The sequence below is a fragment of the Chloroflexota bacterium genome, assembly GCA_015478725.1.
Lineage (GTDB): Bacteria > Chloroflexota > Limnocylindria > Limnocylindrales > CSP1-4 > C-114.
Window position 1 is genome coordinate 57,672 of record JADMIG010000007.1, and the last position, 57,325, is coordinate 114,996.

49 protein-coding genes and 1 pseudogene (2 of these 50 only partly in view) are annotated in these 57,325 nt (G+C 70.8%); 28 read left to right on the plus strand and 22 right to left on the minus strand.

Features of this window, described 5'->3' with window-relative positions; translation table 11 throughout:
* The 4 genes from IVW53_07045 to IVW53_07060 form a co-directional block, all read left to right on the plus strand.
* On the plus strand, nt 1–704 hold the end of the coding sequence (locus tag IVW53_07045; GenBank protein ID MBF6605324.1) for an aldehyde dehydrogenase family protein. Its footprint begins 877 nt before the window's first position; the window shows 704 of its 1,581 coding nt (coding positions 878–1,581); the start codon falls outside the window, past its left edge; its stop codon occupies nt 702–704.
* 96 nt (nt 705–800) lie between these two features.
* Nucleotides 801–2,105: an aminotransferase class III-fold pyridoxal phosphate-dependent enzyme gene (locus IVW53_07050; GenBank protein MBF6605325.1), complete on the plus strand. Its 1,305-nt coding sequence runs from the start codon at nt 801–803 to the stop codon at nt 2,103–2,105.
* Between the two features lie 51 nt (nt 2,106–2,156).
* Nucleotides 2,157–3,080: a CoA transferase subunit A gene (locus IVW53_07055; GenBank protein ID MBF6605326.1), complete on the plus strand. Its 924-nt coding sequence runs from the start codon at nt 2,157–2,159 to the stop codon at nt 3,078–3,080.
* Nucleotides 3,080–3,868, plus strand: a complete 789-nt coding sequence (locus IVW53_07060; protein ID MBF6605327.1) for a CoA-transferase subunit beta — start codon at nt 3,080–3,082, stop codon at nt 3,866–3,868. The genes IVW53_07055 and IVW53_07060 overlap by 1 nt, the downstream gene beginning before the upstream one ends.
* A 33-nt stretch (nt 3,869–3,901) precedes the next feature.
* Here IVW53_07060 and IVW53_07065 read toward each other — a convergent pair whose 3' ends face one another.
* Nucleotides 3,902–4,423 carry a universal stress protein gene (locus IVW53_07065; GenBank protein ID MBF6605328.1) on the minus strand — a complete coding sequence of 174 codons (522 nt, stop codon included), beginning with the start codon at nt 4,421–4,423 and terminating at the stop codon, nt 3,902–3,904.
* Nucleotides 4,420–5,631, minus strand: a complete 1,212-nt coding sequence (locus tag IVW53_07070) for a multicopper oxidase family protein (GenBank protein ID MBF6605329.1) — start codon at nt 5,629–5,631, stop codon at nt 4,420–4,422. The genes IVW53_07065 and IVW53_07070 overlap by 4 nt, the downstream gene beginning before the upstream one ends.
* 132 nt (nt 5,632–5,763) lie before the next feature.
* Between IVW53_07070 and IVW53_07075 the strand changes: the two genes are divergently transcribed.
* From IVW53_07075 to IVW53_07130, 12 genes are all read left to right on the plus strand, one after another.
* Nucleotides 5,764–6,957 (plus strand): GAF domain-containing sensor histidine kinase, encoded by a 1,194-nt coding sequence (locus IVW53_07075; GenBank protein MBF6605330.1) that lies wholly within the window; start codon nt 5,764–5,766, stop codon nt 6,955–6,957.
* Between the two features lie 39 nt (nt 6,958–6,996).
* The gene (locus tag IVW53_07080; protein ID MBF6605331.1) at nt 6,997–7,665 is read left to right on the plus strand and encodes a response regulator transcription factor; all 669 of its coding nucleotides are present in this window, start codon (nt 6,997–6,999) and stop codon (nt 7,663–7,665) included.
* A 125-nt stretch (nt 7,666–7,790) separates the two neighbouring features.
* Entirely contained in the window at nt 7,791–8,462 is a 672-nt protein-coding gene (locus IVW53_07085) for a phosphoribosyltransferase (GenBank protein MBF6605332.1), read from the plus strand.
* Between the two features lie 149 nt (nt 8,463–8,611).
* The gene (locus tag IVW53_07090) at nt 8,612–10,699 is read left to right on the plus strand and encodes a 2-oxoacid:acceptor oxidoreductase family protein (GenBank protein MBF6605333.1); all 2,088 of its coding nucleotides are present in this window, start codon (nt 8,612–8,614) and stop codon (nt 10,697–10,699) included.
* Entirely contained in the window at nt 10,692–12,359 is a 1,668-nt protein-coding gene (locus tag IVW53_07095) for a 4Fe-4S dicluster domain-containing protein (protein ID MBF6605334.1), read from the plus strand. The genes IVW53_07090 and IVW53_07095 overlap by 8 nt, the downstream gene beginning before the upstream one ends.
* 213 nt (nt 12,360–12,572) lie before the next feature.
* Complete coding sequence (locus tag IVW53_07100; protein ID MBF6605335.1) at nt 12,573–13,895, plus strand: hypothetical protein; 1,323 nt, start codon at nt 12,573–12,575, stop codon at nt 13,893–13,895.
* Complete coding sequence (locus tag IVW53_07105; GenBank protein ID MBF6605336.1) at nt 13,892–15,160, plus strand: glycosyltransferase family 4 protein; 1,269 nt, start codon at nt 13,892–13,894, stop codon at nt 15,158–15,160. The genes IVW53_07100 and IVW53_07105 overlap by 4 nt, the downstream gene beginning before the upstream one ends.
* Before the next feature lies 1 nt (nt 15,161).
* The gene (locus IVW53_07110) at nt 15,162–16,391 is read left to right on the plus strand and encodes a glycosyltransferase family 4 protein (GenBank protein MBF6605337.1); all 1,230 of its coding nucleotides are present in this window, start codon (nt 15,162–15,164) and stop codon (nt 16,389–16,391) included.
* A gap of 13 nt (nt 16,392–16,404) precedes the next feature.
* Nucleotides 16,405–18,321, plus strand: a complete 1,917-nt coding sequence (locus tag IVW53_07115; protein ID MBF6605338.1) for an ABC transporter ATP-binding protein — start codon at nt 16,405–16,407, stop codon at nt 18,319–18,321.
* Nucleotides 18,318–19,691: a UDP-glucose/GDP-mannose dehydrogenase family protein gene (locus IVW53_07120; GenBank protein MBF6605339.1), complete on the plus strand. Its 1,374-nt coding sequence runs from the start codon at nt 18,318–18,320 to the stop codon at nt 19,689–19,691. The genes IVW53_07115 and IVW53_07120 overlap by 4 nt, the downstream gene beginning before the upstream one ends.
* Nucleotides 19,692–19,743: 52 nt before the next feature.
* On the plus strand, nt 19,744–21,210 hold the full coding sequence (locus IVW53_07125) for a HAMP domain-containing protein (protein ID MBF6605340.1): 1,467 nt from the start codon (nt 19,744–19,746) through the stop codon (nt 21,208–21,210).
* Nucleotides 21,207–21,896, plus strand: a complete 690-nt coding sequence (locus IVW53_07130; GenBank protein ID MBF6605341.1) for a response regulator transcription factor — start codon at nt 21,207–21,209, stop codon at nt 21,894–21,896. The genes IVW53_07125 and IVW53_07130 overlap by 4 nt, the downstream gene beginning before the upstream one ends.
* An 18-nt stretch (nt 21,897–21,914) precedes the next feature.
* On the opposite strand, the gene IVW53_07135 is transcribed toward IVW53_07130, so the two are convergent.
* Complete coding sequence (locus tag IVW53_07135) at nt 21,915–22,916, minus strand: NAD-dependent epimerase/dehydratase family protein (protein ID MBF6605342.1); 1,002 nt, start codon at nt 22,914–22,916, stop codon at nt 21,915–21,917.
* A gap of 100 nt (nt 22,917–23,016) precedes the next feature.
* Here IVW53_07135 and IVW53_07140 point away from each other — a divergent pair, with 100 nt between their 5' ends.
* The gene (locus IVW53_07140; GenBank protein MBF6605343.1) at nt 23,017–23,661 is read left to right on the plus strand and encodes a histidine phosphatase family protein; all 645 of its coding nucleotides are present in this window, start codon (nt 23,017–23,019) and stop codon (nt 23,659–23,661) included.
* 61 nt (nt 23,662–23,722) lie between these two features.
* Nucleotides 23,723–25,099: an aspartate aminotransferase family protein gene (locus IVW53_07145; protein ID MBF6605344.1), complete on the plus strand. Its 1,377-nt coding sequence runs from the start codon at nt 23,723–23,725 to the stop codon at nt 25,097–25,099.
* Nucleotides 25,100–25,111: 12 nt separating this feature from the next.
* On the opposite strand, the gene IVW53_07150 is transcribed toward IVW53_07145, so the two are convergent.
* Together IVW53_07150 and IVW53_07155 are read right to left on the minus strand one after the other, a co-directional pair.
* Nucleotides 25,112–25,663, minus strand: a complete 552-nt coding sequence (locus IVW53_07150) for a hypothetical protein (GenBank protein MBF6605345.1) — start codon at nt 25,661–25,663, stop codon at nt 25,112–25,114.
* A gap of 4 nt (nt 25,664–25,667) precedes the next feature.
* Nucleotides 25,668–27,995, minus strand: a complete 2,328-nt coding sequence (locus IVW53_07155; GenBank protein MBF6605346.1) for an MMPL family transporter — start codon at nt 27,993–27,995, stop codon at nt 25,668–25,670.
* Between the two features lie 259 nt (nt 27,996–28,254).
* Here IVW53_07155 and IVW53_07160 point away from each other — a divergent pair, with 259 nt between their 5' ends.
* A complete protein-coding gene (locus IVW53_07160; GenBank protein MBF6605347.1) occupies nt 28,255–28,905 on the plus strand; it encodes a TetR/AcrR family transcriptional regulator in 651 nt (216 codons plus the stop codon).
* A 10-nt stretch (nt 28,906–28,915) separates the two neighbouring features.
* Entirely contained in the window at nt 28,916–29,854 is a 939-nt protein-coding gene (locus IVW53_07165) for a phosphotriesterase-related protein (GenBank protein MBF6605348.1), read from the plus strand.
* A 6-nt stretch (nt 29,855–29,860) separates the two neighbouring features.
* On the opposite strand, the gene IVW53_07170 is transcribed toward IVW53_07165, so the two are convergent.
* The 9 genes from IVW53_07170 to IVW53_07210 all read right to left on the minus strand — a co-directional run bounded on the left by IVW53_07170 (nt 29,861) and on the right by IVW53_07210 (nt 38,854).
* Nucleotides 29,861–30,304, minus strand: a complete 444-nt coding sequence (locus IVW53_07170) for an OsmC family peroxiredoxin (protein ID MBF6605349.1) — start codon at nt 30,302–30,304, stop codon at nt 29,861–29,863.
* A gap of 102 nt (nt 30,305–30,406) precedes the next feature.
* Nucleotides 30,407–31,657: a YcaQ family DNA glycosylase gene (locus IVW53_07175; GenBank protein ID MBF6605350.1), complete on the minus strand. Its 1,251-nt coding sequence runs from the start codon at nt 31,655–31,657 to the stop codon at nt 30,407–30,409.
* 102 nt (nt 31,658–31,759) lie between these two features.
* Complete coding sequence (locus IVW53_07180) at nt 31,760–32,596, minus strand: methylenetetrahydrofolate reductase (GenBank protein MBF6605351.1); 837 nt, start codon at nt 32,594–32,596, stop codon at nt 31,760–31,762.
* A 45-nt stretch (nt 32,597–32,641) separates the two neighbouring features.
* Nucleotides 32,642–34,180 carry a trimethylamine methyltransferase family protein gene (locus IVW53_07185; GenBank protein ID MBF6605352.1) on the minus strand — a complete coding sequence of 513 codons (1,539 nt, stop codon included), beginning with the start codon at nt 34,178–34,180 and terminating at the stop codon, nt 32,642–32,644.
* Nucleotides 34,180–36,360 (minus strand): DUF4445 domain-containing protein, encoded by a 2,181-nt coding sequence (locus IVW53_07190; protein MBF6605353.1) that lies wholly within the window; start codon nt 36,358–36,360, stop codon nt 34,180–34,182. The genes IVW53_07185 and IVW53_07190 overlap by 1 nt, the downstream gene beginning before the upstream one ends.
* Nucleotides 36,252–37,181, minus strand: a complete 930-nt coding sequence (locus tag IVW53_07195; protein ID MBF6605354.1) for a methyltetrahydrofolate cobalamin methyltransferase — start codon at nt 37,179–37,181, stop codon at nt 36,252–36,254. The genes IVW53_07190 and IVW53_07195 overlap by 109 nt, the downstream gene beginning before the upstream one ends.
* Nucleotides 37,178–37,492 carry a virulence factor gene (locus tag IVW53_07200; GenBank protein ID MBF6605355.1) on the minus strand — a complete coding sequence of 105 codons (315 nt, stop codon included), beginning with the start codon at nt 37,490–37,492 and terminating at the stop codon, nt 37,178–37,180. The genes IVW53_07195 and IVW53_07200 overlap by 4 nt, the downstream gene beginning before the upstream one ends.
* Nucleotides 37,492–38,103: a DUF1638 domain-containing protein gene (locus IVW53_07205; protein ID MBF6605356.1), complete on the minus strand. Its 612-nt coding sequence runs from the start codon at nt 38,101–38,103 to the stop codon at nt 37,492–37,494. Before IVW53_07205 ends, IVW53_07200 begins: the two co-directional genes overlap by 1 nt.
* 52 nt (nt 38,104–38,155) lie before the next feature.
* Nucleotides 38,156–38,854, minus strand: coding sequence for a corrinoid protein (locus IVW53_07210; GenBank protein ID MBF6605357.1), 699 nt, complete (start codon nt 38,852–38,854; stop codon nt 38,156–38,158).
* Nucleotides 38,855–38,996: 142 nt separating this feature from the next.
* Here IVW53_07210 and IVW53_07215 point away from each other — a divergent pair, with 142 nt between their 5' ends.
* Nucleotides 38,997–39,767 (plus strand): IclR family transcriptional regulator, encoded by a 771-nt coding sequence (locus IVW53_07215; protein ID MBF6605358.1) that lies wholly within the window; start codon nt 38,997–38,999, stop codon nt 39,765–39,767.
* 28 nt (nt 39,768–39,795) lie between these two features.
* Here IVW53_07215 and IVW53_07220 read toward each other — a convergent pair whose 3' ends face one another.
* The 3 genes and pseudogenes from IVW53_07220 to IVW53_07230 all read right to left on the minus strand — a co-directional run bounded on the left by IVW53_07220 (nt 39,796) and on the right by IVW53_07230 (nt 41,558).
* Complete coding sequence (locus IVW53_07220; GenBank protein MBF6605359.1) at nt 39,796–40,578, minus strand: dioxygenase; 783 nt, start codon at nt 40,576–40,578, stop codon at nt 39,796–39,798.
* 149 nt (nt 40,579–40,727) lie between these two features.
* Complete coding sequence (locus IVW53_07225) at nt 40,728–41,318, minus strand: sarcosine oxidase subunit gamma (GenBank protein MBF6605360.1); 591 nt, start codon at nt 41,316–41,318, stop codon at nt 40,728–40,730.
* A gap of 33 nt (nt 41,319–41,351) precedes the next feature.
* Nucleotides 41,352–41,558: pseudogene (locus tag IVW53_07230) on the minus strand (FAD-dependent oxidoreductase).
* 566 nt (nt 41,559–42,124) lie between these two features.
* Here IVW53_07230 and IVW53_07235 point away from each other — a divergent pair.
* Entirely contained in the window at nt 42,125–43,606 is a 1,482-nt protein-coding gene (locus IVW53_07235; protein MBF6605361.1) for an aldehyde dehydrogenase family protein, read from the plus strand.
* 79 nt (nt 43,607–43,685) lie between these two features.
* Here the strand turns inward: IVW53_07235 and IVW53_07240 are convergent, their stop codons facing one another.
* On the minus strand, nt 43,686–45,476 hold the full coding sequence (locus IVW53_07240; protein MBF6605362.1) for an amino acid permease: 1,791 nt from the start codon (nt 45,474–45,476) through the stop codon (nt 43,686–43,688).
* A 51-nt stretch (nt 45,477–45,527) separates the two neighbouring features.
* Nucleotides 45,528–46,559, minus strand: a complete 1,032-nt coding sequence (locus IVW53_07245) for a metallophosphoesterase (protein MBF6605363.1) — start codon at nt 46,557–46,559, stop codon at nt 45,528–45,530.
* A gap of 138 nt (nt 46,560–46,697) precedes the next feature.
* On the opposite strand from IVW53_07245, the gene IVW53_07250 reads away from it, so the two are divergent.
* Genes IVW53_07250 through IVW53_07260 form a run of 3 tightly spaced genes read left to right on the plus strand, consistent with a single transcriptional unit; the run spans nt 46,698 to nt 50,967 of the window.
* On the plus strand, nt 46,698–49,217 hold the full coding sequence (locus tag IVW53_07250; GenBank protein ID MBF6605364.1) for an FAD-dependent oxidoreductase: 2,520 nt from the start codon (nt 46,698–46,700) through the stop codon (nt 49,215–49,217).
* Between the two features lie 2 nt (nt 49,218–49,219).
* Nucleotides 49,220–49,987, plus strand: coding sequence for an electron transfer flavoprotein subunit beta/FixA family protein (locus IVW53_07255; GenBank protein ID MBF6605365.1), 768 nt, complete (start codon nt 49,220–49,222; stop codon nt 49,985–49,987).
* Nucleotides 49,984–50,967 carry an electron transfer flavoprotein subunit alpha/FixB family protein gene (locus IVW53_07260; GenBank protein ID MBF6605366.1) on the plus strand — a complete coding sequence of 328 codons (984 nt, stop codon included), beginning with the start codon at nt 49,984–49,986 and terminating at the stop codon, nt 50,965–50,967. The genes IVW53_07255 and IVW53_07260 overlap by 4 nt, the downstream gene beginning before the upstream one ends.
* Before the next feature lie 95 nt (nt 50,968–51,062).
* Here the strand turns inward: IVW53_07260 and IVW53_07265 are convergent, their stop codons facing one another.
* Nucleotides 51,063–51,620: a hypothetical protein gene (locus IVW53_07265; protein ID MBF6605367.1), complete on the minus strand. Its 558-nt coding sequence runs from the start codon at nt 51,618–51,620 to the stop codon at nt 51,063–51,065.
* A 64-nt stretch (nt 51,621–51,684) separates the two neighbouring features.
* Nucleotides 51,685–52,200 carry a hypothetical protein gene (locus IVW53_07270; protein ID MBF6605368.1) on the minus strand — a complete coding sequence of 172 codons (516 nt, stop codon included), beginning with the start codon at nt 52,198–52,200 and terminating at the stop codon, nt 51,685–51,687.
* Between the two features lie 259 nt (nt 52,201–52,459).
* Here IVW53_07270 and sufB point away from each other — a divergent pair, with 259 nt between their 5' ends.
* The 3 genes from sufB to IVW53_07285 are packed head-to-tail and all read left to right on the plus strand — an operon-like array spanning nt 52,460 to nt 55,722.
* Entirely contained in the window at nt 52,460–53,869 is a 1,410-nt protein-coding gene (gene sufB / locus IVW53_07275; protein MBF6605369.1) for a Fe-S cluster assembly protein SufB, read from the plus strand.
* Entirely contained in the window at nt 53,869–55,344 is a 1,476-nt protein-coding gene (locus IVW53_07280; GenBank protein ID MBF6605370.1) for a SufD family Fe-S cluster assembly protein, read from the plus strand. The genes sufB and IVW53_07280 overlap by 1 nt, the downstream gene beginning before the upstream one ends.
* 42 nt (nt 55,345–55,386) lie before the next feature.
* Nucleotides 55,387–55,722, plus strand: coding sequence for a Rieske 2Fe-2S domain-containing protein (locus IVW53_07285; GenBank protein MBF6605371.1), 336 nt, complete (start codon nt 55,387–55,389; stop codon nt 55,720–55,722).
* A gap of 241 nt (nt 55,723–55,963) precedes the next feature.
* On the opposite strand, the gene IVW53_07290 is transcribed toward IVW53_07285, so the two are convergent.
* On the minus strand, nt 55,964–57,325 hold the 3' portion of the coding sequence (locus IVW53_07290; GenBank protein MBF6605372.1) for a ThiF family adenylyltransferase. Its footprint extends 93 nt past the window's final position; the window shows 1,362 of its 1,455 coding nt (coding positions 94–1,455); its start codon lies beyond the right edge, outside the window; its stop codon occupies nt 55,964–55,966.

Sequence of the window (57,325 nt, forward strand, 5' to 3'; positions counted from 1 at the left end):
AGAACCCGGCGATCGTGTCGCGCCACGCCGATCTCGACGAGGCGGCCGAGGGAGTCATGCGGGCCGCCTTCGGCTTCAGCGGCCAGAAGTGCTCGGCGAACAGCCGGGTCTACGTCGAGCGCCCGGTCCTCGCCGACTTCACCCGTCGCCTCATCGAGAAGACGGAGGCGATCACGATCGGCGACCCGGTCGATCGGCGCAACTGGCTCGGGCCGGTCATCAACGCGAAGGCGGTCGATCGGTATGCCGAGGCGGTCGTCGAGGCCCGCCGCGATGGACGCCTCCTCATCGGGGGTGAGCGAGTGACGGAGAACGGCCTCGATGCGGGCTTCTTCGTCGCCCCGACGGTCGTCGGCGACCTGCCGGCGAACCATCGGCTGTTCCACGACGAGCTGTTCCTCCCGTTCACGGTCGTCGCCGCGGTCGACTCGATCGACGAGGCCCTCGACCTGTCGAATGCCCACGAGCTCGGGCTCACGGCCGGCTTCTACTCCGAGGATCGGGCCGAATGCGACCGCTTCCTCGATCGGATCGAGGCCGGCGTCGTCTACGTCAACCGGCGGGCCGGCGCGACCACCGGCGCCTGGCCGGGGATCCAGCCGTTCGGCGGCTGGAAGGGCTCGACCGCGACCGGCAAGGCCGGCGGCGGCTTCCACTACGTCCAGCAGTTCATGCGCGAGCAGAGCCAGACCGTCGTCGACTGACGCGGGACGGCCGAAGCGCTCGGCTATACTCGCCGCGCTATCCAGACTGGATGATTCGTATCCATCCGGCGCTCCACCAACGCTCCGAGGTGCCCCGTGACGTCGACGGCGACGCGGCTCGCGCAAGCTCCCACCGTGCCCCACATCGTGACCGAGCTGCCCGGGCCGAAGGCGCGCGCCCACATCGCGTTCGACGAGGCATGGACGTCGCCGAGCCTGCCGCGGGCCTATCCGATCGTGCCCGTCCGGGGCGAGGGCCTCGTCGTCGAGGACATCGACGGCAATCTCTTCCTCGACTTCGCGGCCGGCATCGCGGTGAACTCGACCGGGCATTCCCATCCCGCGATCGTCGAGCGGGTCCAGCGCCAGGCTGAGCAGCTCATCCATTTCAGCGCCTCGGACTTCTACCTCCCGATCTACCCGGAGGTCTGCCGCGAGCTCGCCCGGATCGCCCCGATCGAGGGCCGCGCGCGTGCCTATCTCGGCAACAGCGGGACGGAGGTCGTGGAGGCGGCGATCAAGCTCGCCCGCCACGCGACGGGGCGGCAGTACATCGTCGGCTTCCTCGGCGCGTTCCACGGCCGGACCTACGGGAGCGTCTCGCTTACCGCCTCGAAGGCGAAGTACCACGCCGGCTTCGGGCCGCTGCTCCCCGGCGTCTACCACGCCCCGTTCGGGGCGGTCGCCGACCTGCGCTGGTTCGACGAGGTCCTCTTCGACAAGCTCGTCCCGGCGGACGAGGTCGCGGCGATCTTCGTGGAACCGATCCAGGGCGAGGGCGGCTATATCGTCCCGGAGGACGGTTTCCTCGAGGGGCTCCGGGCGATCTGCGATCGGCACGGCATCCTTCTCGTCGCCGACGAGATCCAGTCCGGGGCCGGGCGGACCGGCCGCATGTGGGCCGTCGACCATTGGGGCGTGAAGCCGGACATTCTCCTCACCGCCAAGGGGATCGCGTCGGGCATGCCGCTCGGCGCGCTCGTCGCCCGCGCGGAGCTCCTCGAGGCGTGGGGTCCGGGCGCCCACGGTTCCACGTACGGCGGCAATCCGCTCGCCTGCGCGGCGGCCCTCGAGACGATCCTCCTCCTCGAGGGTGGGCTCGTCCAGAATGCGGCCGAGCGCGGGCGCCAGGCGATGGCCGGGCTCGACGCGCTCCTCGCGCGGCACCCGGGCCTCGTCCGGGAGGTTCGCGGGAAGGGCCTCATGATCGGGATCGAGTTCGATACGGCGGCCCATGCGGACGCGGTCCAGACCGCCGCCTTCCAGCGCGGCCTCCTCATCCTCGAGTGCGGCAGGTCGACCGTCCGGATGTCGCCGGCACTCACCGTCAGCGCGGCCGAGATGGAAACGGCGCTCCGCCTCTTCGGCGAGGCCGTGGCGGACGTGGCCGGGCGCGGCTGAGCGGCGTCGGAACGGGCGCCGGCCGCTCGGCCGGTCGCGGATAATCGGCCGATGGCCGGCTCCAAGGTCGCTTCCATGCGGGACGCCGTCGCGGAGCTCGTTCGAGACGGCGACACCGTCGCGATCGAGGGCTTCACCCACCTCATCAGCTTCGCCGCCGGCCATGAGATCATCCGCCAGCGGAAGCGCGACCTCACCCTCGCCCGCCTGACTCCGGATCTCATCTATGACCAGATGGTCGCCGCCGGCGTCGCCCGCAAGCTCATCTTCAGCTGGCTCGGAAACCCCGGTGTCGGCGGGCTCAACGCCATCCGCCGACGCATCGAAGACGCTGACCCGGCGCCGCTCGAGATCGAGGAGTACAGCCACTTCGGGATGGTCGGCCGCTACACGGCGGGGGCGGCGAACCTGCCGTTCTACCCGCTCCGGAGCTACTTCGAGACGGACATGCCGGTCGCCAACCCGCTCATCCGACCGATCGAGTCGCCCTACGGCGACGGGGTGGTCTATGCCGTCCCGCCGCTCCGGCCGGATGTGACGATCGTCCACGCCCAGCGGGCCGACGCGCGAGGCGACACGCAGGCCTGGGGCCTCCTCGGCTGCCAGAAGGAGGCGGCGTTCGCGGCCGACCGGGTGATCGTGGTCGTGGAGGAACTCGTCGACGAGGCGGTCATCCGGGCCGACCCGAACCGGACGATCATCCCCGGGCTCATCGTGGACGCCGTCGTCGTGGAGCCCTTCGGGGCGCATCCCTCGTACGTCCAGGGCACCTACGACCGCGACAACCGGTTCTACCGCGACTGGGATCCGATCTCTCGCGACGAGGCGGCGATCCAGGCCTGGCTCGGCGAGTGGGTCTACGACCTCGACGGCCGCGCCGCCTACACGGAGCGGTTCGGGGCGGAGCGAGTCGCCGCCCTCCAGCCCTCGGGCACCGCACCGTCCGGCTCGGTCGACTATGGACGGTACGGCTGATGGGCCCGAATGCCGGTGTCGCCTTCACGAAGTCGGAGATGATGATCGTCGCCGCCGCGCGGGAGCTCGCCGGCCAGCACGTCTGCTTCGTCGGCGTCGGCCTGCCGAACATCGCCGTCAACCTCGCCAAGCGAACGGTGGCGCCGGACCTCGAGCTCGTCTACGAGGCCGGGGTGTTTGGGGCCGAGCCCGCTCGCCTCCCGCTCTCCATCGGCGACCCCACGATCGTCACCGGGGCGACCGCGGTGACGAGCATGTGGGACCTCTTCAGCCTCTACCTTCAGGGCGGGCGGATCGACGTCGGGTTCCTCGGCGCGGCGCAGATCGACCGCTTCGGCAACATCAACACGACCGTCATCGGCGAGTACGACCATCCGACCACCCGGCTGCCGGGGTCCGGCGGCGCGTGTGAGATCGCCATCAACGCCCGCGAGGTGTTCGTCATCATGCGCCAGAGCCGGCGCAGCTTCGTCGAACGGATCGACTTCCGGACGTCGCCCGGCAATCTCGGCGGAGCGGAGAACGCCGCCCGGATCCGGCGCGCCCAGGGCTGGCTCGGCAGCGGCCCGTCCGTCGTCGTGACGGACCTCGGCGTGTACCACTTCGACGAGAGCGGCGAGATGCGGCTCGACGCGCTCCACCCGGGCGCCACGCTCGACGATGTGCGGGCCACGATCGGCTGGGAGCCGAAGGTCGCGGTGGAGCTGGCGACGACGGCGCCGCCGAGCGAGGAGGAGCTGCGCCTCGTCCGCGTCGAACTCGATCCCGATGGTGCCTACACGCGCTGAGGGCTGGCGGCGGCCGGCGCACGAGGAGGAGGGTTACCCCGCCGGTGTCGACGTCCCGGAAGGCGCGTCCGGCGCGATCGGGTCGTCGAGCGGACGGACGACGAGGACCGGGCACGGCGCGTGGCGGATGACGTGGTCCGAGACCGAGCCGAGGATGGACCGCCCGACGCCGCCGCGGCCGTGCGTACCGACGACGATGAGGTCCGCGTGCTCGGCATCGGCAGCGGCGACGATCCCGTCGCCCGGCTCGCCCTCCCAGACGAGGAACGTCGCGTCGGCGCCCGCCGATCGGGCGCGGATGACGAGGTCGCGGGCGGCGATCGCCCGCTGCTCGCGTTCCTCGACCGGGCGGACTCGCCCGCGGCCGGCGAGCGGGAGGCCGCGCCGCGTGTCGAGCACGTTGACCACGAGGAGCCGGGCGTCCAGGCGGACGGCGAGGTCGATCGCCTCGTCCGTCGCCCGTGAGGAGGACCGCGACAGGTCCGTCGCGAGAAGGACCGTCTCCTGGCGAGACCGGATCGGTGCCCCGTACGGGGAGTGGCCCACCGCGGTCACGACACGATGAGTGCGGTGACCATGCCGAACATGCCGTGCTGGCCCTCCGCGTGGGTGAGGATGTGGCAATGGAAGGCCCACGCGCCCGGGTTGTCGCAGTCGATCACGACGTCGTAACGCTCACCGGGGTTCACGCCGAGCGTGTCGCACCGGAACGCCGCTGATCCGAGCGGCCAGCCGTCGCGAGCGACCACCTGGAAGTGCATCCCGTGGAGATGCCACGGGTGGGTCATGAGACCCTCGTTCATGAACCGGATGAGGACCTTCTCGCCCTTCTTCGCGACGATCGGCGCGGTCGCCGGGAAGCCCCGGCCGTTGATCGTGAAGCCGCCGATCTCGTCGTTGCTGATCCAGACGACCTCCTGGGTCACCCCGTACAGCGCGTCGTAGCGCTGCTTCGGGTCCTTCGGCTCGACGATGAACGCGCCGAGGAGACCCCGGCCCACCTGGTCCGTGGCGTTGTGGTGCGAGTGGTACATGTGCGAGCCGAACGGCTGGGCGACGAACTCGTAGGTGAAGCTCGCTCCGGGCACGATCGGCGGCTGGGTGATGAGCGGGACGCCGTCCATCGCGTTCGGCAGATGCTGGCCGTGGAAGTGGACACTGGTCGTCTCGGCGAGGTTGTTCGTGAAGGTCGCCCGGACGAGGTCGCCCTCCGTCACCCGGAGGATCGGCCCGGGCCACGTGCCGTTGTAGCCGAGTGCATCGACCGGATCGCTCATCGCGTCGATCCGGTGGCTGATCCTGTCGATCGTCAGATCGAAGACCCTGGCGCTCTCGACGATCCTCGGCGCGAGCGGCTGGTTGCCGGCGCCCGTGACCTTGGCGTACTCGCCGCCGAGGAACCGGTCGACGGCTGCCTTGGCCGCCACATCGTGCTCGCTCCATCCGGCAGGGATCGACGCTGACGGCATCGCGCTGGCGGCGGGCGATCCGCCGGCCGTCGCCGATCCGGACGCGGTGGGCAGGGCGGCCGATGCGGCGGGCGAACCGCCGCTCGATCCGGACGCACCCGATGATCCGGCCGCGGTGGTCGACGGAGCCGGCGGGTACGTCCAGCCCGCCTGGCCGATGGGTGAGCAGGCGGCGACCGCGGCCGCGATGAGGCCGCCTCCGGCGAGGACGGAGCCGCGGAGGAATCCGCGGCGGCTGAGCGACGGGCCATCGGGGAGCGGGTGGTGCAGGTCGCCCTGCGGCAGCGTATCCATGCCGCGAATCGTGCGCGCTGGGCACGTGGTGCGTGACGTGACGTCCGGCCCGTTTCGAGGGGCCGGAGGGCGTCTGCCTGCGGTGGTGAGGACGTCCGCCTGCGGTTGTGAGGGCGGTCTACACTCCGGGCGATGATCGACGAACCGACTGCGCGTCCGACCGATCCGGCGCCGCGAACGTCCGCTCCGCCCGCCGCCGCGCTCGAGGCCCTCAACGAGGCCGCCCGGAGCATCGCCGGTGTCCTCGACGTGGAGCGGGTCCTGCAGCTCATCGCGGACCGCGTCCGGGAGCTCGTGGACGCCCGATATGCCGCTCTCGGCATCGTCCATCCTGACGGCCACCTCGAACGGTTCATCACCAGCGGACTCACCCGGATCGAGCGCGAGGCGGTCGGGGCCCTGCCGCGCGGTCACGGCATCCTCGGCCTCATCATCCGCGAGGGCCGTTCGTTCCGGATCGCGGACATCGCGACCGATCCACGACGGGCGGGCTTCCCACCGAACCATCCGCCGATGCATTCGTTCCTCGGTGTGCCGGTCACGGTCCGCGGTCGACCGGTCGGCAACTTCTACCTCACCGACAAGATCGGGGCAGCGGAGTTCTCGGAGGTGGACGAGCGACTCGCCGAGATGTTCGCCCTGCACGCCGGGATCGCCATCGACAACGCCCGCCTCCATGAACAGGTCGAGCAGCTCGCGATCGTCGGCGAGCGCGAGCGGATCGGCCGGGACCTCCACGACGGGATCATCCAGGGGATGTATGCGATCGCGCTCTCGCTCGAGGACGTGGCGGACCTCATGGCCACCGACCCCGCGGAGGCGGCCGCGCGGGTCGATCGCTCGATCGACGCGATCAATCTCGGCATCCGCGACATCCGCAACTTCATCTTCGGCCTGCGGCCGGAGCTCCTCGAGACGGCGGGGCTCATCGAGGGCCTCGCGGCGCTCGTCGACGAATCGCGGATCAACACGATGATCGACCTCGAGCTGAGCACCGAGGGGATCTCCGGCGACGAGCTGGGCGAGGACGAGCGAGCACAGCTCCTCCAGATCGCGCGCGAGGCGCTGAGCAACGTCGCCCGTCACTCCGGCGCGTCGCGGGCGACCGTCCGTATGGATCGTCTCGACCATCGACTCCGCCTCGCCGTCTCGGACAACGGCGTCGGCTTCGACCCGGACGCCGATCGCGGCCCGATGCATCGTGGGCTCGCGAACATGCGCGCCCGGGCGGCGGCGCTCGGTGGCGACCTCGTCGTCGACAGCGTCGCGGGCTCGGGTGCCCGGCTCCTGGTCCAGGTCCCCTTCGGCGTCCCCATCGATCTCTGACGGTCCGACCGTCTCCCTAGCCCAACGGAGGTACCGCCCGTGTCCGACTCGCCGCCCGCCGCACAGCTCCGCCTCCTCGTCGCGGACGACCACGAGGTCGTCCGCCGGGGTCTCGTCGCGCTCCTCGACCGGCGGGAGGGATTCGAGGTCGTCGCCGAGGCGGGGACGGTCGCCGAGGCGCTCGCGATGGCGCACCGCTACCAGCCGGACATCGTCATCATGGACGTCCGCCTGCCGGACGGCTCCGGCGTCGAGGCGTGCCGCGAGATCCGGGCCGAGCTGCCGTCCACGCGGGTCATCATCCTCACCAGCTATCCGGACGAGGAGGCGGTCCTCTCGGCGATCGTCGCCGGGGCAAGCGGCTATCTCCTCAAGCAGGTCCGCGCACGCGACCTCGTCGCCGCGCTCGAGGCGGTGGGCCGCGGTGAGTCGCTCCTCGATCCGGCGGTGACCGAGAAGGTCCTCGAGCGGGTCCGCCGGATCGCGACCGGTGCCTACGCCGACGAGCTCTCCCAGCTCACCTCGCAGGAGCAGAAGATCCTCCTCCTCGTCGCCGAGGGCAAGACGAACAAGGAGATCGCCGGCGAGGTGTTCCTGTCCGACAAGACCGTGAAGAACTACGTGAGCTCGATCCTCTCGAAGCTCAATCTTGAACGGCGGGCCCAGGCCGCCGCCTTCGTCGCCAAGCGTCGGATCGGCCAGGGTTGACGGTCGGCCAAGGGAAGGGGTGGGCGCCGGGCGTCCCCTCCGGCGTCCACCACAGTCGGAGGATGGGCGCATCGCCCACGGGTGCCATGTGCCGAATGGCCCATATATCGAGATCTGATGACCGACTGCCGTTCCGCGATCGCGCCGCGGCCGGCCGGATCCTCGCGGAACGCCTCGACGCGGGCGCCCTCGGTCTCACCGATCCGACCAGACCGCCGCCCGATGACGGGACCCGCGTCGTCGTGCTCGGGATCCCGCGCGGGGGAGTACCGGTGGCGGCGGCCATCGCCCGGAGGGTGGGAGCCCGGCTCGACGTCCTCGTGGCGCACAAGGTCGGTGCTCCGGGCCAGGCCGACCTGGCGATCGGTGCGGTCGCCGCCGATGGATCCGTCCGCCGCGAGCCCTGGTCCCGCTCGTACGCCACGGACGGTGAGTTCCGGGTCGCCGCCGCTCTCGAGATCGAGCGAGCGCGGGCCCGTGCGGCGATGCTCCGGGCTGGTCGTCCGGCCGTGCCGCTCGATGGGGTGACCGCGGTCCTGGTCGATGACGGCATCGCCACCGGCTCGACGATGCTCATCGCGGTCGAGGCCGCCCGCCGAGCCGGTGCGGCGCGGGTGGTGGTGGCGGTGCCCGTCGCGGCGGAGCAGGCGCTCGAAGCGCTCGTTGCGGTGGCGGATGCGGTGGTCGCCGTGGCGGTGCCGCGCGACTTCCGGTCGGTCGGAACCTGGTACGAGCACTTCGACCAGGTGGACGACGAGACGGTCCGGATGCTGCTGGGGGGACTCGCTTCTGGCTGACAGGGTCGATCGGCCCCCGGGTCGCCTGTGCCGATCGGCCCCCGGGTCGCCTGTGCCGATCGGCCCCCGGGTCGCCTGTGCCGATCGGCCCCCGGGAACAGGACTCGCGTCTCTCGGATCGCGTCGCTTGTGCCGCGATCCTATCGATCATGAAGACCGCCGCCGCGTCCTCGGCGCTCCGCGCGTCGCAGCGCTCGACGACCGCCCGTCCGACCGCGGCGCCGGCGTCGACGGCGCGCTACCCGGGCATCCCCGCCATCGTCGACGGCTCGGAGGCGATCGCGCACGTCGAGACGCGCATCTCCGAGGCCGCCTGCGCCTATCCGATCACCCCGTCCACGACGATGGCCGCGATCTACCAGGCAGCGGTCGCCGAGGGGACGCCGAACCTGTGGGGCGTCACCCCTCGCTTCCTCGAGCCGGAGAGCGAGCACTCGTCCGCCTCGGCGGCCGAAGGGGTGGCCCTCGCCGGCGGCCGGGTGACGAATTTCACGGCCGGCCAGGGCCTCATCCTCATGAAGGAAGTCCTGTACGTCATCGCCGGCAAACGGCTGCCGGTCGTCTTCCACGTCGGCGCCCGGGCCCTCACGAGTCAGGCCCTCAACATCCACGCCGGCCACGACGACGTGATGGGAGTGGCGGACACGGGCTGGGGGATCCTCTTCGCCCGGAACGCCCAGGAGGCCGCGGATCTGACCGCGATCGCCCGGCGTGCCGCCGAGGCGACGGATACGCCGTTCCTCGTCGTCCAGGACGGGTTCCTCACGACCCACACGCTCGAGAACGTCCGCCTCCCCGAGGACGACCTGCTCCGCGAGTTCGTCGGCGATCCGCGCGACCGCCTGCGGAGCCTGTTCGATCCGGCCGAGGGGCTCATGACCGGCGTCGTCCAGAACCAGGACAGCTACATGAAGGGGCGCATCGCCCAGCGCGCCTACTACGACCGGCTGCCCGGCGCGGTCGCCGAGGCGATGACGACCTGGGGGGACCTCACCGGCCGACGGATGGCCCCGATCCAGCTCCATCGGGTCGAAGACGCGGAGACGGTCCTCATCGCGATGGGTTCGATCGCCGACACCGCCCTCAGCGTCGTCGATCACCTGCGGCGCGGCGGTCGCCTGGCGGGCTGCGTTGCCGTGACGAGCTACCGGCCGTTTCCGGCCGGCGCGATCGCGAGCGCCGTGCGTCACGCCCGTTCGATCGTGGTCGTCGAACGGACGGACGAGCCCGCCGCGGCCGACAACCCGCTCACGCGCGAAGTGAAGGCCGCGCTCTTCGACGTGGCTGCCGAGGGCGAGCTCGTCCCGCGCGTGCTGTCGGTCTCGGCAGGTCTCGGCTCGCGCGATGTCGCAGCCGGCGACCTCGTCGCCATCTTCGACTGGGCGAGCCGTCCACGCCATCTTTACACCGACGCTCCGCTGGACGGTGTCCGACCCGAACGGATCGGGCGCTACGCTGTCGTCGGGATCCGCCACCCGCTCGCCCTGACCCGGGTCGACGTCGACCTGCGGCCGACCGGCGCCTACAGCCTCCGCGGACACTCGATCGGCGGATTCGGCAGCGTCACGACGAACAAGCTGGTGGCGACGATCGTCGGCGAGCTCTTCGATCTGTACGTCCAGGCCTACCCGCGCTACGGATCTGAGAAGAAGGGCCTGCCGACGACGTACTACCTGACGATCGCCGATGAACCGATCCGCGGCCACGCCGAGCTCGACCGGGTCGACATGGTTCCACTCCACGACGTCTCGGCATTTGGCATCGGCGACCCCCTCGCGGGCCTCGTCGAAGGTGGCACCCTCTTCATCCAGACCGCGCTCACCGACCCGGAGGCGATCTGGGCGTCCATCCCGGCACCCGCCCGGGCGGCGATCCTCGCCCGGCGGATCCGGGTGACCGCGCTCGATACGGCCCGGCTTGCCCGGGTCCACGCGCCGCGGCCCGACCTCCAGGTCCGGATGCAGGGGGTCGCGCTCGCGGGGGTCTTCCTCCGCGTAGCGCCGTTCGCGGCCCGGGCCGGTCTCGAGCGCGAGGCGCTGCTCGAGGCTGTCCGAGCCCGGCTCGGACGCTTCTTCGGCAAGCGCGGTGACGCGGTCGTCGCGGCGAACCTGGCCGTCGTCGCGGCCGCGTACGACGGACTCATCGAGGTAACGGCCTCGATCGGCGCCGCCGATGGCGATCCGGCCCGTGGAACGGAGGACGCCCGCCCCGACGGCGGCGAACACGTCCATGCCTGACACCACGCCGCTCATCGAGGGTACGGGCGTGCTGAAGGAACGTCACGATGCTCGGCTCGGCGCGACCCTGCCGCTCCTCGACGTCGGCGCATACGTCGAGGACTTCAACGCCTCGATCGTGGGGGCATATCGGCGCGGCGTGGCAGACGCCGAGATGCCGGCCGACGCGGGACTCGCCCGGAGCATCATCCCGCCCGGTACCGCCGCGACTCGCGACTTCAGCCGTCTCGCCCCGCGGATTCCGGCGTTCGTGGCCGAGGCGTGCGTCGGCTGCATGGCCTGCGTCAACGCCTGCCCCGACACGGCGATCCTCGGGGTCGCCCTGCCGCAGTCGCAGAAGGACGCGGCCGTCGCCACGTTCGCCGCGACACAGCCCGACCCGATCCTGGCGGCCGAGACGGCGGACTCCCATTGGGTCCGGACCCAGAAGTACGCGGAGGTACCCTCGCGGCGCGGTCTCGAACCGGCCGCCTTCGGCATCTTCGTCGACCCCATCCACTGCAAGGGCTGCGCGGAATGCGTCGAGGTCTGCCACGTCCTGGGCTACGACGCGCTCCGCATGATCGACAAGGTCGAGACCGAGCCGTCCGGTGAGAGCACGCTCGCGCGCTACGAGCGCAACCAGCGCTTCTTCCGTTCGCTGCCCGTCACTCCGCCCGCCTACCGCAACGAGAAGGCGCTCGCCGACCTCATGCTCGGGGAGCACGCGATCGGCTATGTCGGCGGCGCCGGCAGCTGCGCCGGTTGTGGCGAGGCGACCGCGATCCGCATGCTCGTCGCGGCGACGCGACAGGTCCACGGACCGGAGTCCATGGGCGTGGTCGCCGCCACCGGCTGCAACACGGTGTACGGGAGCACGTACCCATTCAACCCGTACCTCGTGCCGTGGACGAACTCGCTCTTCGAGAACGCGCCGGCGGTCGCCCTCGGGATCCGGGCGCGGTGGGACCAGGCGGGGTTCCCGGAGCGGAAGCTGTGGGTCATCGGCGGCGATGGTGCGATGTACGACATCGGCTTCCAGTCGCTCTCCCGGATGGTCGCCGCAGCCGCCGACGTGAAGGTCCTCGTCCTCGACACGCAGGTCTACTCGAACACCGGCGGTCAGGCCTCGACGGCGAGCTTCGGCGGCCAGGTCACGAAGCTGTCGGCCTTCGGCTCGGCGATCCACGGGCGGCCCGAACGCCGCAAGGAGCTCGGCCGGATCCTCATCGCCCACGGCGAGGTGTACGTCGCGCAGACGACGCCGGCCCACATCAACCATTTCTACCGCTCGATCATGGAGGCCAACGCCTACCCGGGGCCCGCCGTGGTCGTGGCCTACACGCCGTGCATGCCGGAGCACGGCATCGCCGACGATTCGTCCAGCCGCCAGGCGAAGCTGGCCGTCGACTCCCGCGCATTCCCGCTCCTGACCTACGACCCGCGGCGCGGTCCATCGATGGCCGAGCGGCTGTCGCTGACCGGCAACCCGGCCACGAGGGGTGACTGGGCGACGGAGCCGGACGGCAGTGTCATCGACTTCCTGACCTTCGCCCGGACAGAGGGTCGGTTCGCGCCACACTTCGCGGCGGATGGCACGCCGACGCCCGAGATCCTCGCCACGCGCGAGGACCGGCTGGCGAACTGGCACCTGCTCCAGGAGCTCGCCGGGCTGCGCTGACCGGACGCGAGACCGGGCCTCCTTCGACCGGCGTCGTGAGCCCCGGCCGGCACAACGGGCCATAAGAGACTTCTCATCGCCGGCTCATGGCGACGTCACGGCGTTCGTCGAACCTGACGTCATGAGCCGGATCCCACCAGTGATCGACCACGTCGTCCTCTCCGCGGCTATCGCGACGGGGTGTCGGCGGCTGACGCACCGAGGAGCCTCCCGATGATCGATGCCCGTCTTCCTGCACGTCAGATGCCGTCCTTCGGGCCGCGACTCGACGTCCCCGTCTCGACCTGGTCGGGCCAGCGCCTGCGGCGGTTGCTGCTCTACGCCCACGACACCTACGGCCTGGGTCATCTGCGCCGCAACCTGGCGATCGCGACCCATCTGCTGCGCACCACCGAGCAGCTGCAGATCGTCCTCGTCAGCGGTTCGCCGGTCGCCGCGAGGTTCCCCATGCCACGCGGTCTCTCGCTCGTGAGCCTGCCGCCCGTGGTCAAGGTGGCGCCCGAGGAATACGCGTCCCGCGATGGGCAGGTCAGCTTCGGCATCGTCAGTCGGGCCAGGGCGGCGATCATCGCCGACGTCGCCCGTCGCTTCCAGCCGGATGCGCTGCTCGTCGACCATGCGCCACAGGGCATGAAGGGCGAGCTGCTGCCGACCTTCGATGTGCTCCGCCGACACGTCCCCGAGACGCGCATCGTGCTCGGGCTGCGTGACGTCCTCGACGATCCGGCCACGGTTCGGCGGACATGGGCGGCCCAGGGTGTCCTCGACACGCTGGAGGAGGTCTATCACCGGATCCTCGTCTATGGCAGCCGCGACCTCCTCGACGTGGGGACGGCGTACGGGATCCCGGCCCGCCTGCGGTCGCGCATCAGCTACTGCGGCTACGTGGCTCGGGGCACCGAGGCCCTCGTCCCGAGCGTCCCGGGCGGGGGAGTCGACCTGCCGCGCGGGGCATACGTGCTCGGCACGGCGGGCGGCGGAGAGGACGGGGTGCCGGTCCTGCGGGCCACGCTTCGGGCCGCCGCCGCCCTCGATGTCGAGTGCCTGCTGGTGACCGGCCCACTCATGCCGGCGCGTATCCGCGCGGAGCTGGCCGCAGAAGCGACCTCGACGGGTCGGGCTCGCGTGGTCGAGTTCGTGACGGACCTGGAGCGGGTCATGGCGCGAGCGTCCGCGATCGTCACCATGGGCGGCTACAACACGCTCTGTGAGGCCGTGGTGACCGGCGTGCCCACCGTGGTGGTGCCGCGCACGTGGCCACGCCAGGAGCAGGCGATCCGCGCTGCCATGTTCGCCGACCGCGGCCTCGTGCGTGTCGTCGATCCCGGCGAGGGTCTGGCCGAGCGCCTGGCGATCTCACTTGGCACGGCGATCAGGGATGGCGTCCGGAGCGGCATGCCGATCGATCTCGACGGCTCGCGGCGGGTGCGCGACGCGCTCCTTGACGAGGTCGCCCGACCGCGGGACGGCCACGTCGTGAGGCACGACCTTCCCGCTGCCGCGGCGCGCGCCCAGCGCGAGCTCGTGCCGGCATGAACGGCACCGTCGGCTACCTGACCAAGCGCTTCCCTCGGCTGTCCGAGACCTTCATCCTCGATGAGATCCTCGGGCTCGAGGCCGCGGGCGTGCCGCTCCGTCTCTACGCCCTTGCCCATCCGGGCGAGGAGGTCGTCCAGCCGGACGTGGCCCGCGTCGCGAGCCCGCTCGTGTACCTTCATCCGCCCGGCGGCTGGCGACAGCGGATGACAACGGCCCGCGCGACCGTCGCTGCCCATGGCCGCCTGCTGGCACGTTCGCCCCGGCGCTACCTGGGGGTCGTGGGCTATCTGGCCTGGAAGCGCCACCATCTCTCGTCGGTGCGTCACTTCCTCGAGGCTGGCCGCCTGGTGCTGTTGCTCGAGGCAGAGGACGCTCGGCACCTCCACGCCGCGTTCGCCCACGGCCCGGCGTCGGTGGCCCACTTCGTCCACCTCCTCACCGGGCTCCCCTTCAGCTTTGCCGCCCACGCGAAGGACCTGTACCTCTCGGCTCCCGACCTGCTGGCTCGCAAGGCGGCTGCGGCGGAGTTCGTCCTCGTCTGCTCCGAGTCGGCGGCGGCAGCCCTCCGCGCATTGCCCGGTGCCGGCGCCGCAAGGATCGTGCTCGCCCACCACGGCGTCGACACCTCCCGCTTCAGGCCCCAGACCGGCGGGTTCGGCACGTCGGCCATGACCGCGCACGGCGCGTCGCCCCTGCGTCTGCTGGCCGTTGGCCGTCTGGTCGAGAAGAAGGGCTACCCGATCCTCCTGGAGGCGTTGGCGCAGGCTCGGGCCGCGGGGCACGCGGTCGAGATGGATGTGATCGGTGGAGGTCCGCAGCTGCGAGCCCTCGAGGCCCGCGCGGGTGCGCTCGGGCTGGCCGGCAGCGTGCGCTTCCTCGGCGCGCGCACCCATCAGGAGGTCGCGGCGGCCTATCTGCGGGCGGACGCCTTCGTCCAGGCCAGTGTCGTGCTCGCCGACGGAGATCGCGACGGGATACCCAATTCGCTCCTCGAGGCGATGGCGACCGGGTTGCCCGTGGTGGCCACGACCGTCGGCGGCATCCCCGAGGTGGTGATTCACGGCCAGAGTGGCCTCCTCGCCCCGCCCGGCGACGCAGCGGCCCTGGCCCGCCTGCTGGTCATGCTCGCGACCGACCGGGACCTCCAGCGGCAGCTCGGCCGGCACGCCCGGGCACGGGTCGTCGAGGAGTTCGATCGCGGCGGCATGATCCGGGCCGTCGCGCCGCTGTTCGGTCAGCCCGCCGTTCAGAAAGCCGCCTGAGATGCGGGTCGCGTATCTCCTCCCCGATCCGGGCATCCCGGCCGGCGGCGTCAAGGGAGCGTCGGTCCACGTGGCCGAGGTCTGCCGAGCGCTGGTGGACGTGGGCGCCGAGGTGCGATTGTTCGCCATGCGCGCGGTCGGACCACCGCCGGCAGGCGTGGAGCTCGACGTGTTCGATTGCCCTCCGCTCCCATCCGGAGCGCAGGGCGAAGAACCCCGGCGGCGGGCGGTCGAGGACTTCCTCGCCTGGGCAGAGGTCGAGCTCGCGGGCTTCGCTGCCGACGTCATCTTCGAACGTCTCTCGCTCTTCGCCGGGACCGGCGGAGCGCTGGCAGCGCGCCTCGCCGTGCCGCGTGTCGTGGAGGTGAATGCTCCGGTCGCTGCGGAGCGGGCGCGTCACCCGGGGCTCGCGCTCGTGGCGCAGGCGGAGGCCGCGGAGCGGAGTGCCCTGGACGGGGCCACCGTGCTCGCCGTCTCGCCGCCCATGGCGACCTGGAGCCGCGGGCGAGGGGCGGCCTCCGTCACGACCATCCCCAACGGGGTGGACGCCGACCGATTCGCCCCGCAGCGGAATGCCGCCGCTGCCGCCGCCATCCGCTCGACCCTCGGCGTGGAGCGATCGGAACTCGTCGGCTTCGTCGGCAGCATGAAGCCGTGGCACGGCGTCGGGACGCTGATGGACGCGGTCGCCCTGCTCGCGCCGCGGCGGCCGCGGCTCCGCCTGTTGCTGGTGGGTGAGGGCCCCGCGCTTGCGGACCTGAACGCCCGCGCCAGCCAGCAGGACCTGGTCGACCGATGCCACCTCACCGGCCCGGTGCCGAGCGCCGAGGTGCCGGGCTACCTCGCCGCCCTCGACGTGGCCGTCGCCCCCTACCACGACCCGGGTCTCGACGAGGGGTTCTACTTTTCGCCGCTCAAGGTCGTGGAGGCGATGGCCGCGGCGCGCCCGATCGTGGCCTCCGACTTCCCGCCCATCGAGGCGATGCTGGACGGCACCGGGCGGCTCGTCCCTCCGGGCGATGCCGATGCGCTCGCCGAGGCGCTGGTCGACCTCCTCGACGACCCGACCGCCGCACACGCCCTCGGGCTGAGGGCGCGGAGGCGCGCGATGACCCACTTCAGCTGGCGTGCCGTCGCGTCGAGCATGCTGGCCATGGCCGGCCCAGGTGACCCACGCGACCCGGCGCTCGGCGCAGACGCCGGAGTACTGCGCCGTGCAGGCCGGCCGTAGGGTGCGCACCGGCATGGCCGGCCAGAGATCGAGTGCGACGGCGGCTCGCTCGGCACCGTCGACCGGTGCGGCTGCGGCGACCGGTGCGGCCTCGACGACCGGTTCCGGATCCGGATCGGTGCTGCGCCGCTTCCTGCCCTTCCTCGGTCCGGTGCGCGGCACGCTCGCCCTGGGGATCGCGGCCGGCGTCGTCCAGACTGTCTTCCAATGGATGTCGCCGTGGCCGCTGAAGCTGATCTTCGACAGCGTCCTCAACAACATCCCGCTGCCGGCGTTTCTCGCCTTCCTGCCCGCCGCGCCGGACGCTCGCCTGGCAGTCCTCGCCGCCGGCATGGCGCTGATCGCTGTGGGGATCGGGGTCTTCGGCTATGCATCCACGGTCTGGCTCGCCCAGGCCGGCCAGCGCCTCGTGTACGACGTCCGGGTCGCCCTGTTCGGCCACCTCACGGCGCAGTCGCTCGCCTTTCACGACGCTCGCACAACCGGCGACATGATGAGCCGCCTGAGCGGAGACGCGCAGGCGCTCCAGGCGATGATGATCAGCGCTGTCCCGACCTTGCTCAACAACGTCCTCACCATGGTCGGCATCGTCGTCATCATGTTCCTCGTCGACTGGCGCTTCGCGCTGGTCACGCTGGCTCTCGTGCCCGTCCTGCATCTCAGTGCCCGGCGCATGATCGTGGGTCTCAAGACTGCCGTCCGCCAGGCACGCCGCCAGGAAGGGGTGGCGTCCGGGGTGGCCCAGGAGGTGCTCGCGGCCATTTCCGCGGTGCAGGTGTTCGGGCGGGAGTCAGACGAGTCCGACCGCTTCGCGAGCGCCACCGCCAACGGGCTCGCAGCCAGCCGGCGCGCGATCGCGTTGCAGTCGGGCCTGACGAGTGTGGCCGGCGGGATCATGGCCCTCGGCGCGGTGCCGGTGGTGTGGCTCGGCGCGCTCGCCATCATCCACGGCCAGCTCACGGTCGGTGAGTTGCTGCTCTTCACGGCCTACCTGCGGGCCACCTACACACCGATCCGGCAGACGGCCAAGCTGGCCATCGTGTTCGGCCAGGGGATGGCCGCCGCCGAACGGATCGCCGAAGTCCTCGACACGGCGGAGGAGGTTCCCGAGCGACCGTCGGCTCACGCCCCGGGCCCCGGTCCCGGGACCCTGACGTTCGAACACGTCGGCTACCGGTATGCGACGGGTCGCCCCGTGCTCGAAGACGTGGGGCTGGAGATCCCGGCAGGCACGCGGCTGGCGATCGTCGGTGCCACCGGATCGGGCAAGAGCACGCTGGTCCGGCTCATCCCGCGCTTCTACGATCCGACGGCCGGCAGTGTCCGACTCGACGGCGTGGATCTCCGCGACCTGACACTGGCCGGCCTGCGCGGACGGGTCGCGATGGTGACCCAGGAGCCATACGTCTTCCGGGGCACCGTCTGGGAGAACATCGCTTACGGCGCCGTCGGGCCTCGCCTCTCTCGGGAGGCGTCCATCGCCGCGGCCCGTGCGGCAGGCGTCGACGCGGTGCTCGAGGGCCTCCGCGACGGGTACGACACGCTCGTGTCCGAGCGCGGGTCGACGCTGTCGGGCGGACAGAAGCAGTGCATCTCCGTGGCGCGCGCGATGGCCCGCGATCCCCGGGTGCTCGTGCTCGACGAGCCGACGACCGGTCTCGACGCCAGGGCCGAAGCCGTGCTCGTGGCGGCTCTCGACCGACTGGCCGAGGGACGCACGACGATCGTCGTCAGCCACCAGCTCGGCGCCGTCCAGGGCGCCGATCAGATCGTCTTCCTGGACCACGGCCGCATCGTGGAACGGGGCACGCACCGCGAGCTCCTCGAAGCGCGGTCGCGCTACTGGGACCTGCATTCCGTCCAGGCCGGCCGACTCGCCCCCGAGGCAGCCGCCGGCCGCATCAGCACCCTCACTGGAGGACTCCGATGATCGAGAACCCGAGAGCGGTGGATCCCACCCGGCTCTGTGTCGTGGGGGCCGGCTATGTCGGCCTGACCGCCGCAGCCTGCCTCGCGGAGGCGGGCCACAGCGTGACCTGTCTCGAGGCCGCCCCGCACCGGCTGGCGATGCTCGAGGCCGGCGAGATGCCGATCTTCGAACCTGGTCTGGCCGAGATCGTCGCCCGGAATCGGGCCAGCGGCAGGCTGCGCTTCACCGCCGACGTCGCCGAGGCGATGAACGGGACCCACTACGCCCTGCTCTGCGTCGGAACTCCGCCGCGAGACGACGGGACACCCGACCTGACCCAGATCGCCCGGGCGGCGCGGCAGCTCGCGGCCGTCGCCGAAGGAGAGCTCGTCCTGATCGTCAAGAGCACCGTCCCGCCCGGGACCTGCGAGGCGCTCGAGATCCTCGCCACGGACGCCGCCGCACCGACGGTCCGCGTCCGCGTGGCGTCCAATCCGGAATTCCTTCGTGAGAGCCGGGCGGTCGCCGATTTCTTCGCGCCCGACCGCATCGTCGTCGGCACCGACGACCACGAGCTGGGCCGCCGGGTGGCCGACCTGTATCCCGCCGGGTCCGAGGTCCTGATCTGCGACCGGCGCAGCGCCGAGCTGATCAAGTACGCTGCGAACACCTTTCTGGCGGTCAAGATCTCGTTCGCAAACGAGGTCGCGGGCCTCTGCGAGCTCCTCGGCGCCGACGCAAGCCCGGTGCTCGAGGGCGTCGGCCTGGATGCACGGATCGGAGGAGCGTTCCTCGGCCCGGGTCCCGGCTTCGGCGGCTCCTGCCTTCCCAAGGACCTGTCCGGGTTCCTCGCCACGGCGGCGTCGCTCGGATACGAAGCTCCCATCGCGGCAGCCGCCCTGGCGGTCAATGAGCGAGCGCCCGCGGCCGTGGTCGCCAAGCTCGAGCTTGCGCTCGACGGCCTGCCCGGCAAGCGGATCGCCGTCCTGGGCCTGGCGTTCAAGCCAGGCACGGACGACACGCGCGACTCGCCCGGGGTCGCCCTCGTGCGGACCCTGGCCGATCGGGGTGCACATGTGAGCGTGTACGACCCGCTGGCCAGCTGCGAGGGCCTGCCGGCGGAGGTCCACAGCGACCCGTATCGGGCGGCCCGCGGCGTCGACGGGCTCGTGATCGCCACGGGCTGGCCGGCGTTCGGCGAGCTCGAACCGTCCACCATGCGCGCAACGATGGCCGGGACGGTGCTCGTGGACGCCGCGGGTGTCCTTCGCGGTCAGGGCTGGCGGGAAGCCGGCTTCAGTCTGTACGGCATCGGCTGGGGGTTGCCGAGCAGCCTGCACCCGGTGATCTGGCAGGCCATCAACTGGGCTGTCCCCCGCGCCGCCGCGTGAGGGATCAAGCGGTGCCGGCCGACCGCGGGTCCGGTGCTGCTAGTCTCAGGTCGTGAACGACGCCCCCCGGCGCCGGTGGCGGCTGCCGGCCCGCCTCTGGTCGGACAGAAGCCTCGCCGGCCGGCTCATGGTCCTGCAGGTCGCGGTCCTCGCGTTTGCGATGGTGGCGGTGGTGGCGGTGGTCGCGACCACGTTCGACCGCCTTTCGATGAGCGCGGTCGAAGCCGGACTGGCGGACGACATCACGGAGTTCAAGACCGCCGCGCTCGCCCGTCCGGCATCCCAGAGCCTCGACGGCTTCACGAGTGCGTATCTCGCCCGACAGCCCTTCGAGCTCGGCACGTTCCTTGTCGTCCAGGTCGCCGGTCAACCGGCCCAGGGCAATCCAGGGTCGGAGCCACTGCAGGCTGATCCGCAGGTCAAGGCCTGGCTCGCGCACCCTCCCGACGTCGGCACGTTCCGCAGCGTCACGGCGGGCTCGAGGCAGTACCGGGTGCGGCAGAGCCCGATCACCCTCGGACCGCAGACGCTCGGCAGCGCCATCTCGTTCACCGACCTCAGGACGGTGGCGAACGAGACAGTGAACGTGTCGCTGCTGACCGCGGGCGAGGCCGGTGTCGCGGTGCTGCTGGCCGTCGTGAGCACGTATGTCGTCCTGCGGCGGGTGCTCCGCGTGGTGGCCGAGGTGACATCCACAGCCGGTCTCATCACGAGCGCGAACCCCAGCCGTCGCCTGGAGGAGCGTCCGGCGAACGACGAGATCGGGCGGCTGGTGCACACATTCAACGACATGCTCAACCGCCTGGAATCAGCCTCGCAGGCCCAGCGCCGGCTGCTCTCGGACGTCTCCCACCAGATGCGCACACCGCTGACGGTCATGCGCGGACACCTCGAGGTCGCACGCCGCACCGGCCTCAACGACCCGGCGGAGGCGCGTGAGACCATCGATCTCGTGCTCGACGAGCTGGCCCACACGGGCGCCCTGGTGGACCGCATGCTCGTCCTCGGCCGGTCCCTCGAGCCCGATTTCGTGCAGCCCGAGCCGGTCGACCTGCGGTCGTTCCTCAGCGACGTCTCCACCGCTGCCCGGATCCTCGCGCCGCGGCAGTGGGCCCTGGGAGCGATCCCCGATCTCGTGATCCTCGTCGACCGCGACAAGATTCGAGGCGCACTCCTGAACCTGGTCGACAACGCGATCAAGGCGACCGGGCCCGGAGATACGATCCGGATCGGGGCGGAGGTCGGGCCCGGCGGCGCCATCACCATCCTCGTGGCCGATACCGGGAGAGGTATCCCGATCGAGCAGCACGAACGGATCTTCCAGCGCTTCGAGCGCGGCGCCCGAGTCGACGAGCGAGGTTCGGGTCTCGGCCTCGCGATCGTCAAGGCTGTGGCGGAGGCCCACGGGGGGCATGTCGCGATCGACAGCGCCGCCGGAGCGGGCTGCACCGTGCGGATCGTCCTGCCGGCCAGTCGGATCGCGCCCGGCGAGCCCGTGCCGAACACCGTCGATACATGAACGTCCTGATCGTCGAGGACGACCGCCGCATCAGCGCCTTCCTCGTCAAGGGGCTCAAGGCCGAGGGCTACTCCACGAGTGCGGCGTATGACGGGGACGAAGCCCGCGAGATGGTGGAGCTGGCCGGCGCCGACTTCGACCTTGTGCTCCTCGACCTGGGTCTTCCCGGGACCAGTGGGCGGGTGGTGCTCGAGGTGCTGCGGGTGACCCGGCCGGCGCTGCCGGTCATCATCCTCACCGCGCGCGACGATCTCGAGAGCAAGGTGTGGGGGCTCGACGCGGGCGCGGCCGACTACATCACCAAGCCGTTCGCCTTCGAGGAGCTGCTGGCCCGCATCCGGGCAGCGCTGCGGGCGAGGGATCAGGCCGTCGCTCACCAGCTTGTGGTGGACGATCTTCGCCTCGACCTGCTGACCAAGGTGGCCTGGCGGAGCGGGCGCCGGATCGACCTTTCCGTGCGGGAATGGTCGCTCCTCGAGTTCTTCATGCGCCACCCGGAACAGGTGCTGTCCAGGGCCCAGATCCTCAACCACGTCTGGGAGATGGACTTCGAGGCCGGCAGCAACGTCGTCGACGTGTACGTCGGCTACCTGCGCCGCAAGCTCAACGGCCCGGGACAGCAGCCGCTGCTGCAGGCCCTTCGCGGGGCCGGCTACCGGCTGCTCCCGCCCAACCCGCTCCCCTGACGGCGGGGAGGCGTTCCGTCAGGCGGCCGAGGCGCCCGCTGCCTGGCGCAGCCACTCCACCTCGCGCCCGTACCCTTCCCGGAAGCCGATCCGGGCCTCGAAGCCGAGGAGCTGCCGGGCACGAGTGAGGTCGGCCGCGGTGTGACGCACATCCCCGCGGGCGAACGGCTCGGCAGCGATCTGCACCGGTCGGCCCACGAGCTCCTCGAGGAGGGCGAAGATCTCGAGGAGCGTGATCCGCGAGCCCCCGCCGACGTTGACAGCGAGCCCCGCCACCGGCGCATCCGCCGCGCGGCGGGTGGCATCCACGATGTCATCAACGTAGGTGAAGTCGCGGCTCTGGGTCCCATCGCCGAGCAGCTCGATCGGCCGGCCGGCGAGGGCGGCCTCGGCGAACCGACGAAGGCCCATGTCAGGTCGCTGGCCAGGCCCATAGACGGTGAAGTAGCGCAGGGCGACGGTCTCGAGTGCGTCGCCGTCGGCGGCCAGGCAGAGCCGCTCGGCCTCGAGCTTGGTCTGGCCATACGGTGAGATCGGTGCCGGCACGCCGGTCTCGCGGAACGGCAGCGGTGCGTCGCCATACACCGACGACGAGGATGCGTAGACGAGGCGCCGCACGGCGGGTGCCTTCAGGCAGGCGTCGAGGAGGCGCCGAGTCGCGTCCACGTTGTCATGCCGATAGAGGCCCCCGAGCTCGAAGCTCGGACGCACGCCGGGTCGACCGGCCAGGTGGAAGACGACCTCGGCTCGCTCGAGGAGGGGCTCGAGGGGCAGGTCGACGAGGTCGCCTCGGACGTGCGTGTACCGCGGGCTCCGCAGCAGCGCGGCGGTGCGCGCGTGCTTCTCCGCGACGTTGTAGGTGGTGGTGTACGCGTCGACGCCGATCACGGCATGCCCGTCGTCAAGGAGGCGGCGAGCAAGGCGCGAACCGATGAAGCCCGCGGCCCCGGTCACCAGGAAGGTGCGCGAGCCAGGCTGACGCGGCCGCGCCGGATGGAGGTCGGTGGGTTCCGTATGCATGGTCCGTACGTTGACCGTCGCCGCTGTGGTGGCGATGAAGGCTCGATGAGAAGGTTCTCATGGCGCGCGGCTCCCGGAGACCCGCTGCTATGCTCGCCGCTTGAAGGCTGAGCATCCCGAGCCCGTGCGTCGGAGCGAGGTGGCCTGGCCGCGCCTGGTGATGCTGCGTCACGGCGCGACGACGGCTCCTCCCGGGACCTTCCTGGGAACTCGGAGCGATCTGCCATTGAGCGCCCGAGGCACCGGGCAGGCCCGCATGGCGGGCATCCGGCTCGCCCGCCGGAGCTTCTCGGCGGTCCTGGTGTCGCCGCTGCTGCGAGCCCGGGAAACCCTCGCGCTGGCCCTGCCCGAGACGGACTCGATCGCGGACGACCGCCTCCGGGAGCTGGACATGGGTGTCTTCTCGGGACTGACCTGGGAGCAGATCAAGGCCCGGGACCGGGAGGCGGCTCGGGCCTGGCGTGCCGGGTCGGCCGCGCCCGGCGGCGAGGGGGCGTGGCAGATGTGGCGTCGCACCATCGAGCTCGGCGTGGAACTCGCCGAGCGCCTGCCGAGGGGCGCGGACGCCCTCCTCGTGACACACAGTGGTCCCATCCGGGCGCTTCGGGGCAGCGCCCACGGCCTCTCGCCGGCGGAAGTCCGGCACGTGCGCGTGCCCCATGGCGGCCTCCGCTGCATCCGCCTGACGCCGGACGTCCTGGAGCGCTGGCGGACGCTCCTCGCCGAGGAGTCGCCGCTGCCATAGCGCGAGGCGCGAGACTCGGGTCCCTCCTCGTTGGGCGCCCTGCGCCTCGTACAATCGGGCCATGGCCGCGCCCCCGTCGTCCACGCCCGTCGGACGCGTCTTCCGGCGTTCGATCGCGGCCGATCCGCCGGTCGCGGTCGCCGCGGAGGGGTCGACGATCCGCGCCGCGGACGGCCGCGAGTACCTCGACGCCGCGGGCGGGGCGATCGTCGTCAACGTGGGTCACGGCCGGCGGTCCGTCGCCGCCGCGATGGCGGACCAGGCCGCCCGGGTCGCCTACGCGCACGGCAGCACATTCACCTCCGAACCGCTCGAGCGGTACGCCGCGGAGATCGGCCCGCATCTCCCGCTCGACGCCCCGGCGATCTACCCGGTGAGCGGCGGGAGCGAGGCGATCGAGACGACCCTCAAGCTCGCCCGGGCATACCACCTCGCGCGCGGCGAGGCGGATCGGACGGTCGTCATCGCCCGCTGGGGGAGCTATCACGGGAACACCCTCGGCGCTCTCGACCTTTCCGGTCGGCTCCCGCTCCGCCGCCCTTACGACCCGTGGCTCGGCCGGTTCGCCCACGTGAGCGCCGCCTATCCGTACCGTGGCGGTGAACCCGCCGCGCGGGCCCTCGCCACGACCGTGGAGCTCGTGGCGGAACTCGAGGCGGTCATCGCAGCCTCCGGCCCGGAGCGGGTCGCGGCGTTCGTCGGCGAGCCGATCGTCGGAGCGACCCTCGCGGCGGCCGTGCCTCCCGACGACTACTGGCCGGCGATCGCCGAGGTATGCCGGCGCCATGGGATCCTCCTCGTCGCGGACGAGGTCATGACCGGCTTCGGGAGGACCGGCCGCTGGTTCGCCGTCGACCACTGGGGCGTCCGTCCGGACATCCTCGTCGCGGCGAAGGGCGCGACCGGAGGCTACTGGCCGTTCGGCTTCGCCGCGGTGGACGATCGGATCCGGCGGACCATCCTCGACGCGGGCCCATTCGTCCACGGGTTCACGTACAGCCACTCGCCGGTAGGAGCGGCTGTCGCCCGGGAGGTCCTCCGGATCCTCGAGGTCGAGGACCTCGTCGTCGCGTCGGCCGTCAAGGGTGGACGGCTCCGTACGCTGCTCGAGGATCGGCTCGGCGACGACCCCCACGTGGGCGAGGTCCGCGGTCGCGGCCTCCTCGTCGGCATCGAGCTCGTCGCGGACCGCGCGAGCCGCGCGCCGTTCCCGCGATCGCTCCGCGTGACGGAGGCGGTCGTGGGTGCCACGCGCGAGCGCGGCGTCCTCGTCTATTCGGGGACTGGTCTCGCCGATGGACTGAACGGCGATTCCATCCTCCTCGGCCCGCCGTTCAACGTCACGGACGCGGAGATCGAGCGGATCGTCGACGCGGTGGCGGAGGCGATCGCCGAGGCCGCCAGGGCGGCGTCAGCGACGGGCGCGGGCAGGACCTGACCCGAGACGAGGTCAGCGCCGGGCGGTGCCCCGGAGGACGAAGGCGACCCCGATCAGCACGAGCGCGATCGGCCACGCGTACCGGCCGATCTCCGGGAAGCCGCTGACGTGGCTCGCGACCGTGGATCCGCCGAGGATCGTGAGGAGGCCGCCGAGGGCGAGCTGCCATCCCCACCCGCCGCGCGAGGCGGCCCGGACCAGGGCGATCGCGATGAACGCGATGCCGAGCGCGAACGTCCCCCAGCCGTCGCCGGAGATGACACCGGCGTCCGTGAGGGCACTCGGGAGCGCGATCGCCGTGATGATCGCCCCGATGTAGAGCGCGGAGGTACGCCGGCGGGCGGCCCACGAGATGAGGAACGCGAGCCCGACCGCGAGGACCACGAGCGAGCCGGCCGCCCGGAACTCGGGTGCGACCTGCTGGAGGAGCAGGAGACCGCCGAAGACGACGAGGAAGACGCCGAACCATGGGACGCCGGGTCGCCCGACATCGCGGCCCCCGCCCCAGTTCCATTCGAGCACGTGGATCCCGCCGCCGTCGCTGCTGCCGCCTCGATCGTTCACGCCGTCAGCCTACCGCGCCCGCCGACCGCGCGTCATCGACGGCGTCACTGGGCTCGTCCTCGACATGGTCGAAGCCGAGACGATCGGCGATCCGCCTCAGTGGGCCCGGTGCCCACCAGTTCCAGCGGCCGAGGAGACGCATCGTCGCGGGAACGAGGAGGACGCGGACGATCGTCGCGTCGAGGAGCACGGCGATGGCCATCCCGACGCCGATGCTCTTGATGGTGATCGTGTCCGCAAGGGCGAACGCGGCGAAGACGCTCACCATGATGAGCGCGGCACCGGTGATGACGCCGGCCGTCCGGGCGAGACCCTCGGCGACGGACGCCGTGTTGTCGCCGGTCCGACGATATGCCTCCTGGATCCGCGACAGGAGGAGGACCTCATAGTCCATCGAGAGGCCGAAGATGACGCTGAACATGATGATCGGGTTGCCGGCGATCGTGTAACCCGTCGGCGTGAAGTGCAGGACGTCGGCGAGGTTGCCGTCCTGGAAGATCCAGACGAGGGCACCGAAGCTCGCACTGATCGACAGGAGGGTCATGACCACGGCCTTGATCGGGATGAAGACCGAGCCGAAGAGGAGGAACAGGACGAGGGCGCTCACGATGAGGGTGAGGCCGATCGCGTACGGCATCCGCTCGCCCTGCGAGACGAGGAAGTCATGGCCGGTCGCCGCCACGCCGCCGACCTGGGTCGCGATCCCGTCGCCGGCATGGATCGCCCGGAGGGTGGGGATCAGGTTGGTCGCCGCCGGTGTCGCCGGATCGAGCGGGCTGATCGCGTTGAAGCGGACGACGTCGCCCCGGACGTACGCGCTCTGGAGTGCCGTGAGGGCGGCGGCGAGGACCGCCGGTCGCGCGGTCGGCGGCGTCGCGTAGAGCGCGGCGATCGCAGCCGGCGTGAACGCCGCCCCGGTCGTCGGGTCGGTGAGGGAGTAGGCGCCCTCCACCCGGTCGATCCCGGGCAGGCGGCCGACGGCCGACGCGTACGTCGCGAGAGCGAGCGCGACGTCGTGACTCGTCGGGTCGCCGGTCACCGTCGCGACGATCTCGATCGGGGTCGTCTCGCCCTTCGGGAAGTTTCGCTCGAGCGCGACATACGCGTCGCGGCTCTCGAGTCCCGCCGGATAGACCGCGGCGTCCGGCACTCCCTGGGTGAGGTGGAAGAACGGCGAGCCGAGGACGAAGAGCAGCGCGAGGACGGGGATGAGGACGGCGACGGGGCGGCGCATGACCGCGGTCGCGACCTGCTCCCAGCGACGGCCGCCGCCCGGATTCGGCGTCCGGCCCAGCCGCACGAGGAGGCCGGATACGCTGAGGGCGTTGACCCGCGGGCCGAGCATCCCGAGGACGGCCGGCAGGAACGTCAGGGCAAAGGCGAGGGTGCTGAGCACGACGAGCATCCCGGCGAGGCCGATGCTGCGGAGCGCTGGTGCGGTGAAGAGGAGGAGGCCGGACAGGCCGACCATGACGGCGAACCCGGAGAAGGCGACGGCCTTGCCGCTCGTCGCGATCGCCTTCTCGACCGCGGCCGCCGTCGTCCGGCCGCGAGCGAGCTCCTCGCGGAAGCGGCTGACGATGAAGAGGCTGTAGTCGATCGCAAGGGCGAGGCCGAGCATCGTCGCGATGTTGAGGACATAGACGCTCATCTCGACCTGCTGGCTCACGAAGTAGATGAGACCGAGTGTCGAGGGGATCGCGAGACCGGCCACGATGAGCGGCATCCCGGCGGCCACGATCGATGCGAAGACGATGATGAGGATGATCGCGACGAACGGCAGACTCACCGTCTCCGCCCGCTGCAGGTCCGTCTCCGAGAGCGCAGCCGAGTCCTTCGTGATCGGCCCGTAGCCGGTGAGCTGGAGGGTGTACCCCGCCGGCGGCGTGAGCTCGGCCCGGATCCCGTCGACGAGTCCGACGGACTGCTCGTCCGTGACGGTGAGCTGGATGATCGCGTAGGCGGCATCGCCGGCGGTGCTGATGAAGCGCCGGTCGTGTGTCCCGGCATATCCGACGATGCCCGAGACGTGCGGGTCCAGCGCCACCTTCGCGAGGCTCGTGGCGATCGCCTGCTGGAACGGAGCGGCCGCGGCGTCCGTCCCGGCCGGACCGTGGAACAGGACGATGATGCTGCTCCGGCCGGCCCCGAAGTCGGACGCGAGGCGGTCAGCGACCTGGGCCGACTCCGAGTTCGGGTCGAGCCAGCCGCCGGACGAGAGCCCACTCGAGGCCTTCGTCGCGAAGAAGCCCATCGCCACGGCGACGACGACGGCGAGGATGGCGACCGGGCGACGGAAGCGGTAGACGAACGCTCCCCAGCGGCTGAACATCGGTGACGATCCTCCCAGTGTGGCCGTGGACCGCGGCTGCTCGAACGGCGGTCGCGATGAACGGGCGTGAACGGTCGCGAACGGTTGGCGGCGTGGAACGCTGCCGGCTCCGGGAACCATAGAGAATACGAATTCTCCATGTCAAGCCCTCGACTCCTGCCCGTGTTGCAGGCTCGCGGACGGCCCCGTAGACTGACGCGAGCGAACGCTCGTTTTAGCAGTGGATCCGATCGTGCCAGGGGTTCCTTCCGGAGTCACGATGCCCCGCGTCACCGCAGCTCATGGCCAGGAGGTCCGGTCCCGGATCGTCGATGCGGCGCTCCGCGTCTTCGGCGAGCTCGGCTATCACCACGCGACGATCCAGGACGTCGTCCGGGCGAGCGACCTTTCGGTCGGCGCGATCTACACGTATTTCAGCGGCAAGGACGAGCTGTTCCTCGCCTGCTGCGACGTCACGGCCGGCGAGGTGACGGGCGCGCTCGCCGACCGCCTGACCGCCGGCCGCTCGACGGCGGACAAGCTCCGCATCGGCGTCCGCTTCTACCTCGACACGGTGGACGGCGCGGTCGGGGGCTCCGCGTCGGCGAGCCTCCTCGTCCACGCCTGGGCGGAGGCCGAGCAGGAGCCGGCGGTCCGCGAGATGCTCAGCCGGCGGCGAGAGCAGCTCGTGACGGTCACCCGGATGCTGCTCGCCGAGGGTGTCGCCGGCGGCGAGATCCCGGCCTGGGCGGACATCGACGCGCTCGCCGTCGGGTACGCGGCGATGCTCGACGGGTTGTCGCTCATCCGGATCGAGGCCGGGCCGCGCTACCGGCGGAGCGATGCCGAACGGCAGGCGGGCGCGATGATCGACCTCCTCATCGGTGCGGCCGGCGGACCGACCCCGCCGGCTGCGGGCCCGGTCCACTGAGCCGACGACGATGGCCCATGCCGAGACCGTTCGCGGCCCGATCGCCCCCGAGGCACTCGGGTTCACCCTGCCGCACGAGCACACGGCGATCGCGCTCTGGCACATCCCCGGTCGCTGGGACTACTGGCAGCTCACGGCGGACGACGAGACGATCGAGGCCGAGCTCGGCCGCTACCGCGAGGCCGGCGGCGGCACGCTCGTCGACGTCACGCTGCCCGGCGTCGGCCGCGATCCGGACCGGCTGGTCCGGATCAGCGAACGGACGGGACTCAACGTCGTCATGGGCTGCGGCTGGTACCGCGGCGACTACTACCCGAGCGAGGCGGGGATCGATCGCCGCTCGGTGGACGATCTCGCCGACGAGCTCGTCGGCGAGATCGCGAGGGGCGTCGGCGCGAGCGGGATCCGGCCCGGGATCATCGGCGAGATCGGCACGGACAAGCCGTGGATCTCGCCCGCGGAAGAGCGCGTCCATCGAGCCGCCGCGCGAGCGGCCCGCCGGACCGGTCTCGCGATCACGACGCACGCGGTCATGTCGCCCGTCGGGCTCGCCCAGCTCCGGATATTCGAGGAGGAACGGGTGGATCCGGCCCGGGTCGTCATAGGCCACGCCGACTCGTATCCGGTGCTCGAACACCTGCTCGAGATCGTCCGCCGCGGGGCGTCCGTCGAGTTCGACTTCCTCGGCATGAGCTTCACGCCGATCGAACGCCACGGTGAGGGCCGGATCGTCGAGCTCGTCCTCGCCCTCATCGCCGCCGGTCACCTCGACCGGATCCTCCTCTCGCAGGACGTCTGCCACGACAGTCAGCTGAAACGGTACGAGGGCAATGGCTATGTCCACCTCCACGAGACGTTCCTGCCGCGGCTCCGTGCCGCCGGCGTGTCGGCCGCAGAGATCGACGCCATGACGATCGCGAACCCGAGGCGGCTCCTCTCGATCGACTGAGCGGCCTCAGCCCTCGAGCGTCGCTTCCACCGAGAGCTCGACATTGCCCTTGAGCGCCTTCGAGATGGGACAGCCGTCCTTCGCCTCGGCGGCCGCGGCGGCGAAGCTCTCCGCGGTCGCTCCGGGGACGCTGCCGCGGACCAGGATGTGGGCGCTCACGACGGTCCAGCCGGAATCGCGCCGGTCGGCGGTCACGGCGACCTCCACGTCGAGGCGGGTCGGTGGCGTGCCGGCCTTGGCGAGGATGTTCGAGCAGGCCATGGAGTAGCAGGCGGCGTGCGCCGCGGCGAGAAGCTCCTCGGGGCTCGTCACGCCGGCCGGCTCGCCGGTCCGTGCGGCCCATGTGACCGGCAGGTCCGCGAAGACGCCGGTGGTCCCGGCGCTCACCCGACCTGCCCCGCCGAGCAGATCGCCCGACCAGGTGCCCTTCCCGATCCGTGTCGTCGCCATCGTGCCGACCTCCTGTCCCGACCTGCCCTGCCTCGCCGATGTCCCGGCCATCCTCGCACAGGGCCGCGGAGGACGCCTCGGAGGCCCGAGTGCCCGGATCGCTCAGCGGAGGAACTGTCGGAGCGCTCCGGCGAGCGCGCGGTGCCGGACCGTCCGTGGCAGGACCACCCGCTGGAGTCCGGCGAAGTCCCGGTGGGCACGGAGAGCCTCCGCGAGGCCGTCGACGAAGCCCGCCTCGGCCAGCGGTTCGAAGCCCTCCTCCCACCACAGATCGAGGACCCGGAGCGCGCCCGCGCCTCGGTCGATCCGCGGCTCGATCCGTCCGACGAGGCGGTCGCCAAAGAGGATCGGCAGGACGTAGTACCCCCAGCGGCGCTTTCGCTCCGGGACGTAGACCTCCCAGACGTAGTCGAATCCGAAGAGGGCCCGCAGGAGGTCGCGATCCCAGACCAGCGGGTCGAGGGGGGCGAGGAGCGCGACACCGGGCGGCCGGCCGCCTGGAGGAACGCCCCCCGCGACCTCCGCCGTCGCAGCCTCGAGGAAGTGCGCGTCCGTGGCGACGATGAAGCGGTCGCCGCGGACGCCCTCGACGCGGATGGGAACGAGATCCCCGGACTCGACCAGGTCGTCACGGAGGCCGGCTCGACCGCTCGCGCCGTCCGGATGAACGCCGAACCACAGCTCCGCCTGGCCGCCTGTCCCGAGCAGGCCGTGAGCGCGGTAGCGCGAAAGGAGTCGATGACGGCGCTGCTCACGTTCCGGCGGCCGGGTCGCGAGGATCTCCGGCGGGAAGAGGCGTTCCGCGAGGTCGTAGACGCGGCGATTGCCCTCGCGGCGGGTGATCGCGATGACCCGGGCCTCCGCGAGCGCCTCGAGGAGCGCCCGGATCTGGTTCGTGGGGCGCCAGTACCAGTCGATCGCCGCTCGTGGCTCCAGGTCCGTGGAGGAGAGCGCGCCGTCGCGTCGGATCCGGTCGAGCAGCTCCTCGACGAGCGGAGCGTGCTCGTCGAAGGCGCCGCCGGTGTGGGCGGCGCGGGCGCGGTCCCAGGTGATCCGGTGATATGGCAGCTCGGACGTCGGCAGGATCGAGAGCCCCTTGTTGTAGGCCTCGAAGAGGACCCGCCGGTCGTACAAGAGGGCGTCCGTCCAGGCGCGCCGGTAGCCGGCCACGCGCGCGAGGAGGACGAGGTCGTGATTGCGGCCGGCGACCTCGAGCGGGTCGAACTGGAGCGAGCCGAGCCGATCGACGACCGCGAGCACGCTCGCCGGGTCGGCCGGCAGCCCGCGCGGTGGGGCGAGCAGGTGGCGGAGGACGAGGAACCGACGGGCGATCGACGCCGACGCCTCGATCATGCCTCGATCACGCACCGATCACGCGGGGTATGTCCCGAACTGACTGAGCGGGGACCCCCTTCGTCGCTGCCTCGCGGGAGCCGGCGCTCCGTGGATCGCGCCTCACGCGGCTGCCGGGTCCGCGAGTCGCTCGAGGTAGCGTCGCCGCCACGACTCGGTCGGGCCGACGTTGTTGAAGGTGTACACATGGAGGTCGACGATCCCCGAGTCGGATCTCGCGGCCGTCGCGGCCAGACCCTCGAGCAGGCCGTCCGGCCGATAGAAGCCGCCGGAGCGTACGAGCCGGGCGGCGAACCGGGTGTTCTTCGAGAGGAAGCCTCGGCTGTCGGCGACGCCGATCCGCGCCCCGATCGCAAGGAGCCGATGCGGCTCCGCCACCCCGGGGATCCCGATGCGCACCGGGAGCGCGATCCCCTCGGTCCGTCGCGCCGTCAGCCACGTCGCGATGGCGGCCGCGTCGAAACAGAGCTGGGTCGTCATCGATGTCGCGAACTCGGCCTTCGCCCGGAGCGCCTCGAGGAGCGCGCCATCGGGGATGAAGGCGTGACCCTCCGGATAGCACGGAACACCGATCTCGGTGAACGGGTGGCCGAGGTCCGCCATCGCCCGGAGCAGGGACAGCCCGTCGAGGAATGCGCCCGGCTCCTTCGTATCTCCGCCGACGACGAACACCCGATGGGTCCCGATGCCCCGCAGCCGGGCGAGGAGGTCCGCGAGGTGGGCGCGATCGTGGATCATCCGCGCCGCGAGATGCGGCACCGCGACGAATCCGGTCGCCTCGAGCGACTCGCAGAGGTCGATCGTCGCCTCGATCCCCATGGCCGGCGACGCCGTCACCGAGATCGTCGAGCCGGGCGGAAGGATCGCGGCCCGCTCGTGTGCGCTCTTGAGCGGCAGCAGCTCGAACGTCGGGGCAGCGAGGAGCCCGGCGAGCACCATCCGCTCCTCCGGACCGAGACGGATCCCGCGCCTGAACCACACGGCTCAGACCTCAGAATCGGGCAGCACGGCCTTCCGCCGGGCCATGAAGTCGAGGAGCGCCTCGTCCATCGCCGGGTCGATCGGCGGCGCCTCGTACTCGGCGAGCATCCGCTTCCAGATCGCGTTGGCCCGCTGAGCGGCATCGAGTCCGCCGTCCTCGCTCCATTGCTCGAAGCTGTTGTTGTCGGCGACCTCGGAACGGTAGAACGCCGACTCGAAATTCGCGAGGGTGTGGGCGGTACCGAGGAAGTGGTGACCCGGACCGTTCTCGATGATCGCTTCGAGCGCCTGGCCGTTCTCCGACATGTCGACGCCCTTGACGAAGACGGCCGCCATCCCGCACTGATCCGCGTCGAGGATGAACTTCTCGTAGCCGATGGCGAGGCCGCCCTCGAGCCAGCCCGCCGCGTGGAGGACGAAGTTCACGCCGGCGAGGATCGTCGGATTGAACGTCGCCGCGGACTCATAGGCCGCCTGGGCGTCGGCGATCTTCGAGGCGCAGAGGTTGCCGCCGGAGCGGAACGGGACACCGAGCCGCCGGGCGAGCGAGGCCATCGTGTAGAGGACGAGCGCCGGCTCCGGGGTCCCGAACGTCGGTGCGCCGGACTGCATCGAGATCGAGCTCGCGAACGAGCCGAGGATGACCGGCGCACCGGGCCGGACGAGCTGCGTGAAGGCCATCCCGCCGAGCGACTCGGCGAGGGTCTGGGCGCAGACGCCGGCGGCGGTGACCGGCGCCATCGCCCCGGCGAGGATGAACGGCGTGATGATCGTCGCCTGGTTGCTCTCCGCGTAGGCCCGGGCGGACCCGAGCATCGTCCCGTCCCAGACGAGCGGCGAGTTCGCGTTGATGAGGCTCGTGATGACCGTGTGATCCTCGAGGTAGTCCGCCCCGAACAGGATCTTCGCCATCTCGACCGTGTCGCGGGCCCGATCCGGGTGGGTGACCGAGCCCATGAACGGTTTGTCGCTGAAGCGCATGTGGGCGTAGACCATGTCGAGATGCCGCTTCTGGACCGGGACGTCCACCGGCTCGCAGACCGTCCCGCCGCTGTGCTGGAGGTACGGGCTCATGTAGGCGAGCTTCACGAAGTTGCGGAAGTCCTCGATCGTCCCGTAGCGGCGACCGCGGTCGAGGTCACGGACGAACGGGGTCCCGTACGAAGGGGCGAGGACCGTCGTCATGCCCCCGATCGGGACACTTCGCGCCGGATTGCGGGCGTGCTGGACGTACTCCCGCGGCGCCGTTGCCTGGACGATCGATCGGGCGAGGCCGCGCGGGAACCGCACCCGTTCGCCCTGGACGTCCGCCCCCGCGTCGTGGAACAGCCGGAGGGCATCCGGGTCGCCGCGGAAGTCCAGGCCCACCTGCTCGAGGATCGTGTCGGCGTTGCGCTCGATGATCGAGAGACCCTCGTCGCTCAGCACCTCGAACGGCGCGAGCGTCCGGGTGAGGAACGGCAGGTACGGATCGCGGGAGTGGCTCCGCAGTGCACGTCGCGCATCACGGCCGCCCGAACGGTGGCGAGGGCTCTCGTCCATCAGCGATCCTCCCTTGACGCGGCGGCGACCACCCGTCGCCGGCGTCGTTCGGCCCGGCCAGCATCGCCGGCGTCGGTGATCGTCCGCGCGGTCGGCAGCTCGACCGCCGCGCGAAGGTGTGGATAGGTGGCCGTCCGGTGGGGGAGGGCCATCGCATCGACGAAATGCTCCTGGAACCGCGGCTCGACCGCCGTCTCGATCTTCTCCACGGTCCGGACGACCATCTCGATCTCCGCGCGCGCCGCCTTCGAGAGGAGGGCGATGAGGGCGCCGGTGCCGGCGGCGTTGCCGGCCGGCGCGGCTGCCGCAAGGTCACAGTCCGGGATGAGGCCGAGGACCATCGCGTGGAGGAGGTCGATCTGGCTGCCGAACGCGCCGGCGAGGCGGATCTCGTCGACCTCGTCCACGCCGAGGTGGTCCATGAGCAGCCGAACCCCGGCGTAGAGGGCGGCCTTCGCCAGCTGGATCGCCCGGACGTCGTTCTGGGTGATGAGGATCCGCGGTCCGTCGCCCGCCGGCTCGTGGAGGACGTAGCTGAAGGTCCGGCCGTCGCGGACGATCCGCGGGGTCCGCGCCGCGAGGCTGCCGTCGACGATCCCGTCCGCCGTCACGATCCCGGCGAGGAACAGCTCCGCGATGACCTCGACGATGCCCGAGCCGCAGATGCCCGTGACGCCGATCCGTCGCTCGACCGCGTCGAAGCCCGGGTCGTCCGACCAGCGCGCTGAGCCGATGACCCGGAACCGCGGCTCGAGCGTCGCCCGATCGATCCGGACCCGCTCGATGGCGCCCGGCGCGGCGCGCTGACCGGCGCTGATCTGGGCACCCTCGAATGCCGGGCCGGTCGGACTCGAGGCGGCGAGGAGCCGGTCCTTCGTCCCGAGGACGATCTCGGCGTTCGTCCCGACATCGACGGTGAGCCGGACCCGCTCGGCCCGATGGGCCTCCTCGGCGAGGATGACCCCGGCGGTGTCCGCACCGACGTGGCCGGCGATGCAGGGGAGGACGTAGACCCGGGCGCCCTGGTTGACGCCGCCGAGCTCGATCTCCGCCGCCGTCGTCCGCACGGCCCGGTCCGTCGCCAGCGCGAACGGTGCCGACCCGAGCGGGATCGGATCGATGCCGAGGAGGAGGTGATGCATGATCGGGTTCCCGACGATGGCGAGCTCGAGGATGTCCGATCCGTCGATCCCGCCGCTCGCCGCGAGGCCGGCGACGAGGCTCGTCAGGGCGTCGCGGACGACCCTCGTCATCTCCGCGGCGCCGCCGTCGTGGAGCATCGCGTAGCTCACCCGGCTCATGAGGTCCTCGCCGAAGCGGATCTGCGGGTTCATCACCCCGCTGCTCGCGAGGACCGCGCCATCGGCGATGTCGGCGAGATGGCCGGCGATCGTCGTCGAGCCGACGTCCACGGCCACGCCGAAGATCCGCTCGTGAAGGCCCGGCCAGACGGCGATGACCGCGTGCCCGTCGTGGATCGCGACCGTCACCCGACCGCCGTTCCGCTCGAGGGCGGGCTGGAGGGCGCGGATGACGCCGAGGTCGGACTCCAGGTCGCTCAGGCCCCAGTCGCGTTCGAGCTCGGTGAAGAGGCGGGCGAGATCGCCGCCGGGTCGGGCGAGTTCGGCCGGCGGGACCACCACGTAGTGGAGACGGACGACGGGGTCGACGACGAACGTCCGGACGTCGAGGCCCTTCCGGACGACCTGGCGGTGGACCTGGCTCTCCGGCGGCACGTCGATGAGCAGGTCGCCCCGGACGACGGCCGTGCAGCTGAGGCGGCGGCCCTCTGCCAGGCCCCGCGCGCGGCGGTACTCCCCCTCGAGCGGGCCCTCCTCCGACAGATGATCCGGAGCGGAGGTGATCCCGTGCTTCGGGAAGCTGCCGATGCCCGGGGTCACCTGGCAGCGGCCGCACAGACCGCGCCCGCCGCAGACCGAGTCGATGTCGACGCCGAGCGCGCGTCCGGCGTCGAGGACCGTCGTGCCGACGGGGAATCGGCCACGCCGTCCGGAAGGCGTGAAGATGATGCGCGGATCGGTCTGGGTCGTGGTCGCCACCGGATGAGCGGTCAGCGGGCGGCGGCCGGCTCGGGCGTCCCGCCGCGGCGCGGGTTCAGCCGGCGACCGGTTTCGCCGGCGGCCGGCGGTTCGCGGAAGGTCCGGATCCAGCGCCCGCATTCCGGGTCGTTGCCGAGGAGCACGTCCGCACCCATGATCGCCGCCCTCACGTCGGCGAGGAGCGGGTTGGTGATCGCCGACGTGAGCCCGTTCGACATCGCCATCGTGAGGAAGGCGGCGTTGATGCCCTCGCGATTCGGCAGGCCGAAACTCACGTTGGAGGCGCCGCAGGTCGAATTCACCTTGAGTTCGTCGCGAAGCCGTCGGACGAGATGGAACACCTGGCGGCCCGCGGTCGCCATCGCCCCGATCGGCATGACGAGGGGATCGACGACGATGTCCTGCCGCGGGATGCCGTGGTCCGCAGCCCGCTCGACGATCCGCTTCGCCACCGCGAACCGGACATCCGGATCCTCGCTGATGCCGGTGTCGTCGTTGCTGATCGCGACGACCGCGGCACCGTATTTCTTCACGAGGGGAAGGACCCGCTCGAGGCGCTCCTCCTCGCCGGTCACCGAGTTGACGAGCGGCTTGCCGCGGTATACGGCGAGACCGGCAGCGAGCGCCTCGACGATCGACGAGTCGATGGACAGCGGGACGTCGACGAGCGACTGGACGAGCTGAATCGTCCGGGCGAGGATCGCCGGCTCGTCCGCGAGCGGGATCCCGGCGTTGATGTCGAGCATGTGGGCGCCGGCCTCCACCTGGGCGAGGGCATCGCGCTCGACCCGGCTGAAGTCGCCCTGCTTCATCTCCTCGGCGAGGAGCTTCCGGCCCGTGGGGTTGATCCGCTCGCCGATGATGACGAACGGCCGATCCGCCCCGATGACGACGTCGCGGGTCGCCGAACTGACCACGGTATGGGTGGCGCGGTGGCTCACGCGGGCTCCTTCGCCTGGTCGATGCCGCCGCTCACGACGAGTGCCGCCAGGGCGTGCCGGTCGTATGCCTGTTCGACTCGGTCGGCTTCGGACTGCGCCTCGGCCTCGAGGTCGTCGCCGCACGGGCGCTGGCTCTTCCGCCATTCCTCGATGTAGTCGTTGGCGGACTTCTTTCCTGCCTTGACCGCGGCCTTGTCGATCGCGACCTGGAACCGCGGGTGCAGGACGACCTTGTGGGCCCGCCGGCCGTCCCTGGCGATGACCTGGGCGGGGATGTCGCGCCACCAGATCGTGGTGAGGAAGGCGGCCATCAGGCGACGCTCGCGACGCGGGCGAGGACGAGGTCGGCGGTGACGGCGGAGGTGGTGGCGGGGACGCGCGTCGCCGCCGCGAGGAGGGCCGGCGCCAGCTCCCCGTAGCCCGTCAGGCGGAGCTCGAAGGCGAGTCCGAGGCGGGCCGCGCCACGCCGGGCCGCCGCGACGAGATCAGGATCGTCCGTCTGGGCGAGGTAGACGAGGCGCCGGTAGTTGCCGAAGTACACGGGCAGGAGCTCCGGATGGCGATCCAGGCCGAGCCCGCGGACGACGAGCCGCTCGAAGTTCCGGGCGAGGAAATCGGTGAGGAAGAACGTGCCCGGCTCATCCGCGGCGAGGCGGGCGAAGTCCGCGCGGCCGGCGAAGACCTCGTAGCAGTGGGCGCCGGCAAGCCGCTCGATGCCCTCTGCCTCGAGGACCCGGTCGAGGAGGCCGCCCGTGCCACAGTCGGCGTAGGCGGCGAAGATCTGCTCGTAGCCGCTGGCTCGACCGGCCCGAATCCGGCGCCGGACCGCCTCGGGGATGCCGCCCGGCCGGTTGTGGAGCGTCGCCGGCAGGCAGGTGATCGTCACGTTCTGCAGGGCGGCCTGACGGACGACCGCGACCATCTCGCGGGCGAGCGCGCCGCAGCCGATCACGAGGACGCGGTCGGCGACGGGCTCAGGCGAGGTTGGCACGCTTCTTCTCGATGAGGGCGCGGGCCGTCTCGGCCGCCACCGCCGCGTCGCGGCAGTACGCGTCCGCCCCGACGGCCATCCCGAACTCCTCGTTCAGCGGCGCCCCGCCGACGAGGACGATGTAGTCGTCGCGGATGCCGCGCGACTTGAGCGCCTCGATGACGACCTTCATGTACGGCATCGTCGTCGTGAGGAGGGCGGACATGCCGAGGATGTCCGGATGGTGTTCGTCGAGAGCGGCGAGGAACTTCTCGGCGTCCGTGTTGATGCCGAGGTCGAACACCTCGAAGCCGGCACCCTCGAGCATCATCGCCACGAGGTTCTTGCCGATGTCGTGGATGTCGCCCTTGACGGTCCCGATGACGACCTTGCCGACCGGCTTCGCACCGGTCTCGGCGAGGAGCGGACGGAGGATGGCCATGCCGGACTTCATCGCGTTCGCGGCGAGGAGGACCTCGGGCACGAAGAGGATCCCGTCTCGAAAGTCGATGCCGACGATCCGCATCCCCTCGACCAGCGCCTCATTGAGGACGCGGTCCGGGCCCCAACCCCGGCCGAGGAGGATGTTCGTGCCGATGACGATCTCGGCAGCCATGCCGTCGTAGAGATCGTTGTGCATCTGCTCGGTGAGCTCCTCGTCGGAGAGGCTCGCGAGATTGAGGTCCTGGTCGTCCTGCGCCATGTGCCGCCGAATCCTCCGTGTGCCGGAGCGCCCATCCGGGGTCGCGGGTTCCGCGACGCTTCCCGTCTCGTATTCCACGATGCGGAACGGTGCCGTATGATGGAACGCGTGTGACGCGCAGCGTAGCCCACCGGGGAGGCCGATGTCCAGAGTCCAGTCGATCGAGCGGGCGTTCGCCGTGCTTGGTGCCCTCTCCGACGGCCCGGTCGGCGTGACGGAGCTCGCGGAGCGCATCCGCCTTCCCAAGAGCACCGTTGCGCGGCTCCTGTCCGCGCTCGCGACGGAGGAGGCCGTCGAGCAGGCACCCGGCGATCCACGCTATCGACTCGGTGGGCGGCTGGCGACGCTCGGGGCGAGTCTCCGACCCGTCGCGACGCTGGTGGCAGTGGCCCACCCGGACCTCGAGACGCTCGCCGCGGACGTCGGCGAGGCCGCCGGCCTCGGGGTCGGCGACGGCCAGCTCGTCCACTATGTCGACCAGGTGACGCCGCCCAACCCGGTCCAGGTCCGCGACTGGTCCGGCACGCGGGTCCCGATGCACGCCGTCCCGTCAGGCCTGGTCCTCCTCGCGCACGCGTCGCCGGCGGCGCTCGATCGCTATCTCGCGCACCCGCTCGAGCGGTTCACGTCACGGACCCTCGTCGATCCCGCAGCCGTCCGGGAACGGCTCCGTCGGATCCAGCTCGACGGGTATGCCTGGGTCCACGAGGAGTTCTCCGACGGGATCGATTCGGTGGCGGCGGCCGTCGCCGATCGTTCCGGCGAGGTCGTCGCGGCGGTCCACGTCCACGGCCCGTCGTATCGATTCCCTCCGGCCGGCGGGGAGGAGCGGATCGCCGTCCTCGTGATGAAGGCGGCGGCGCGCGTGTCCGGCCGACTCCGCCAGATGTCGGGTCGATCCGGGTCCGGCTGACGGGTCGACACGCCCGCGCCGGGGGCCGTCAGTCGAACTGGACGCAGCGCCGGGCGATGGTCCCGTGCTCGAACCCCTCGACCGGGAAGACGACCTCCTCCCGTCGAGCGGCGCCGGCCGCGACGAGCAGCGGTCGATAGTGCTCGGCGCTCGGATGGTTGCGAAGTGGGTCGGGCGCGGCGTCCATCCAGCCGGCGAGGGCGGCATCGTCGCGGCGCCGGAGCGCAGTCGCGACCCAGCGGTCGAACTCGGCGGCGTACGGCGGCGGTTCTACGTCGGCGGCGAAGTTCGCGTGGCGGAGGTCGTGGACGAGGTTGCCGGTCGCGAGGATGAAGACGCCCTCGTCGCGGAGTGGCGAGAGCTCGGCGCCGAGGTCGTACAGCTCGACCTCGCTCATCGGCAGCGGCATCGACACCTGCAGGACGGGGATGTCCGCATCCGGGAAGAGGTGGATGAGCGGCACCCATGCCCCGTGGTCGATCGGTCGATCTTCGCGGGCGACCGCGGTGTGCGGGGTGAGCAGCGCCTCGACCCGGTCGGCGAGCTCGGGCGCGCCGGGTGCCGGATAGCCGATCCGGTACATGTACTCGGGAAACCCGTAGAAGTCGTAGAGCAGCTCGTCGTGAGCGCGCGTCCGACCGATCGTCACGGGAGTGTCCTGCCAGTGAGCGGAAACCGTGAGGATGGCGCTCGGGCGAGGGAGCGTGCTCGACCAGGCGCGCCACGGTGCGCTCCGCTCCTTGATCGCGACATTGAGCGGATTGCCGTGGCCGACGAATCCGACCGGCATGCGGGTAGTCGGGCTCTTCATGGCCGGGAGTCTACGACGGAGCGCGTTCGCCTGGTCGTGTCAGGTCGCGCCTGGTCGTGTCAGGTCGCGCGTGGTCGTGTCAGGTCTCGCCTGGTCGTGTCAGATACGCACCCCGTGCGTGGAAGGAGTCCGTCCAGGGACGCGACGGATCAGATCCCGCTCGCGGCGTCGAGCAGCCAGGCGGCGACGTAGGCCCCGAAGGACGGTCGGACGAGGAGTCGATACAGCGGCTCGTCGATGGTCTGCCAGACGATCACGTTCGCCCGAGCGAGCAGGGTCTGGGCGCATCGACCGGGGCCGAAGGCGCGCGGATGCAGGTCGATCGGACAGCCGGCTTCAAGGAGCTCGCGTGCCGACGAGCCGGCCAGCTCGATGGTCGTCCGGTTCGCCGATATGTCGACGACCGAGGCGACCGCAAGCGTCGCCGAAACGGCTGCGGCATCAGCTCGAGGGACCGAGAGCGCGGCCCGCAGCCGATCCTCGAGCTCGCGCGCGCGGCCCGGCCGGCCGACAACGAGCCATTCGTCGGGCCCGAGCCAGAGGGCATGGAGGTCGCCGATCCCGGCGACGGAGTCCGGCACCGTCGGCACGGTGAACCCGAGGGTCGCCGCGACGGCCGTCATCGACACGGCGTCCGTCGGGTCCACCCGCAGGTCGATCTGGCTGAGGAACGGGACCTCGCGAGCGCCGCCAGGCAGGGCGATCCCTCCGGACAGCGCGATCCGCCCGGACAGGGCCATCCCGCCGAGGGGGCTCCGGACCCGTGCATCTGGGTAGTTGCTGCGGATGATCGCCGTGTTCCGGGCGATGTTCCCGCCTGCCAGCCAGCCCCGCTCGAGGACCGCGACGTTCGTGATGCCGTGGTTCTTCGCCAGGTAATACGCGGTCGCCAGGCCGTGTCCGCCGCCACCGACGATGACGATGTCGTACGTCCGCCTGGGTTCGGGGTTGCGCCAGAGATGGGCGGGATGATCCGGCAGGGCGTCGTTGGTCGCAGCGGCGTGGGTCGCGGCGTGATCCGGCACGGCCGAGAGTGTAGATGCTCGGACCCGTCGCGGCGACCGCCGGCCTCGCGGCGACCGCCGCCCATGATCGGCAGACCGCTGATGGTCCGCGGACCGCCATCGATCGCCAGGCCGCCGTTTATCGGCTCAACAGATGGTAAGTACGCCGAGACGGCGTCCGACGGGTCGCGGCTGCACGGGCGCTGCCTCGCTCATCGGCCTCATGGATATCTGGTGGATTCTCATCGTCCGTGACGGCCTACCATCTGTGGGACGGATATCCGACCGGGGGACGGGTCAGCCGCGTTCAGAACACGGCGGCACCGACCGGGGAGTCACGCTGGGCGCGTGGTGGGGCACGGCACGGGACGAGCTTGACGGCCCCCATCCGGCTCTCCAAGCTTGCACTGCAGTCAGCGACGCTCAGTCGGAACGCCGACGTGGCACCGCCCGTCCCGCCGGTGCGACCTCGGTCGGAGGACTGCCCGTCGTCCGGCCGCGCCGAGCGTCGCGGCGACCATGACCCCAATCCGAGGGCGCCCATGCCGACCGACCAGCCGAGCCTCTACATCGACGGTGCCTGGACGACCGGCTCGTCCGGGTCCACCAGCCCGGTCGTCTCGCCGTTCGACGGCCACGTCATCGCGGAGGTCGACGTCGCCGACGACGCGGACGTCCAACGGGCGATCGCGGCCGCGCGCCGCGCCTTCGATGCCGGCGACTGGTCCTCCACGCCGGCTCCGGATCGCGGCGCCCTCCTCCACCGGATCGCCGATCTCCTGGTCCGCGACCGTGAGTTGATCGGCCGGGCGGAGACGAGCAATACCGGCAAGGCCCTCCGCGAGGGACTGGCGGACGTCGATGATGTCGTCCGCGTCTTCCGCTACTACGGCGGGCTCGCGGACAAGGAGGCCGGTCGCCTCGTCGCGACGGGCGACGCGAACGCGATCAGCCGGATCGCCTACGAACCGGTCGGCGTATGCGCCCTCATCGGCCCGTGGAACTACCCGCTCCTCCAGGTGAGCTGGAAGGTCGCCCCGGCGATCGCGGCCGGCGACACGTTCATCGTCAAGCCGGCCCAGCTCACGCCGCTCACGGCGATCCACCTCATGCGGATCCTCGAGGAGGCGGGCCTCCCGCAGGGCGTCGCGAACCTCGTCCTCGGGCCGGGCGAGCGGGTCGGCCGCGCGCTCGCCGAGAGCCCGGACGTCGAGCTCATCTCGCTCACCGGCGGCCTGGACGCGGCGCGCGACATCATGCGGGCGGCGGCCGGAAACATGAAGAAGCTCGCCTTCGAGCTCGGCGGCAAGAGCCCGAACGTCGTCTTCGCCGACGCCGATTTCGAGACCGTCGTCGACAATGCCCTCACGGCGGCCTTCGTCCACTCGGGTCAGGTCTGCTCGGCCGGGACGCGGGCCATCGTGCAGGACGAGATCTACGACGAGTTCGTCGCCGAGGTCGCGCGGCAGACCGAGCGCATCCGTCTCGGCGACGGCTTCGACGAGGCGACCGAGGCCGGGCCGCTCATCTCCGAAGCCCACCGCGCGAAGGTGGAGCGGTACATCGCGCTCGGCATCGAGCAGGGCGCCCGGCTCGTCGCCGGCGGACACCGGCCGAGCGAGCCCGAGCTCCAGCGCGGTTTCTTCGTCCGGCCCACCGTCTTCGCCGACTGTCGGGCGGACATGACGATCGTCCGCGAGGAGATCTTCGGGCCGGTCCTCACGATCGAACGGTTCCGGACGGAGGCGGAGGCGATCGCCATCGGCAACGACACGACGTACGGCCTTGCCGGTGCCGTGTGGACCGCCGACGCATCGCGCGCCGAGCGGGTGGCGACGCGTCTCCGCCACGGCACGATCTGGATCAACGACTATCACCCGTACCTGCCGCAGGCGGAGTGGGGCGGCTTCAAGCAGTCGGGGATCGGCCGCGAGCTCGGCCCCACCGGCCTCGACGAGTACCGCGAGGCGAAGCACATCTACCAGAACACGCGGCCCCGTCCCTCGCGCTGGTTCGGCGGCTGATCGCCGGACGTGGCGGACGTGCGGACGGCCCGGTCGGATGACCGGGCCGTCCTTGGGTGATCGCGGTCGATCCGGGCGGTTACTCCGCCGGGATCTCCGCGTGGATCGCGTCGAGGTCGATCCCCTGGGCACGCCGGTAAAGGCGGGCGACGACCCAGACGAGAGCTGCGAGGCCGTACACGATCCCCAGGAACTTGATCGACTGGGCGTTGCCGACCCCGATCCCATACAGGGAGTTGGACAGCCACTCGTAGACCACCCAGCCGAGGAAGATCGTGGTGATCGCCCCGGCGACGCTGATCAGCGGCAGGCCGGCCAGCTTGTAGCGGGCGATGGGAGATTTGTTGTACAAGTCGGCCTTCCACCACGGCAGGATCGTCGCGGCGAACGACGTCCCGAAGAACGTCACCGCGATGACGAGCGAGGCATCGAGGGTGAGCGCCGAGAAGCCGGCCTGGTAGGCATACAGCCAGGACAGGATGACGCCCGGGACCATGATGAGCAGGAGCGCCATCCACGGGACGCCTCGATCCGAGACTCGAGCGGCCCACTCGGGCAGGACCCGGTCGAAGGCCGCGGCGAAGATCATCCGCGTGGACGACAGCCAGAGGGTGCCCGCCCAGCCGATGAACCATGCTCCGAACAGGACCACGATGATCATCTGGACGACGCGGCTGTCGATGAGGAACGAGGCCAGCAGCGGCGGATAGCCCCAGATCGGGATCGCCGGAGCCACCGTTACGTAACCATAGGCGTAGTTGACGTAGTTCTCGTTCGAGGCATTGAAGAAGTCCCATCCGAACGTCTTGGCGGCGAGGAGCACGAACACGACGGCGAGGCCGATCGTGACCCACAGGCCGCCCAGCATCCCTCGGAGGACCTTCCGGAAGTCGCCCGCCCCGCGGACCTCGCCGTACAGCGTGGCACCCCAGTTCGGATAGAGGATCCAGAACATCATGAGCGGCAGCAGCAGGAACGTGCCACTGCTCAGCCCGAAGTCGAGCGGCGAGCCGCCCGCCACGAAACCGTCGTTCGCGACGGCGTTGGCGATCGTTCCCTGATAGGCGCCCGAGACGCCGAAGAGGCTCTGGCTCGCTTTGTCGAATGCCGCGTGGAAGGCGTCCTGTGACGACGCGAGCATGAGGATGAACATCACCGCCAGGATGGCGAGGCCGATCCAGATGCACCACTTCTGGACGCGGGCGTAGCCGGCCATGCCGAGTGCGACGGCGCCCGACGCGATGACGATCGTGAACAGCGAGACGGCAAACGTCCCGTTATTGGACGCGAAGAACGTCGAGCCGTCGGTCCAGCCCATGAGGACGACAAGCGGCTGGACGACTTCGATCTTGAGGATGAAGCCGTAGATCGGCGCCCAGAGCGCGAGGATGAACCACCAGCCGGTGGAGGACAGGACGAATCCGATCCCACCGCGCTTCCAGCCGAGTGCCGCGCCGCCGACGACACCGAGCGCGCCACCGAGAAGGGCGCCGGTATCGCCGATCCCGAACGCCTGTGCCGTGAAGTAGACCGTGACGCCACCGACGAGCGCGCCGAGCGCGGCGCCCGGGATCCCGTCGAGGATTCGCGTCTGCCAGACGTAGTCGCCGCCGGCCCGCGGCATGACCGCGATCAGCCCGGCATATGTGACGCACAGGAACGTCATCACCACCCCGGAAAGGAGCAGGGACGACAGCACCGACCCGTTCGGGACGAAGGCGAAGACGGCGAGGCTGTAGAACATGCCGAGGGTGACGAGGTTCACCGACATGAACGAGTAGCCGAACGCGTCGAACCCGGACCAGCCCTTGACGAGCCCGGTCGCGTTGCGGAGGAACAGCGACGGTGTGTCGCGGCCAACTGATGCCATGCTTCCCTCTCTTTCGAGTCCCGCCCCGACAGCGGAACCGCTCGGTGGTGGTCAGCCGTTGATCAGCAGATAGCGCTTCACCGTGCCCTTCTTGGTGTCCAGGTCGACGATGGCCGCCTGGAGCACCCCGTCCTCGTATGAACTCCCCGGATTGACCGCCAGCGTCTTCCCGAGCTTCACCGCGCCGCGGCCCTCGTGGATGTGGCCATGGAGCGAGAGGACCGGCCCGTACGCGAGGATCGCCTCGCGGACCGCGTGCGACCCGACCGGGACGAGTGCCTGCCCGCCGGAGACGTACTTCATGTCCGCGTCCAGCTTCGGCGCCGCGTCCAGGTTCGAGCCATACGGCGGGGCGTGGAAGTTGAAGATGGACCGGGCAGGATCCGGGACCGCCCTGACCAGTCCGTCGATCCGCTCGCGGAGCTCGTCCTCGGGCAGTTCGCGGAAGGTGTTCCACGGCGTGGGGTTCGCCCAGCCCGTCGAGATGAGGTTGAGGCCGTCGAGCGCGATCGTGTTCGCCTCGCCCAGCTCGACCCGTTCGGCCCGCTCGATGATCGGGTCGATCTCGAACATGTCGTCGTTCGCGGGCGAGACGATGCAGCGGACCGACGAGCCCTTGAGCCGCTCGTCGGCGAGCGCCATCCACCGCTCGACGCCATGGACGATCTCCGCCCTGAACCGGGTGTCCACGAGCGTCGGGTCGTCCGCCCACGTCCGGACCTCGTCGCGGGTCGTCCGGACCGGGTAGTAGCCGCGATCCGAGATCCGCTTCTCCATCGCCCCGACATCCGCCTCGGTCGGCAGATCGTGGACCTGCTCCTGGAGAGTGACCGTCCAGCCGGTGTCCGTCTTGATGATCGGCACCATCGCCTTGCCGGTCATGTCGCCGCCCATGATGAGGACGTCTGCCTTGTGGAATGCGCCGGCGTTGAGAAACTTGCGCCAGCAGATATCGGAACCGTGGACGTCGGTTGCGAAGAAGACCCTCATCCAGCCTCCAGCGAGCGTGTCCGCAGTATCGACACCCGGGATGGCCGCTGCAAGCCGTTCCCGCATGCCCCGACGACCGTGCTGGGCGGGCATCGCGGGACTCCCGTGGGGGACGAGTCCGTATACTCTCCCCGCGACCCACCACCCAGGCCCCACGGATGCGGGCCATCGCGTTGCGTCCGGCCGCGCACGCGCGGCCGTGGCGACGAACGTCAGGAGGATCCCGATCCCATGAGCACGCTTCCGAGCGCGGCGCGGGTCGTCATCGTCGGCGCCGGCATCGTCGGCAACAGCATGGCCTGGCACCTGGCCCGTCTCGGGTGGCGGGACATCGTCCTCATCGACAAGGGTGCGCTGCCGAATCCCGGCGGCTCGACTGGCCACGCCTCGAACTTCATCTTCCTCACCGACCATTCACGGGAGATGACGGAGCTCACGGTGGACAGCGTCCGCCAGTACGTCGAGCTCGGCGTCTTCACCCGCAGCGGCGGCATCGAGGTCGCCCGGACACCTGAGCGGATGGCCGAGCTGCAGCGCCGCATGGCGTCCTCGCGGTCGTGGGGGATCGACGCCGAGATCATCGGCCCGGCCCGGGTCAGGGAGCTCGTCCCGTACGTCAACGAGGAGATCGTCCTCGGCGGTTTCTCCACGCCCGGCGTCGGCGTCGTCGATTCGCTCCGCGCCGGGACCCTCATGCGTGAGCGCGCCGAGCAGCTCGGCGCGCTCACCGTTTCGGCCCTCACGGAGGTCACCGGAATCGACGTGGTCGACGGTCGGATCCGGGCGATCAGGACGGACCGCGGAGACATCGCGACAGAGACGATCGTCATCGCCTGCGGCGTCTGGAGTCCGCGGATCGCGCGGATGGCCGGCGCGACGATCCCCCTCTCGCCTGCCGTCCACCAGATGATCAGCGTCGGCCCCGTCCCGCTCTTCGCCGACACCGTCGGCGAGATCAGCTTCCCGATCGTCCGGGATATGGACACGAACATGTACGAGCGGCAGCACGGCGGCGATCTCGAGATCGGTTCGTATGCCCACCGGCCGATCCTCATGGACGCCGACGACATCCCGTCCATCGCGGCGTCCGCCCTCTCGCCCACGGAGCTGCCGTTCACCCAGGCCGATTTCGATCCGCAGATGGAACAGGCCCTCGAACTCGTCCCGGACATCGTCGGCGACGAGCGGGTGGGCGTCCGCCACGCGATCAACGGCCTCCTCTCGCTCACGCCGGACGGCGGCCCGATCCTCGGCGAGACGCCGGAGGTGAAGGGCCTCTGGTCCGCGGCGGCCATCTGGATCAAGGAGGCGCCCGGGATCGCGAAGATGCTCGCCGAATGGATGACCGACGGGAAGCCCGAGGTGGACCCGCACGCGACCGACATCGCCCGCTTCCACGACCACCAGCGGACGCCGACCCACATCCGCGCCCGCTCGGCCGAGGGCTTCAACAAGACCTACGGCATCGTCCACCCTGCCGAGCAGTACGCCTCGAACCGCGACGTCCGGCTCAGCCCGTTCAACGCCCGTGAGCGCGAGCTTGGGGCCGTGTTCTTCGAGACGGCGGGCTGGGAGCGGCCGTACTGGTATGGCTTGAACGAGTCGCTGCTCGCCGAGTACGGGGAGCGGGTCATCCCCAGGGCCGCGGAGTGGGAGTCGCGCTGGTGGTCGCCCATCATCAACGCCGAGCACCTCGCGATGCGCGACCGGGTCGGGATGGTGGACCTATCCGCCTTCGCGATCTTCGACGTGACCGGCCCCGGCGCGATGGCCTGCATCCAGCGGCTCATCGTCAGCCAGGCGGACGTCCCCGTCGGCCGGGTCATCTACACCCCGCTCCTCAACGAGGCGGGTGGCATCTTCGCTGATCTGACGATCATGCGGCTTGGCCGTGACCACTACCGGGTGGTCACCGGTGGCGGCAGTGGCATGCGCGACCGGAAGTGGTTCGTGGACCACCTGCCGGCGGACGGATCGGCGCAGCTGTTCGACGCGACCTCCGCCTGGTGCACGGTCGGTGTCTGGGGCCCGCGTGCTCGCGATCTCGTCGCCGCCGCGACGGACGATGACGTCTCGCCCGCCGGCTTCCCGTTCGGGACGTGCCGCTTCATCCGGATCGGGACGGTCGGTGCCCTCGCCTCGCGGATCTCGTATGTCGGCGAACTCGGCTGGGAGATCTACGCGCCGATGGAGCAGGGCGCCAGGCTCTGGGATTCGCTCTGGGACGCCGGCCGGCCGTTCGGCGTCGTGCCGGTCGGCATCGGCGCCTACGGGACAACGGGGCGACTCGAGAAATCGTATCGGGCGCACGGTGCCGAGCTGGAGCTCGGCTTCGATCTCGTCGAGGCGGGCATGGCCCGGCCGACGGTCAAGGACGCCGACTTCATCGGCCGGGCGGCATACCTCGAGCAGCGCGGTCGGCCGCCGGCCGCGATCCTCTGCACGCTCACCCTCGAGGACCCGCACTCGGCGTCGAGCGGAACCGCCCGCTACATGCTCGGCCGCGAGCCGATCCTCTCGGCGGTGGGCGAGCCGATCGTCGATGCGAAGGGCCGTCGGTCGTACGTGACGAGTGCCGGATCCGGTCCGTCGGTCGGCAAGCACCTCCTCATGGCGTATCTCCCGCCGCAGGTCGCCGCCATCGGCGCGGACCTCCTCGTCGAGTATTTCGGGGAGCGCTATCCGGTCCGTGTCGCCGTCGTCGGGAGCGCTCCACTGTTCGATCCCGAGAACCTCCGGATCCGGAGCTGACGGTGAACATCCTCGTCTGCGTCAAGCGAGTCCCGGCGACCGGCGACCGGATCAACCTCACGCCGGACGGGCTCGGGATCGACACCCGGTTCCTCGGCTTCACCGTCAGCCCGCACGAGGAGTGCGCGGTGGAGGAGGCCGTCCGGATCGTTGAGGCGAACGGCGGGAGCTCGACCGTCCTCACGCTCGGCGCGCGGGAGGCGGAGGAACAGCTCCGCGATGCGATGGCCCTCGGCATCGAGCGGGCCGTCCTCCTCGAGACGGACGGTGGGGAATGGGATCCGGTCGCGACGGCCGCCGCGATCGTCGACGCGATCCGTGGCCGCGAGGCAGCTGACGGCCCGTTCGATCTCATCCTCTTCGGCAACGAGGCGGCCGATAGCGGCGACTACCAGGTGGGGGTCCGGGTCGCCGTCGCCCTCGAGCGCCCATGCGTGACGGGCGTGAAGGGCCTCGAGATCGGCAGCGGTGCGATCACCGCTCGACGCGAGGCGGACGGCGGCTGGGAGATCTACGAGCTCCCGACGCCGGCGGTCGTGTCCGTCAGGGAGGGCATCAACCTGCCCCGTTACCCGTCCGTGCCGGGGCGACTGCGGGCGCGGAAGAGGGAGGTCGAGCGGATCGCGCCGACGCGCCGACCGGGTGGCCAGTCGACGATCCGGCTCCGCCTGCCCGAGCGGTGGGAGACGACGGCAGAGGTGCTCGGCACCGGACCCGAGGCGGCGCCGAGGGTCGTCGACCTGCTCCGGCGGCTCGGGCTCATCGCATGATCCTCGTCCTCGTCGAGCACGACGGCGAGTCGGTCGAGCGAACGTCGCTCGAGGCGATCACGCTCGGCCGGCGCCTCGCGGCTGGCCTCGGCCTCCCGCTCCACGTCGTGGCGTTCGGGCTCGGAGCGAGCGACGCTGCCGCACGCCTCGGCCTCCACGGGGTGGACACCATCCACGCCATCGATCACCCACGTCTCACCGACTACGCGCCCGCGGCCCTGGGGATGGCGCTCGTTCAGCTCGCCGGCTCCCTGGCGCCCACTGCGGTTCTCGCCGCGGCGACCGATCGCGGCTCGGAGGTCATCGCGCACCTCGCCGCCCGCATGGGCCTGCCGCTCGCGGCGAACTGCATCGACATCCGGCCCGGCGCCGGCGACGACGCATGGCAGGTGACCCGCCAGCGATGGGGCGGCAGCCTGCTCGAAGACGCGGTCCTTCACGGGAGCCCGTACCTGCTGACGGTCGCTCTGCACGCGGTCGGGGCCGAGGAGGCCCCCGTCGGCGCGCGCGGGACCGTGGTGTCGTTCCGACCGGAGATCACCGATCGCGATCTGGCAGTCCGCGTCATGCGCCGGGTCGCTCCCGACACGAGCCGGGTCTCGCTGACGGACGCCCGCGTCGTCGTCGGCGGGGGACGTGGCGTGGGGGGAGCGGAGGGATTCGCGGCCCTGGACGAGCTCGCCGCGCTGCTCGGAGGCACAGTCGGCGTCTCCCGGGCGGTGACGAGCGCCGGCTGGCGACCACACGCGGAGCAGGTCGGCCAGACGGGCGTCCGCATCGCCCCCGAGCTGTACATCGCCTGCGGCATCAGCGGTGCCATCCAGCACATGGTGGGTGCCCGCACGGCGAAGCGGATCCTCGCCATCAACGCGGACCCGAACGCACCGATGGTCGCCCAGGCGACCTACGCCGTCATCGGCGACCTCCGGACGGTCGTGCCGGCCATCGTCGCCGAGATCCGCCGCTCGCAGGCGAGCTGACCGCCCGATCCGACCGCGCGCTCCCACCGACCCGCGCTCTGCGGCATCGACGGCCGATGGCTTGGCCCGCCCGAGCCTCAGCCCACGACCGAGCCTCAGCGCGCGGTCGAGCCGGACTCCGGCGCAGCCCCATCGAGGATCGCCGCGAGCCGGTCCACGAACGGGACCTGGCTCGCCTTCAACCGACGACGGGCCTCCGCCGGCTCGAACCAGGCGACGCGATCGAGCTCGGGCACCACGACGACCAGGCCGGAGCCGGGCGGCCAGACCAGCTCGAAGGTGTTCGAACGAGCGGTCGCGGCATCGAGATCGCCCTCGACCGCCCACGCGTGAACCACCTTGCCGCCCTTCTGGACGATCGAACCGAGCGCCACGACCGGCCCCTGGGGCACGGCGTGACCGGTCTCCTCGGCGAACTCCCGTCGGGCGACCGCGAGGAGCCGATCGACCGATGGCCCGCCCTCATCCTCCCCTTCGAGCGCCGGGCCGCTCGGCGAGGTTCCGTCCCCGACTTCGGCCTCGCCCTTCGGAATGCTCCAGGAGCCCTCGTCGCGGCGCGCGAAGAAGGGCCCGCCCGGGTGCCCGATGAGCACCTCGAGCGAGCCTGTCGTCAGGCGGTAGAGCAGGATGCCGGCGCTCGTCCTCGGTCGCATCGAGCCGATGGTAGCGGCGGTCCGGGGGCGACGAATGGTCGCATCGAACGCCTCGCAGCCGCGGCTACGGCGCCACGACGAACCAGATGCCGCCGATGCCCTGGCCCTTCGTGTCACCGGCGGCCGAATCGCCCGTGAAGTAGTAGACAGGCAGCCCCTTGTAGGTCACCTGAGTCGAACTGTCGTCGCGGACGATCGTCGCGATCGACCCGGTCACGCCGGCCCCGGCGGTCGGGCTCTGGCCGGCCGGCACCACGAACGGTGGCCACGTGGCGGCACAGCCACCGGTGCAGACGCTCTTGCCGGGGTTCGAGGCATCGGGCTTGTACGTGTACAGCGTCATCCCGTTCGCTCCGGTGAGATAGGGCCCCACCGAACCGGTCGCGGCGCTGAGCACGGCCGTCGCGGCACTCGACGGGGCGGCGGCGGACGGGGCGGTGCTCGTCGCCGCGGATGGCGCGACGGCCGAAGACGCGGCGGGCGCCGGTGTCGCCGCGCTCGAGCAGGCTCCGACGACGATGGCTGCCATGGCGGCGAGCCCGACGAGCGTCGTCCGAACCCGGATGATCGATCGATCCATGATGGTGAGGTCCTCCTTGGACCGTCCGATCCCGGTACTCCGGCCGGCGGTCATCAGAGGCGATACGACGACCTGGCACCCGGCGGTTTCGTCGACGCGTCCGATCGGTTGCGGACGACGCACGGCGGCTCGCCTCTGCGATATCGCCATCGTTGACGCTTCGGCCGTTAATCCCGATAATCTGACTCGGAATTACGACATCGATCAGATCGGTCGGCCGAGATCGGCCGACACCGACGGTTCACCCTCGGGAGATGGGATGCCTTCGACCGCAGCCAGAGATGCCACCCTCGATCGGCGTGAGGACTTCGCCTTCCACGACGACATCGTCTACCTCACGGAGACGAAGCGCGGCCTGACGCGCGACACGGTGGAGGAGATCAGCGCGCTCAAGGGCGAACCGGACTGGATGCGTCAGTTCCGACTCCGGGCCTATGAGCACTTCCTGCAGCGACCGATGCCGCTCTGGACGGACGGGCTCGATCGGATCGACTTCGACAAGATCGTCTACTACCGCAAGCCATCCGAGCGCGAAGAGAAGTCGTGGGACGACGTCCCCGCGCAGATCAAGGCGACGTTCGAACGGCTTGGCATCCCGGAAGCGGAGCGGAAGTTCCTCGCCGGCGTCGGCGCCCAGTACGACAGCGAAGTCGTCTACCACTCGGTCCGCGAGGAGCTGACGAAGATCGGCGTCGTCTTCATGGGCACGGATCAGGCCCTCAAGGAATACCCGGACATCGTCCGCCGCTACTTCGGCACGATCGTTCCGCCCGAGGACAACAAGTTCGCGGCCCTCAACAGCGCGGTCTGGTCCGGCGGCTCGTTCGTCTACGTCCCCAAGGGCGTCGAGGTTCCACTCCCGCTGCAGGCGTATTTCCGGATCAACGGCGAGAACACCGGCCAGTTCGAGCGGACGCTCATCGTCGTCGAGCCGGGCGCCAAGGTCCACTACATTGAAGGGTGTACGGCACCCATCTACGCCACGGACTCGCTCCACGCGGCCGTCGTGGAGGTCGTCGCGCTTCCCGGCTCCAAGGTCCGCTATACGACGATCCAGAACTGGTCGAATGACGTCTACAACCTCGTCACGAAGCGAGCCCACGCGTACGAGAATTCGACAGTCGAATGGATCGACGCGAACACCGGTTCGCGGAAGACGGTCAAGTACCCGAGCATCTACCTTCGTGGCGAAGGCGCGACGGCCGACATCATCAGCGTCGCGGTCGCCGGCCGGGGCCAGCACCAGGACACCGGCGCCAAGGCGATCCACCTCGCGAAGAACACCCGCAGCCGGATCGTCAGCAAGTCGGTCAGCAAGGACGGCGGTCGCGCGACGTATCGCGGCCAGCTCAAGGTCCTGCCCGGTGCGACGGGCGTGGTGGCGAGCGTTCGCTGCGATGCACTCATGCTCGACGACCAGAGCCGGAGCGACACGTACCCGTACATCGACATCCAGGAAGACGACACCACGATGACCCACGAGGCCACCGTCGGGAAGATCAGCGCGGACCAGGTCTTCTACCTCATGAGCCGCGGCCTGACCGAGAACGAGGCACAGAACCTCATCGTCCAGGGCTTCCTCGAGGTCTTCACGAAGGAGCTCCCGATGGAGTACGCGATCGAGTTCAACCGGCTCGTGAAGCTCGAGATGGAGGGCTCGCTCGGGTGATGGCCCCGACGACCGAGGGAACCGTCGAGGCCACGACCGAACCGAACGCGCGGCGCGCCGGCGGCACGGCACGCCCTCGACCCGAACGCCGCGGGCCGGCGGATCTGCCGTTCGCGTTCTCCGCAGCGGACGTGGCCGCGGTGCTCGCCTCCGAGCGCGGCGAGCCGGAGTGGCTCCGCGCCGACCGGCTGGCGGCGGCCGATTCGTACGCGGCGCTGCCGATCGAGACGAACCAGCTGTACACGACGTACATCGACCTCCGGTCGGCGGATCTTGCCGACGTTCGCCCGTACGCATCGACGGCCGAAGGGCCGGCCGACGCCGGATCGAGTCCGACGACCACCGACGCCACGGACGCCCTGATCGAGCTGCGCGAGGACGGCGTGACGGTCCTCGAGCTGTCCGCCGAGGCGACGGCGGCAGGGGTCGTTCTCGAGACGTTCGGCGCGGCGCTTCGGCGCGACCCCGACGGGCTCCGGGCGGAGCTCGCCGGCGGTCGGTCCCTCCCCATGGACGACAAGCTCGCCCAGCTCACCCGCGCTTGCTGGAGCCAGGGCGTCCGGATCGTGGTGCCGGACGGCGTCCACCTCGCTCGCCCGATCGTCCTCCGCTGGGCCGCCGGCGTGCCGGATCGGGCCCTCATCACCCGGACACTCGTCCGCCTCGGAGCCGGTGCGGAAGCGTCGCTCGTCGAAGAGCTCGTGCCGTCCGGCCCGACGATCGTCTGCGCAGCCGGCGAGGCGGTGCCGCAGAGTCTCTTCACCGGCACGCTCGAGGTGACCCTCGAAGCGGGCGCGAAGCTCGCCGTGGCGAGCATCCAGGACCTGCCCACCGGCGTGACGACCTTCCAGCATCGGCACGGCGTCATCGGAGATGGAGCGTCACTCCGCTGGGCCCTCGCCCAGCTCGGGAGTCGGGTCGTCCGGAGCCGGGTGGACAATCGGCTCGAGGGGGACCGCAGCTCCGTCGAGCAGGTGGAGATCGTCTTCGGCTCGGACGAGCAGGTCGTCGACCTCACCTCGTATACCCGGCACCTCGGTCGCGACACGACCGGCAACCTGCTCTCGAAGGGTGTCCTCCTCGACGGTGCCCGAAGCTACATGAAGGGTCTCATCACAATCGAGAAGAGCGCCGTCGGGACGGACAGCTTCCTCGGCGAGTTCGGGATGAACCTCTCGAAGCGGACCCGGGCCGTCGCGATCCCGAGCCTCGAGATCGACCAGCCGGACTGCCGACGGGCGGCCCACTCGTCGTCCGTCGGCCCGATCGACGAGACGCAGCTCTTCTACCTCGAGAGCCGTGGCATCCCGCCGGATGAGGCGAGGAAGTACATCGTCCTCGGCTTCCTCGAGCCGGTCGTTGCCCGGGTGCCGCTCGCCTCGGCAGAGGAGCGGCTCCGCGAGCTGCTCGAGGGGAAATGGACGGCGTCCGCGGGCTCGGTGGGGGCAGCTGGCGGGTCCGCGTCCGCCGCGTGAGGCGGACATGAGGCGGCTCCGCGTCCGCCGCGTGAGGCGGGAATGAGGCGGGTCGACCTCCTCGCCCTCGACGAGGTCCCGGACGGGACGATGAAGATGGCCTGGGTGGACGGCACGGACCCCGTCCTCATCGTCAACAGCGGCGGGACGCTCGGTGCGTATCAGGGGATCTGCTCGCACGAGTACTTCGAGCTCGACCGCGGGTTCCTCACCGCCGGCTCGCTCACCTGCGCCCTGCACCTGTCGCGCTTCGATCTCGGGACCGGTGACGCGCTCGATCCGCCGGCCGACCTGCCGCTGGCGATGTACGAGGTCGTGGTCGAGGACGGGCGCATCCTCATCGAGGTCCCGGATGGGCCGCTTGCGGTGAACGAGTGACCGACCCGCGCTTGCGTCTCTCGGGCCCGAACCCCCTCATCTCCGCCATTACCAAACGGCATGGCGCCGATGTGCGCGAGGCGCAGCCTTTGTTCATGCCAAACCCGTCGGGCGTGTCTTGCCTTCAATCCACCCGCCTGCTGGTGGTCTCCTGGTCGCTCGGATCGCTGACTTGTTGCGCAGTCCGTCTTCCGTCAAAGCGCCCGATCGCCCCGGCCCCCACGGACTTGACGCGGATCGCTCACACCTCCCTGAAGAATGTCGGCAGTCGGCGCCCGAGATCACCGAGTGCGTAGCGTCCGTGACTCGCAGAACACTCGGGACAGTCGGAGTCTGAGCGAGGCTCCTCGAAGACGACAGTCCTCTCCATCGGCCGTACTCGTGCGTAGTCGGGTGCAGCATCTGGCAACGTCATGCCAGTCACTGTGAACAGGAAGTCGTTCGCCGCAATTGCGGCCGCGGTCGCATTGAGTGTCAGGACGCTCGGGGCTACAACGTCGGGCTCGTCAACGTACCGTTGGTGTCGCCGTTGCGCCGGCGCGGCCGATTCCTCCGCGAGACGAATCGGCGAAATGACCTCGTTGCACCAGAGACACCCTCGAGCCGGGAGCACGGTTCGCACGATCGAGTGAACAGCCAGAACGTGTCCGTCGGCGGGATCAACCTCAACCTTGGCACCAACCTGAGCGCCGGGGATCAGATACTGGTGGACGATCGCGTTGAAAATTAGGCGCGCCTGGTCGGAGTTGGCAGCGAGCAATAGATAGTCGCAGCCTCGAAGGCGGGAAGCGACCGCAGGCTCCCGAACATCATCGAAGATGCGTTCGACTTCGATGGCTCTGTTCGATTCACGAGCGAGACGGGCAGCGAGATCGACCTTCCGCGCGGCGAACTTGGCGCCCAGACGCCGCAGCCATACGGGCCAGCGAGGATGCCCAAAGATCCGGACGGCGTCACCCGCACGAGCCCCTGGAAGACGAGGCAGATTCGTCTCGTCGACTCGATCCGGATCGATCACGACGAGGCTCCCGACTCCGAGCCGGGATAGATACTCGATGAGCAACATCCCCATGCCGCCCGCGCCAATTACGCCGATCCGCATCGATCGTAGAAGGTCTTGGCCTGCGGATCCGAAGATGCGGGCCTGGCGGTCGTATGTCGGATCAGCAATCAAGGCCGGGAGCGGTCGCGGTCGGAAGATCTGCTGGCGAGCGCCGACGACGGTCATATGGCTCACCGTCGCGCGTTCGCCACCGGGCAGCCAGACATCGCCGGCGACGGCGGCATCGCTGAAGACGAGAGCCCCGACCGGGCGGCCCTGGAGAAGGTCGAGGAGCGCTGGGTACCCGCGCTCGTGAGAGCGAAGGTCATCGGGCGAGAAGCCGACCTCGTCAGCCGCCCCACCGTGAACATGGGCGGCGAGGTAAGCCAAGCCGTCGCGTTGCGCCTCCAGCACGGCGTCGCGGACGAAGTCGGCAGTGAGTCGATGATGCCCGCGCTCGCCGGTCCCGGGACTGTAGTCCACACCGTCGGTCGCCCGGATCAGCCTCCGAATCAGGAGCCGAGTGCCGACGTTGGTGTGCGCCACACCCGCCAGGAGCGC

What these genes read in the sequence shown, in the direction of transcription:
- IVW53_07055 (MBF6605326.1), top strand. Translation starts at nt 2,157, where the DNA reads ATGGCCGGCTCCAAGGTCGCTTCCATGCGGGACGCCGTCGCGGAGCTC.
- IVW53_07060 (MBF6605327.1), top strand. Translation starts at nt 3,080, where the DNA reads ATGGGCCCGAATGCCGGTGTCGCCTTCACGAAGTCGGAGATGATGATC.
- IVW53_07070 (MBF6605329.1), bottom strand. Translation starts at nt 5,631, where the DNA reads ATGGATACGCTGCCGCAGGGCGACCTGCACCACCCGCTCCCCGATGGC.
- IVW53_07075 (MBF6605330.1), top strand. Translation starts at nt 5,764, where the DNA reads ATGATCGACGAACCGACTGCGCGTCCGACCGATCCGGCGCCGCGAACG.
- IVW53_07090 (MBF6605333.1), top strand. Translation starts at nt 8,612, where the DNA reads ATGAAGACCGCCGCCGCGTCCTCGGCGCTCCGCGCGTCGCAGCGCTCG.
- IVW53_07095 (MBF6605334.1), top strand. Translation starts at nt 10,692, where the DNA reads ATGCCTGACACCACGCCGCTCATCGAGGGTACGGGCGTGCTGAAGGAA.
- IVW53_07100 (MBF6605335.1), top strand. Translation starts at nt 12,573, where the DNA reads ATGATCGATGCCCGTCTTCCTGCACGTCAGATGCCGTCCTTCGGGCCG.
- IVW53_07105 (MBF6605336.1), top strand. Translation starts at nt 13,892, where the DNA reads ATGAACGGCACCGTCGGCTACCTGACCAAGCGCTTCCCTCGGCTGTCC.
- IVW53_07110 (MBF6605337.1), top strand. Translation starts at nt 15,162, where the DNA reads ATGCGGGTCGCGTATCTCCTCCCCGATCCGGGCATCCCGGCCGGCGGC.
- IVW53_07115 (MBF6605338.1), top strand. Translation starts at nt 16,405, where the DNA reads ATGGCCGGCCAGAGATCGAGTGCGACGGCGGCTCGCTCGGCACCGTCG.
- IVW53_07120 (MBF6605339.1), top strand. Translation starts at nt 18,318, where the DNA reads ATGATCGAGAACCCGAGAGCGGTGGATCCCACCCGGCTCTGTGTCGTG.
- IVW53_07130 (MBF6605341.1), top strand. Translation starts at nt 21,207, where the DNA reads ATGAACGTCCTGATCGTCGAGGACGACCGCCGCATCAGCGCCTTCCTC.
- IVW53_07135 (MBF6605342.1), bottom strand. Translation starts at nt 22,916, where the DNA reads ATGCATACGGAACCCACCGACCTCCATCCGGCGCGGCCGCGTCAGCCT.
- IVW53_07145 (MBF6605344.1), top strand. Translation starts at nt 23,723, where the DNA reads ATGGCCGCGCCCCCGTCGTCCACGCCCGTCGGACGCGTCTTCCGGCGT.
- IVW53_07155 (MBF6605346.1), bottom strand. Translation starts at nt 27,995, where the DNA reads ATGTTCAGCCGCTGGGGAGCGTTCGTCTACCGCTTCCGTCGCCCGGTC.
- IVW53_07160 (MBF6605347.1), top strand. Translation starts at nt 28,255, where the DNA reads ATGCCCCGCGTCACCGCAGCTCATGGCCAGGAGGTCCGGTCCCGGATC.
- IVW53_07165 (MBF6605348.1), top strand. Translation starts at nt 28,916, where the DNA reads ATGGCCCATGCCGAGACCGTTCGCGGCCCGATCGCCCCCGAGGCACTC.
- IVW53_07170 (MBF6605349.1), bottom strand. Translation starts at nt 30,304, where the DNA reads ATGGCGACGACACGGATCGGGAAGGGCACCTGGTCGGGCGATCTGCTC.
- IVW53_07175 (MBF6605350.1), bottom strand. Translation starts at nt 31,657, where the DNA reads ATGATCGAGGCGTCGGCGTCGATCGCCCGTCGGTTCCTCGTCCTCCGC.
- IVW53_07180 (MBF6605351.1), bottom strand. Translation starts at nt 32,596, where the DNA reads ATGGTGCTCGCCGGGCTCCTCGCTGCCCCGACGTTCGAGCTGCTGCCG.
- IVW53_07185 (MBF6605352.1), bottom strand. Translation starts at nt 34,180, where the DNA reads ATGGACGAGAGCCCTCGCCACCGTTCGGGCGGCCGTGATGCGCGACGT.
- IVW53_07190 (MBF6605353.1), bottom strand. Translation starts at nt 36,360, where the DNA reads ATGCGGGCGCTGGATCCGGACCTTCCGCGAACCGCCGGCCGCCGGCGA.
- IVW53_07200 (MBF6605355.1), bottom strand. Translation starts at nt 37,492, where the DNA reads ATGGCCGCCTTCCTCACCACGATCTGGTGGCGCGACATCCCCGCCCAG.
- IVW53_07205 (MBF6605356.1), bottom strand. Translation starts at nt 38,103, where the DNA reads ATGGTCGCGGTCGTCCGTCAGGCCGCCCTGCAGAACGTGACGATCACC.
- IVW53_07210 (MBF6605357.1), bottom strand. Translation starts at nt 38,854, where the DNA reads ATGGCGCAGGACGACCAGGACCTCAATCTCGCGAGCCTCTCCGACGAG.
- IVW53_07215 (MBF6605358.1), top strand. Translation starts at nt 38,997, where the DNA reads ATGTCCAGAGTCCAGTCGATCGAGCGGGCGTTCGCCGTGCTTGGTGCC.
- IVW53_07220 (MBF6605359.1), bottom strand. Translation starts at nt 40,578, where the DNA reads ATGAAGAGCCCGACTACCCGCATGCCGGTCGGATTCGTCGGCCACGGC.
- IVW53_07225 (MBF6605360.1), bottom strand. Translation starts at nt 41,318, where the DNA reads ATGGCCCTGTCCGGGCGGATCGCGCTGTCCGGAGGGATCGCCCTGCCT.
- IVW53_07235 (MBF6605361.1), top strand. Translation starts at nt 42,125, where the DNA reads ATGCCGACCGACCAGCCGAGCCTCTACATCGACGGTGCCTGGACGACC.
- IVW53_07240 (MBF6605362.1), bottom strand. Translation starts at nt 45,476, where the DNA reads ATGGCATCAGTTGGCCGCGACACACCGTCGCTGTTCCTCCGCAACGCG.
- IVW53_07245 (MBF6605363.1), bottom strand. Translation starts at nt 46,559, where the DNA reads ATGCCCGCCCAGCACGGTCGTCGGGGCATGCGGGAACGGCTTGCAGCG.
- IVW53_07250 (MBF6605364.1), top strand. Translation starts at nt 46,698, where the DNA reads ATGAGCACGCTTCCGAGCGCGGCGCGGGTCGTCATCGTCGGCGCCGGC.
- IVW53_07260 (MBF6605366.1), top strand. Translation starts at nt 49,984, where the DNA reads ATGATCCTCGTCCTCGTCGAGCACGACGGCGAGTCGGTCGAGCGAACG.
- IVW53_07265 (MBF6605367.1), bottom strand. Translation starts at nt 51,620, where the DNA reads ATGCGACCGAGGACGAGCGCCGGCATCCTGCTCTACCGCCTGACGACA.
- IVW53_07270 (MBF6605368.1), bottom strand. Translation starts at nt 52,200, where the DNA reads ATGGATCGATCGATCATCCGGGTTCGGACGACGCTCGTCGGGCTCGCC.
- sufB (MBF6605369.1), top strand. Translation starts at nt 52,460, where the DNA reads ATGCCTTCGACCGCAGCCAGAGATGCCACCCTCGATCGGCGTGAGGAC.
- IVW53_07280 (MBF6605370.1), top strand. Translation starts at nt 53,869, where the DNA reads ATGGCCCCGACGACCGAGGGAACCGTCGAGGCCACGACCGAACCGAAC.
- IVW53_07285 (MBF6605371.1), top strand. Translation starts at nt 55,387, where the DNA reads ATGAGGCGGGTCGACCTCCTCGCCCTCGACGAGGTCCCGGACGGGACG.